Origin of the sequence: Nitrobacter sp. Nb-311A (assembly GCF_000152905.1) — a bacterium.
Lineage (GTDB): Bacteria > Pseudomonadota > Alphaproteobacteria > Rhizobiales > Xanthobacteraceae > Nitrobacter.
The window spans coordinates 1-56964 of record NZ_CH672417.1 but is presented as its reverse complement, the minus strand read 5'-3'; the positions used below and the strand labels follow the sequence as shown (position 1 = coordinate 56964).

The 56964-nt window shown below is 60.5% G+C and carries 52 protein-coding genes, 2 tRNA genes, 1 other RNA gene, 1 pseudogene, 1 riboswitch and 1 other annotated feature (1 of these 58 only partly in view); of the genes and pseudogenes, 29 read left to right on the top strand and 27 right to left on the bottom strand.

The window, feature by feature from the left end; all coding sequences use genetic code 11:
• The 4 genes from NB311A_RS11535 to NB311A_RS11520 form a co-directional block, all read left to right on the top strand.
• On the top strand, positions 1 to 1060 hold the 3' portion of the coding sequence (locus tag NB311A_RS11535) for an AI-2E family transporter (protein WP_009798737.1). 992 nt of this gene lie to the left of the window's left edge; only the last 1060 of its 2052 coding nucleotides appear in the window; its start codon lies beyond the left edge, outside the window; its stop codon occupies positions 1058 to 1060.
• 41 nt (positions 1061 to 1101) lie between these two features.
• Positions 1102 to 1872: a trans-aconitate 2-methyltransferase gene (gene tam / locus NB311A_RS11530; protein ID WP_009798736.1), complete on the top strand. Its 771-nt coding sequence runs from the start codon at positions 1102 to 1104 to the stop codon at positions 1870 to 1872.
• Between the two features lie 121 nt (positions 1873 to 1993).
• Positions 1994 to 2581: a TIGR00645 family protein gene (locus NB311A_RS11525; protein ID WP_040674973.1), complete on the top strand. Its 588-nt coding sequence runs from the start codon at positions 1994 to 1996 to the stop codon at positions 2579 to 2581.
• 1 nt (position 2582) lies between these two features.
• On the top strand, positions 2583 to 3845 hold the full coding sequence (locus NB311A_RS11520; protein WP_009798734.1) for a lytic murein transglycosylase: 1263 nt from the start codon (positions 2583 to 2585) through the stop codon (positions 3843 to 3845).
• 70 nt (positions 3846 to 3915) lie between these two features.
• On the opposite strand, the gene NB311A_RS11515 is transcribed toward NB311A_RS11520, so the two are convergent.
• On the bottom strand, positions 3916 to 4218 hold the full coding sequence (locus NB311A_RS11515; protein ID WP_009798733.1) for a hypothetical protein: 303 nt from the start codon (positions 4216 to 4218) through the stop codon (positions 3916 to 3918).
• A gap of 201 nt (positions 4219 to 4419) precedes the next feature.
• Positions 4420 to 4737, bottom strand: coding sequence for a hypothetical protein (locus NB311A_RS11510; RefSeq protein WP_040674970.1), 318 nt, complete (start codon positions 4735 to 4737; stop codon positions 4420 to 4422).
• 291 nt (positions 4738 to 5028) lie between these two features.
• On the opposite strand from NB311A_RS11510, the gene NB311A_RS20565 reads away from it, so the two are divergent.
• Positions 5029 to 5286, top strand: coding sequence for a bacterioferritin-associated ferredoxin (locus NB311A_RS20565; RefSeq protein WP_009798731.1), 258 nt, complete (start codon positions 5029 to 5031; stop codon positions 5284 to 5286).
• A 160-nt stretch (positions 5287 to 5446) separates the two neighbouring features.
• Positions 5447 to 5929: a bacterioferritin gene (gene bfr, locus NB311A_RS11505; protein ID WP_009798730.1), complete on the top strand. Its 483-nt coding sequence runs from the start codon at positions 5447 to 5449 to the stop codon at positions 5927 to 5929.
• A 446-nt stretch (positions 5930 to 6375) separates the two neighbouring features.
• On the opposite strand, the gene NB311A_RS11500 is transcribed toward bfr, so the two are convergent.
• On the bottom strand, positions 6376 to 8469 hold the full coding sequence (locus NB311A_RS11500) for a S9 family peptidase (protein ID WP_009798729.1): 2094 nt from the start codon (positions 8467 to 8469) through the stop codon (positions 6376 to 6378).
• 162 nt (positions 8470 to 8631) lie between these two features.
• Positions 8632 to 8886 (bottom strand): helix-turn-helix domain-containing protein, encoded by a 255-nt coding sequence (locus NB311A_RS11495; protein ID WP_009798728.1) that lies wholly within the window; start codon positions 8884 to 8886, stop codon positions 8632 to 8634.
• A 426-nt stretch (positions 8887 to 9312) separates the two neighbouring features.
• Between NB311A_RS11495 and NB311A_RS11490 the strand changes: the two genes are divergently transcribed.
• Positions 9313 to 9747 (top strand): hypothetical protein, encoded by a 435-nt coding sequence (locus NB311A_RS11490; protein ID WP_009798726.1) that lies wholly within the window; start codon positions 9313 to 9315, stop codon positions 9745 to 9747.
• 254 nt (positions 9748 to 10001) lie between these two features.
• Here the strand turns inward: NB311A_RS11490 and NB311A_RS11485 are convergent, their stop codons facing one another.
• The 8 genes from NB311A_RS11485 to NB311A_RS11450 form a co-directional block, all read right to left on the bottom strand.
• Complete coding sequence (locus NB311A_RS11485; RefSeq protein ID WP_009798725.1) at positions 10002 to 10949, bottom strand: YiiG family protein; 948 nt, start codon at positions 10947 to 10949, stop codon at positions 10002 to 10004.
• A gap of 132 nt (positions 10950 to 11081) precedes the next feature.
• Positions 11082 to 11708 (bottom strand): hypothetical protein, encoded by a 627-nt coding sequence (locus NB311A_RS11480; protein ID WP_009798724.1) that lies wholly within the window; start codon positions 11706 to 11708, stop codon positions 11082 to 11084.
• A gap of 108 nt (positions 11709 to 11816) precedes the next feature.
• Positions 11817 to 13757, bottom strand: coding sequence for a phosphomethylpyrimidine synthase ThiC (thiC, locus tag NB311A_RS11475; protein WP_009798723.1), 1941 nt, complete (start codon positions 13755 to 13757; stop codon positions 11817 to 11819).
• A gap of 34 nt (positions 13758 to 13791) precedes the next feature.
• A complete protein-coding gene (locus NB311A_RS11470; protein ID WP_245256989.1) occupies positions 13792 to 14085 on the bottom strand; it encodes a hypothetical protein in 294 nt (97 codons plus the stop codon).
• Between the two features lie 101 nt (positions 14086 to 14186).
• Positions 14187 to 14795 (bottom strand): thiamine phosphate synthase, encoded by a 609-nt coding sequence (locus NB311A_RS11465; RefSeq protein ID WP_009798721.1) that lies wholly within the window; start codon positions 14793 to 14795, stop codon positions 14187 to 14189.
• Positions 14782 to 15564, bottom strand: a complete 783-nt coding sequence (locus tag NB311A_RS11460; RefSeq protein WP_009798720.1) for a thiazole synthase — start codon at positions 15562 to 15564, stop codon at positions 14782 to 14784. The genes NB311A_RS11465 and NB311A_RS11460 overlap by 14 nt, the downstream gene beginning before the upstream one ends.
• 65 nt (positions 15565 to 15629) lie before the next feature.
• Positions 15630 to 15827 carry a sulfur carrier protein ThiS gene (gene thiS / locus NB311A_RS11455; RefSeq protein WP_009798719.1) on the bottom strand — a complete coding sequence of 66 codons (198 nt, stop codon included), beginning with the start codon at positions 15825 to 15827 and terminating at the stop codon, positions 15630 to 15632.
• A complete protein-coding gene (locus tag NB311A_RS11450) occupies positions 15818 to 16834 on the bottom strand; it encodes an FAD-dependent oxidoreductase (protein ID WP_009798718.1) in 1017 nt (338 codons plus the stop codon). The genes thiS and NB311A_RS11450 overlap by 10 nt, the downstream gene beginning before the upstream one ends.
• A riboswitch (TPP riboswitch) is annotated at positions 16822 to 16958 on the bottom strand. It overlaps the preceding gene by 13 nt.
• A 147-nt stretch (positions 16959 to 17105) precedes the next feature.
• On the opposite strand from NB311A_RS11450, the gene NB311A_RS11445 reads away from it, so the two are divergent.
• On the top strand, positions 17106 to 18587 hold the full coding sequence (locus NB311A_RS11445; RefSeq protein ID WP_009798717.1) for a hypothetical protein: 1482 nt from the start codon (positions 17106 to 17108) through the stop codon (positions 18585 to 18587).
• A 17-nt stretch (positions 18588 to 18604) separates the two neighbouring features.
• Here NB311A_RS11445 and NB311A_RS11440 read toward each other — a convergent pair whose 3' ends face one another.
• Complete coding sequence (locus NB311A_RS11440; protein ID WP_009798716.1) at positions 18605 to 19036, bottom strand: transglycosylase SLT domain-containing protein; 432 nt, start codon at positions 19034 to 19036, stop codon at positions 18605 to 18607.
• Positions 19037 to 19356: 320 nt separating this feature from the next.
• Between NB311A_RS11440 and NB311A_RS11435 the strand changes: the two genes are divergently transcribed.
• Entirely contained in the window at positions 19357 to 19557 is a 201-nt protein-coding gene (locus NB311A_RS11435) for a hypothetical protein (protein WP_009798715.1), read from the top strand.
• A gap of 244 nt (positions 19558 to 19801) precedes the next feature.
• The gene (locus NB311A_RS11430) at positions 19802 to 20320 is read left to right on the top strand and encodes a PRC-barrel domain-containing protein (protein ID WP_009798714.1); all 519 of its coding nucleotides are present in this window, start codon (positions 19802 to 19804) and stop codon (positions 20318 to 20320) included.
• A 215-nt stretch (positions 20321 to 20535) separates the two neighbouring features.
• On the opposite strand, the gene NB311A_RS11425 is transcribed toward NB311A_RS11430, so the two are convergent.
• Positions 20536 to 22092 carry a DUF4403 family protein gene (locus NB311A_RS11425; RefSeq protein WP_009798713.1) on the bottom strand — a complete coding sequence of 519 codons (1557 nt, stop codon included), beginning with the start codon at positions 22090 to 22092 and terminating at the stop codon, positions 20536 to 20538.
• A 291-nt stretch (positions 22093 to 22383) separates the two neighbouring features.
• Here NB311A_RS11425 and NB311A_RS11420 point away from each other — a divergent pair, with 291 nt between their 5' ends.
• Positions 22384 to 23592: an extensin family protein gene (locus NB311A_RS11420; RefSeq protein WP_009798711.1), complete on the top strand. Its 1209-nt coding sequence runs from the start codon at positions 22384 to 22386 to the stop codon at positions 23590 to 23592.
• 184 nt (positions 23593 to 23776) lie between these two features.
• Here the strand turns inward: NB311A_RS11420 and rnpB are convergent.
• Positions 23777 to 24226: RNase P RNA component class A (gene rnpB, locus NB311A_RS19760), an RNA gene on the bottom strand.
• Positions 24227 to 24371: 145 nt separating this feature from the next.
• Between rnpB and NB311A_RS21995 the strand changes: the two genes are divergently transcribed.
• The 3 genes from NB311A_RS21995 to NB311A_RS11410 all read left to right on the top strand — a co-directional run bounded on the left by NB311A_RS21995 (position 24372) and on the right by NB311A_RS11410 (position 25823).
• On the top strand, positions 24372 to 24524 hold the full coding sequence (locus NB311A_RS21995) for a hypothetical protein (RefSeq protein WP_207382375.1): 153 nt from the start codon (positions 24372 to 24374) through the stop codon (positions 24522 to 24524).
• A gap of 113 nt (positions 24525 to 24637) precedes the next feature.
• On the top strand, positions 24638 to 24949 hold the full coding sequence (locus NB311A_RS11415; protein ID WP_040675084.1) for a hypothetical protein: 312 nt from the start codon (positions 24638 to 24640) through the stop codon (positions 24947 to 24949).
• Between the two features lie 193 nt (positions 24950 to 25142).
• A complete protein-coding gene (locus NB311A_RS11410) occupies positions 25143 to 25823 on the top strand; it encodes a ParA family protein (protein WP_009798708.1) in 681 nt (226 codons plus the stop codon).
• A 253-nt stretch (positions 25824 to 26076) separates the two neighbouring features.
• On the opposite strand, the gene NB311A_RS11405 is transcribed toward NB311A_RS11410, so the two are convergent.
• Positions 26077 to 26970, bottom strand: a complete 894-nt coding sequence (locus NB311A_RS11405; protein ID WP_009798707.1) for a LysR family transcriptional regulator — start codon at positions 26968 to 26970, stop codon at positions 26077 to 26079.
• 5 nt (positions 26971 to 26975) lie between these two features.
• Positions 26976 to 27941 carry a thioredoxin-disulfide reductase gene (gene trxB, locus NB311A_RS11400; RefSeq protein WP_040674966.1) on the bottom strand — a complete coding sequence of 322 codons (966 nt, stop codon included), beginning with the start codon at positions 27939 to 27941 and terminating at the stop codon, positions 26976 to 26978.
• A gap of 259 nt (positions 27942 to 28200) precedes the next feature.
• Between trxB and NB311A_RS11395 the strand changes: the two genes are divergently transcribed.
• A complete protein-coding gene (locus NB311A_RS11395; protein ID WP_009798705.1) occupies positions 28201 to 28680 on the top strand; it encodes an Lrp/AsnC family transcriptional regulator in 480 nt (159 codons plus the stop codon).
• Positions 28681 to 28721: 41 nt separating this feature from the next.
• On the opposite strand, the gene NB311A_RS11390 is transcribed toward NB311A_RS11395, so the two are convergent.
• The 3 genes from NB311A_RS11390 to carB all read right to left on the bottom strand — a co-directional run bounded on the left by NB311A_RS11390 (position 28722) and on the right by carB (position 33659).
• Positions 28722 to 29120, bottom strand: coding sequence for a DoxX family protein (locus NB311A_RS11390; protein WP_009798704.1), 399 nt, complete (start codon positions 29118 to 29120; stop codon positions 28722 to 28724).
• Positions 29121 to 29388: 268 nt separating this feature from the next.
• The gene (gene greA, locus NB311A_RS11385; protein WP_009798703.1) at positions 29389 to 29865 is read right to left on the bottom strand and encodes a transcription elongation factor GreA; all 477 of its coding nucleotides are present in this window, start codon (positions 29863 to 29865) and stop codon (positions 29389 to 29391) included.
• A gap of 323 nt (positions 29866 to 30188) precedes the next feature.
• The gene (gene carB, locus NB311A_RS11380; protein ID WP_009798701.1) at positions 30189 to 33659 is read right to left on the bottom strand and encodes a carbamoyl-phosphate synthase large subunit; all 3471 of its coding nucleotides are present in this window, start codon (positions 33657 to 33659) and stop codon (positions 30189 to 30191) included.
• A 399-nt stretch (positions 33660 to 34058) separates the two neighbouring features.
• Between carB and NB311A_RS11375 the strand changes: the two genes are divergently transcribed.
• Positions 34059 to 34132 (top strand) — tRNA-Gly (locus NB311A_RS11375).
• Positions 34133 to 34417: 285 nt separating this feature from the next.
• On the opposite strand, the gene NB311A_RS21990 is transcribed toward NB311A_RS11375, so the two are convergent.
• Positions 34418 to 34492, bottom strand: a tRNA-OTHER gene (locus NB311A_RS21990).
• 396 nt (positions 34493 to 34888) lie between these two features.
• Here NB311A_RS21990 and NB311A_RS11370 point away from each other — a divergent pair.
• The gene (locus NB311A_RS11370; protein ID WP_245256988.1) at positions 34889 to 35425 is read left to right on the top strand and encodes a Dps family protein; all 537 of its coding nucleotides are present in this window, start codon (positions 34889 to 34891) and stop codon (positions 35423 to 35425) included.
• Positions 35426 to 35484: 59 nt separating this feature from the next.
• Here the strand turns inward: NB311A_RS11370 and carA are convergent, their stop codons facing one another.
• Positions 35485 to 36675, bottom strand: coding sequence for a glutamine-hydrolyzing carbamoyl-phosphate synthase small subunit (carA, locus tag NB311A_RS11365; RefSeq protein WP_009798699.1), 1191 nt, complete (start codon positions 36673 to 36675; stop codon positions 35485 to 35487).
• 122 nt (positions 36676 to 36797) lie between these two features.
• Here carA and NB311A_RS11360 point away from each other — a divergent pair, with 122 nt between their 5' ends.
• Positions 36798 to 37250, top strand: coding sequence for a GatB/YqeY domain-containing protein (locus NB311A_RS11360; protein WP_009798698.1), 453 nt, complete (start codon positions 36798 to 36800; stop codon positions 37248 to 37250).
• A gap of 349 nt (positions 37251 to 37599) precedes the next feature.
• Entirely contained in the window at positions 37600 to 37764 is a 165-nt protein-coding gene (locus NB311A_RS20560; protein ID WP_009798696.1) for a DUF3309 family protein, read from the top strand.
• Positions 37765 to 37873: 109 nt separating this feature from the next.
• On the opposite strand, the gene NB311A_RS11350 is transcribed toward NB311A_RS20560, so the two are convergent.
• From NB311A_RS11350 to NB311A_RS11345, 3 genes and pseudogenes are all read right to left on the bottom strand, one after another.
• A complete protein-coding gene (locus NB311A_RS11350; protein WP_009797950.1) occupies positions 37874 to 38965 on the bottom strand; it encodes an IS5-like element ISNisp7 family transposase in 1092 nt (363 codons plus the stop codon).
• 301 nt (positions 38966 to 39266) lie between these two features.
• Positions 39267 to 39419: pseudogene (locus NB311A_RS22625) on the bottom strand (N-formylglutamate amidohydrolase); the annotation flags it as partial.
• A gap of 103 nt (positions 39420 to 39522) precedes the next feature.
• Positions 39523 to 40071 (bottom strand): chlorite dismutase family protein, encoded by a 549-nt coding sequence (locus tag NB311A_RS11345; RefSeq protein WP_009798693.1) that lies wholly within the window; start codon positions 40069 to 40071, stop codon positions 39523 to 39525.
• A gap of 244 nt (positions 40072 to 40315) precedes the next feature.
• On the opposite strand from NB311A_RS11345, the gene dnaG reads away from it, so the two are divergent.
• The 4 genes from dnaG to NB311A_RS11320 all read left to right on the top strand — a co-directional run bounded on the left by dnaG (position 40316) and on the right by NB311A_RS11320 (position 48156).
• Positions 40316 to 42220: a DNA primase gene (dnaG, locus tag NB311A_RS11340; protein WP_009798692.1), complete on the top strand. Its 1905-nt coding sequence runs from the start codon at positions 40316 to 40318 to the stop codon at positions 42218 to 42220.
• A 702-nt stretch (positions 42221 to 42922) separates the two neighbouring features.
• Positions 42923 to 45073 carry an RNA polymerase sigma factor RpoD gene (gene rpoD, locus NB311A_RS11335; RefSeq protein WP_009798690.1) on the top strand — a complete coding sequence of 717 codons (2151 nt, stop codon included), beginning with the start codon at positions 42923 to 42925 and terminating at the stop codon, positions 45071 to 45073.
• Positions 45074 to 45359: 286 nt separating this feature from the next.
• A protein-coding gene (locus NB311A_RS11325) for an IS3 family transposase (RefSeq protein WP_086008680.1) occupies positions 45360 to 46591 on the top strand; the annotation gives its coding sequence in 2 pieces (ribosomal slippage) (positions 45360 to 45651 and positions 45651 to 46591; 1233 coding nt in all).
• Positions 45644 to 45760 (top strand) — a sequence feature (AL1L pseudoknot). (Overlaps the previous gene by 117 nt.)
• A gap of 746 nt (positions 46592 to 47337) precedes the next feature.
• A complete protein-coding gene (locus tag NB311A_RS11320) occupies positions 47338 to 48156 on the top strand; it encodes a lytic transglycosylase domain-containing protein (protein WP_009798688.1) in 819 nt (272 codons plus the stop codon).
• Between the two features lie 100 nt (positions 48157 to 48256).
• Here the strand turns inward: NB311A_RS11320 and NB311A_RS11315 are convergent, their stop codons facing one another.
• A complete protein-coding gene (locus NB311A_RS11315; protein ID WP_009798687.1) occupies positions 48257 to 49201 on the bottom strand; it encodes an OmpA family protein in 945 nt (314 codons plus the stop codon).
• A gap of 576 nt (positions 49202 to 49777) precedes the next feature.
• On the opposite strand from NB311A_RS11315, the gene NB311A_RS11310 reads away from it, so the two are divergent.
• The 5 genes from NB311A_RS11310 (at position 49778) to NB311A_RS11290 (ending at position 55688) form a co-directional block, all read left to right on the top strand.
• Positions 49778 to 51079 carry a site-specific integrase gene (locus NB311A_RS11310; protein ID WP_009798685.1) on the top strand — a complete coding sequence of 434 codons (1302 nt, stop codon included), beginning with the start codon at positions 49778 to 49780 and terminating at the stop codon, positions 51077 to 51079.
• Positions 51054 to 51794 (top strand): hypothetical protein, encoded by a 741-nt coding sequence (locus tag NB311A_RS11305; RefSeq protein ID WP_009798684.1) that lies wholly within the window; start codon positions 51054 to 51056, stop codon positions 51792 to 51794. Before NB311A_RS11310 ends, NB311A_RS11305 begins: the two co-directional genes overlap by 26 nt.
• A gap of 723 nt (positions 51795 to 52517) precedes the next feature.
• The gene (locus NB311A_RS11300; RefSeq protein WP_009798682.1) at positions 52518 to 52709 is read left to right on the top strand and encodes a hypothetical protein; all 192 of its coding nucleotides are present in this window, start codon (positions 52518 to 52520) and stop codon (positions 52707 to 52709) included.
• Positions 52710 to 53250: 541 nt separating this feature from the next.
• Complete coding sequence (locus NB311A_RS11295; RefSeq protein ID WP_245256987.1) at positions 53251 to 54606, top strand: site-specific integrase; 1356 nt, start codon at positions 53251 to 53253, stop codon at positions 54604 to 54606.
• Positions 54603 to 55688, top strand: coding sequence for a site-specific integrase (locus NB311A_RS11290; protein ID WP_040674960.1), 1086 nt, complete (start codon positions 54603 to 54605; stop codon positions 55686 to 55688). The genes NB311A_RS11295 and NB311A_RS11290 overlap by 4 nt, the downstream gene beginning before the upstream one ends.
• Before the next feature lie 96 nt (positions 55689 to 55784).
• Here NB311A_RS11290 and NB311A_RS11285 read toward each other — a convergent pair whose 3' ends face one another.
• Entirely contained in the window at positions 55785 to 56018 is a 234-nt protein-coding gene (locus tag NB311A_RS11285) for a helix-turn-helix domain-containing protein (RefSeq protein ID WP_009798679.1), read from the bottom strand.
• A 232-nt stretch (positions 56019 to 56250) separates the two neighbouring features.
• Here NB311A_RS11285 and istA point away from each other — a divergent pair.
• Positions 56251 to 56964 (top strand): IS21 family transposase (gene istA / locus NB311A_RS11280; protein ID WP_009798678.1); only part of this gene is annotated, 714 nt, incomplete at its 3' end.

The window sequence follows — 56964 nt, the reverse complement described above, 5'->3', positions numbered from 1 at the left end:
GGGGCACAGCAGCGGATTGTCGCCGGTGGCCGTCGTGGTCTCGGCAACGTTCTGGACCGCGCTATGGGGGCCGATCGGACTTGTTCTCGCGACCCCCTTGACGATCTGCCTCGTCGTGTTGGGCCGTCATGTCGAGCAACTCCGATTTTTGGATATTCTGCTAGGTGATCGTCCGGCGCTGTTGCCGCAGGAGCTGTTCTATCAGCGGATGCTGGCCAACGATCCCGCGGAGGCCGTCGAGACGGCCGAAAAGTTTTTGAAGGAGCGTTCGCTCGCCGAATATTATGAAAACGTCGCGCTGAAGGGTTTGATGCTGGCGCAGGCCGACCTCAAACGCGATCGGTTGTCGCCGGATCGCCTTGCCGAAATCAGGGATAGCGTTGCCGAGGTCATCGACGGACTGGCTTCCGAATTCGATGACGCGCTGGATGGCCACCACCAGCCGAAGAACGCGTCCGCTGCCGAGGCGGCGGACCTGGCCGGCGCGCCGATGCCGGAGCTACCGTTCCTCATCCGCGAGGGATTGCCGGTGGAGTGGCAGGCCGAACATCCCGTGCTCTGTGTCGCGCAACGCAGCGATCTTGACGAAGCGGCCGCGATGTTTCTGGCTGAGATCCTGTCGAAACACGGTCTTGGAGCGCGCGCCGCCAGGAAAGAGGAGACGTCGCCGAGCGGAATTTCCCAGCTCGATGCTTCGGGCGTGATGCTCGTATGCATCTCGACGCTCGATGACGGGAGCCTGGCCCACACGCGTCATCTGCTTCGCAAGATTCGCCGCAAGATGCCGCGGGCGCGCATCCTCGTTTGCTGCTGGGGATGCACCAACAGCGGGATGACGACGGACCACCTCAAGGCCGACGCGGTCGCGGACAATCTGGGAGAGGCTGCCGCCTATTGTCTATCGCTGGTCGACCAAACGGATGCACACGATATCATACATAAGAGTGTCGTTGCTTGCTCGCGGGAGCCTGGCCTGCCGATCCCGCCAAAGCAGACCGATGGGAGTGCCGGTCGCCGGGGCTCTCCACCACATACATCTTCCCGCCGTGATCGGCGTTGATCAACGCGCCGGGTTGATGTCGAAGGAGACGTGTAGACGCGATGGACGATTGGAGCGCCCAGCAATATCTGAAGTTCGAGGACGAGCGTACTCGGCCGTCCCGCGATCTGCTAGCGCAGGTTCCACTTGGCGCGCCGCGAAAGGCCGTCGATATCGGCTGCGGTCCCGGTAATTCCACCGAATTGCTGGTCGAGCGCTGGCCGCGGACCGAGGTCATCGGGATCGATACATCCGCCGACATGCTGCGGCAGGCCCGCGAGCGGCTGCCCCGGCACACATTTATCGAAACCAACGTCGCGCATTGGGTTCCGCCGGCGGATACCGACCTGCTGTTCGCCAATGCGATCTTCCAGTGGGTGCCGGATCATCTGCGCCAGTTGCAGCGACTGTTGAGCGCGCTTCCGTCAGGCGGTGTGCTGGCGGTGCAGATGCCGGACAATGTCGATGAGCCAAGTCATGTGATGATGCGCGAGGTGGCTCATTCGGGACCGTGGCGAGAAAGACTTGCGGACGCCGCGCGAGCGAAAGACCTGCTGGCGCGGCCCGGAGCTTACTACGACGCATTGCGGCCGTTGTGCGAACGCATCGAGATCTGGCACACCATTTATAATCACGTCCTTGAGGACACCGCGGCAATCGTCGAATGGGTCAAGGGGACTGGATTGCGGCCCTTCCTAAGTCCGCTGGAGCCGACGGAAAGGAAAGAGTTCCTGCGCGAATATACCGCGCGCATCGCCGCGGCCTATCCGACGCAGGCGGACGGCAAGGTGCTGTTGCGTTTCCCGCGTTTTTTCGTCGTGGCGATCAGATAATTGGTGAGGCGTTTGGCGAGCTATGCCGCCTTGCTCCGCGTTGCATTTTGTCGCGGTCGGACGTCTCGATTCCGTCACAGGGAATCGAATAAAAAGCTCTCCCGTCACGACGAGACCCGTAATGTCCCCGATGCCTGAATCTCCGGGCCCGAAGGCTGCCTTCACTGCCCTTCGCCCGCTGCCGATGTTGATCTTTTCCTCGCGCTGGCTTCAGCTTCCGCTTTATATTGGCCTGATCATCGCCCAGGGAGTCTATGTGATCCTGTTTCTGAAGGAGCTGTGGCATCTCATCGGACACTCTTTCGACTTTTCCGAACAGCAGATCATGCTGGTGGTGCTCGGCCTCATCGATGTGGTGATGATCTCGAACCTTCTCGTGATGGTCATTGTCGGCGGCTACGAGACCTTCGTGTCGCGGCTCAACCTCAAAGGCCATCCCGACGAGCCGGAGTGGTTAGGCCATGTCAACGCCAGCGTTCTCAAGATCAAGCTCGCGATGGCGATCATCGGCATCTCATCGATCCATCTCTTGCGGACTTTCATCGCGGCTGGAAACCTTGGGACCGAGCGCGCCATGAATTATACGCAAACCGGTGTGATGTGGCAGACCATCATCCATGTCGTATTTATCTTTTCGGCAATCGGCATTGCGCTTGCGGACCGTATCGTGAATGAAGGTAACGGATCGAACGGCGAGGCGAGCCATTAGCATGGCGACAACCGCCGCGGACATCCTGCGACGATCGTGGATCGCGGTCGTGATCCTGTTGGCGCTCGCCCTCGGAGAAGCGCCGCCGCCGGTGCATGCGGCGGACGACGGCTTCACGCGTTTCATCGCCTCGATCTGGCCCGAGGCGCAGCAGGCGGGCGTTTCGCGCGCGACGTTCGACTCCCTCACAGCCGGACTCGCGCCGGACTACAAGCTGCCCGACCTTATCCTGCCCGGCCGGCCCGCGACCGGTGCGCCGTCGCAGGCGGAATTCGTTCAGGTGCCGGCGGATTATCTCAAGGAGAGCAGTATCGCGCGGCTGGCGGCTGAAGGGCAGCGGCTGATGCGGAAAAACCAATCGACATTGAACGAGATCGAAAGGCGCTTCGGCGTACCCGCTACGATCATCCTTGCGATCTGGGGCCGCGAAACCGATTACGGTCGCTACACGCTGCCTTATGACGCGCTACGCGTGCTGGCGACCCAGGCTTATGTCGGCCGCCGCAAGGACCAGTACCGTAAAGAGTTCATCGAAGGGCTGCTGTTGCTGCAGCGCGGTGCGGTTTCGCGCAAGAATTTTCGTGCGTCGTGGGGCGGGGCCACGGGGCTGACTCAATTCCTGCCGTCCGAGCTCGCCAAGCACGGCGTCGATTTCGATGGCGATGGACGCATCGACATCTGGTCCTCGGTGCCGGATGCGCTGGCCTCGGCCGCGCAGCAGCTCGTCAACAAGGGCTGGCAGCCGGGACTGCGCTGGGCCTACGAGGTGCGCGCGCCGGCACATGCCGATTGCACGGAGGGCGTGCCCGAGGTGAGGAAGCCCATCAAGGAATGGCTGCGCGAAGGTTTCTCGCCTGTGCGTGGACAAAAGCTGACTGCGGTTGAGCGGGAACAGTTGGCGTCGCTACTGCAACCGGAAGGCAGCTACGGCCCGTCGTTCCTGACCACGAAGAACTACTTCGTCATCAAGGAATACAATTTCTCAGATCTGTATGTCCTGTTCGTCGGCCATCTTGCAGACCGCATGACCAGCCCGTTGCCTTTCGCGACATCGTGGTCCGCCTCGACGCAGCTCCGCAGCCGGGACGTCGAGGCGATGCAGCGCCATTTGACGCGGCTCGGTTTGTACAAGGACAAGATCGACGGCAAGGCTGGGATGCTGACGCGCGCGGCGCTCGGCGCCTATCAGAAGTCGGCTGGCCTCAAGGTGGACTGCTGGCCCAGTGAGGTGGTGCTGCGCGCGATGGATGATGCGGGACGCTGAAATCGTCGCTCCGCGACAAAAACCCGGCCTGCGGCCGGGTCTCCCGGTTTGGATTTTCGGAACGATCGGATCAGTCGCATACCTCAACGCGACGGAAACGCCAGCCATACCCGTCCCAGAACCTCTCTCGGATCATGCGGCATGGCGGTGGACCGCCGACATAGGCCGGGGGAGGTGCGGCGTAGACCGGAGCCGGCACGGCGTACGCCGGCGGGCTGTTCGCGATTGCACCGCCGATGATGGCGCCAGCCGCCAGACCGCCGAGAACGCCGGCTGCCACCGCTCCTCCGCGAGCCTCTGCCTGCGGAGCGGTCGCTACAGAACCGGTCGCAACCGTCGCAGCCGCGAGGATGGCAAAAACTGTTTTCTTCATCTTGGAATCTCTCCTGAGGGTAGCGCCGCGGTCGGCGCCGGGTTCAAGGTTACTCACGATGCCGTCGTTCAGCCCGGCATCTTACCAGGTCAGCTTGACATAAACCTTTGCAGGTCGGTCGCGTGAAAAAGCGGCTTTTTCAGGCCACGCGCGTCACTCCGGAAAACAACCCGGTGTGAGCCGGAGGCATGACGGACTGGATCAGCCGCACACCCGGATGTTCCGGAGCCGCCAGCCGAAGCCATCCCAAAAACGCTGCCTTTGCCAGTAGCAGCCGGGGGTTGCGACGTATCCCGGACCGTAATAGCCGTAGCCGGCTCCATAGTATCCCGGACCGTAACCGTAATATCCCGGCCCATAATAACCTGGAGCTGCGAGCGCGCCGCCGATGATGGCGCCGCCGATCAAGCCGCCGGCGATCCCTGCCGCGACGCCGCCGCCGCGCGCTTCCGCTGCTTGAGGCGCGGCCACCGCGGTGACCATGGCAATCGTCGTCAATGCCATCAATGTTCTCTTCACGGCGTCACCTCATTCATCAATCGATACCATGCAGTCCCGTGGAACAAAGAATTCCACAGCCGTTTTGAACGATCAATGAACGAAGCGACTGAATCCTGCCATGATGCGGGCCTGAGTGTGGCGATTAAATGATGAATATCAAGACGTTATGGGAATTCTCGTACGTGCCGTCACGCCGGATTTTCGATCAATTTGGAATAGCTTGAAATAGCGGGTTTTCCCTTTGCCTTTCACGGGCCGGTCCAACAATATTCCGGCCATGTCAGGGTATGCCAATTGGGTTTCGTTTTCATGATCGTTTGTTCTTGTAACGTGTTGACCGATCACGATGTCCGCTCTGCGGTGACCTCAACAGACGACCTGCGGCGTTCGCCCAAACAGGTTTACGGATGTCTCGGGTGTAGCGCGGAATGTGGCCGATGCGCCCGCACCATCAAGACCATCATTAAGGAAGCGTTGGGAGCCTGCGCCCGACAGTGCTGCGAAGGTTGTCCTCATTCCGTGATACATTCAAAAGTTGAGTCCGGTCAGGTCGAAATCGGCGTTTGACGATTTCGCGCTTCTCTCCTCATTTTAAGAGCAGATAGCTGCCCTGCCTTCTTGGGGGGTTGTCGTGCGGCCAAATCTGATTTAGAAGTATTCTAAATTGGATTCGGCAGGCCCGATGGCCCGTCTTTAGCATCAAAAAAATCAGAGCAGGAGCTGTTCCATGAAGGGCGACCCGAAGGTTATTGATTATCTCAACAAAGCGCTCCGCCACGAATTAACGGCGGTCAACCAGTACTGGTTGCATTACCGGCTGCTGGATAATTGGGGCATCAAAGATCTCGCGAAGAAATGGCGCGCGGAGTCCATCGAGGAAATGGAGCATGCCGACAAGTTGATCGACCGGATCATCTTCCTTGACGGCTTCCCGAACATGCAGGTGCTCGATCCCCTGCACATTGGCCAGAACGTCGGCGAAGTGATGGATTGCGATCTCAAGGCGGAATATTCGGCGCGTGCTCTGTACGAAGAGGCGGCCACGCATTGCCACGCCGTGAAGGATTACGTCACCCGCGATATCTTCGAGAGCCTGATGAAGGACGAGGAAAGCCATATCGACTTCCTCGAAACCCAGATCGATCTCATCAAGAAGATCGGGGTCGAGCTTTATTCGCAGAAGCATATCGGCGAAATGGATCACGACTGACCCTCAATCGATTCTCCAACGAAAAAGCCGGCGTCACTGCGCGCTGGCTTTCTCGCTTCTATGCGCTATCAGCCTTTCCGCTCCTGATGGAACCAGAAGCATAGCTCTATGATTTGATTTGACGCGGTTTTTTCACGCGAACCGGTCTCCATCCTCGGGTCGGACCTGGGGACATGCCGTGCTCGAAAACGCTCTATCGGATAATCGTGCGTCTGCCTGGCTATAGCGTTTTCGAGCGAAGCGGACACCGGTTCGCGTGGAGAAAACGCGTCAAATCAAAAAGCCAGAGTCTTTTACTGTGTCCGTGAAGCGGTGAAAGACTCTAGAGAGTCTGTTTCAACTGCGTTGAATCAGACTTGTCGCTTATCTTTTTGTTTGAGCACGATCTTTTCCGAAAACTGGTTTCCACTTTGCGCTGGCGCGGCCCTTCGGGTCGGAATCATGCTCTAGCCAGCCTGATCACGGTTCACAGCCCACAGAGCGAAGGCATAGGCGAGTGCGACCTCGTCGAGCCGGTTGAATCGGCCGGATGCGCCGCCGTGCCCCGCGCCCATATTGGTCCGCAGCAGGACGGGGCCGCCTGACGTCATGGTGGCGCGCAGCCGCGCGATCCATTTCGCCGGCTCCCAATAGGTGACGCGCGGATCGGTCAGCCCGCCCATGGCGAGGATCGCCGGATAGTCTTTCGCCGCGACGTTCTCGTAGGGCGAATAGGACAGGATGGTGCGGAAATCCTCCTCGCTCACGATCGGGTTGCCCCATTCCGGCCATTCCGGCGGGGTCAGCGGCAGCGTGTCGTCAAGCATGGTGTTGAGTACGTCGACGAACGGCACTTCCGCGACGAGGCCGGCGAACAATTCGCCCGCGCGGTTGGCGACTGCACCCATCAACATGCCCCCGGCGCTACCGCCGTGGCCGACGATCCTTTTAGCTGAGGTGTAGTTCGCCGCGATCAGCGCGCGGGCACAGGCGGCGAAATCGTCGAAGCTGTTGGTTTTTTTCTCGCGCTTGCCGTCGAGATACCAGCCCCAGCCCTTATCCGCGCCGCCGCGGATATGCGCGATCGCATAGGCGAAACCGCGATCGACCAGCGATAGCCGGTTGGCCGAGAACGAGGCCGGCATGGCGTGACCGTAGGATCCGTAGCCGTAGAGCAGCAGCGGCGCACGGCCGTCCCGCGCGAAGTCCTTGCGATGCAGGATCGAGACCGGCACCTCGGCGCCATCGTCCGCCTTCGCCATGATGCGGGTGGTGACATAGTTCGCGGAATCATGCCCTGACGGAATCTCCTGGCGCTTGCGTAAGGTGCGGGAGCGGCTCGCCATGTCGTAATCGAACACTTCGTTCGGTGTCGTCATCGACGAATAGCTGAAACGAAGAGTCGTGGTGTCGAACTCGTAGCCGCCATGGGTGTCGAGCGAATAGGCGGCCTCGTCGAAGGCGATTGCGTGCTCATCGCCGGTCGCCAGATCGCGGATGATGATCGACGGCAGCGCATTGGCGCGTTCGAGTCGCGCCATGTGACCGGAATAAAGTTCAAAGTCGATCACATAGGTGCCGGGCCGGTACGGGATCAGATCGCGCCAGTTCGCGCGCTCGGGTGCCGCCAGCGGCGCTGTCATGATCTTGAAGTCGATCGCGCCGTCGGCATTTGTGAGGATGAACAGTTCGTCGCCGCGATCGGCGACGGAATACTGCACGCCGTCCTCGCGCGGCGCGATCAGGCGCGGCGCCGCCTGGGGCGCGGCGAGATCGATCAGCCGCTGTTCGGATGTTTCATGATCGCCGCCGGCGATCACGCAGAAGCGGCCGCTGGCGCTCTCATGAATATGCGTGAACCAGCCGATGTCCTGTTCTTCATAAACGAGCGTGTCATCGGCCTGAGCCGTGCCGAGCCGGTGGCGATAGACCTGCATCGGACGATGGTTGTCGTCGAGCTTGACATAATAGAACGCGCGTGAGTCCGCGCTCCATACCACGCCGCCGTCGGTCTCCTCGATTACATCTGCGAGGTCGGCGCCGCTGTCCCAGTCGCGGATACGGATCGTAAAATATTCCGAGCCGCGATCGTCGGCGCTCCACGCCTCCAGTCGATGATCCGGAGAATGATGAGCGTCGCCAAGCTGAAAAAACTTTTTGTTTTCCGCAAGCGCATCGCCGTCGATGAGAAAACGGGCGTCGCCGCCGTGGCGCGGTTGCCGGCCGATCATCCGGTGCTGGCCGCCCTCCCGGTACTTCGAGAAATAGGCAAAGGGTCCGTCGGGGGAGGGGACCGTGGAATCGTCCTCTTTGATGCGGCCGCGCATTTCGGAGACGAGCTGTTTTTGCAACGGCCCGGTCTGCGCCAGCACGGCGTTCGAATAGGCGTTCTCTGCCTCAAGGTGGGCGCGGATGTCAGGCGCAAGTAGTGAAGGTTCGCGAAGCACCTGCTGCCAGTTCGCATCTCTCAGCCAGGCGTAGTCGTCCGTCAGGGTGATGCCGTGGTGCGTATACTTGTGTAAGCGGCGGTCGGCTTTCGGAAGTGTAGGTGATGATGTCATGAAAATAGGCGCCTGGTCGAAGCGCAGGCTGGGCGTGCGCGAGAACTGAACGTGATGTTCCGTTCATAGGTGGGCGCGCGCGCAACGGCAAGCCGGTGTCTCCCGAAAGTTCGATTTGGTACGGTGCCCGCAAACAGACAGACATCGTTTGAGAAACACGCGCTAGTCGTGATCGGGCACATCGAGTCCCATGGTCGTGTACTGCCGTATCTTGTTGCGCAGCGTACGCACCGATACGCCCAGGAGCCTTGCCGCGCGGGTACGATTGCCGTCGCAACGCGCCAGCGTTTGCAGCACGAGCTCCCGTTCGACGTCGTTGACGGTAGAGCCGACCAGCAGCGGAATGACTGCGTCGGGCGTGAGCGCAGCCTGATCCTGTATCGTACCCTGATCGCGGTTCTGGAATTCCTGGTTCATCGGTCCCTCCCGAAGCACGGCTCGCGTCCCAGCCGACGGATTGAGACCCCCATCCCGCGATAAGGCTGTAATGATATGGTTACCAGATCATTAACAATCCTGAATCGTCGGGATGGCTCATAAATCCACACGAAACGGCGCGTTGCGTGCCTAAAATGCACGTAACAGTTGAGTGTTAAATCAGAAATGATATTAACGCGAATTGTGATTTCCGGCAGTCGCACCTGTCAGTTGCGATATGCCCCCGCGGAATCGATTCGCCGTTAGCCCGCGAACAGAGCAGTCTCGGCCGCCAGAGAGATCTTGTTCGCGACCGGCTTGTTCGCGGACGGCCGCTTTGGAGCGGATTGCACCCGCCGCGGCCGACCCTTACGCTCGCGGCCGTCCCGAATCGCATCCCGCACTCTCGTGCCAGGAGACTTTTGCATGTCGTCCTCGTCGCTGTGTCGCGCAGCCTTGTTCGCACTGGCCATCTGCTTCGGCCTGTCCACCGCCGCCAGCGCCGACAGCGGCGCGGTGACGCTGACCATCTACAAGGGCGGCTGGATCATCGGCGCCTCCGGCGGCGGCGGCACGCTCACCTTCCACGGACGGCGATATCCGCTCTCGGTCGGCGGATTGGATTATGGTCTGGTGTTCGGAGGATCGAAGACCGTGCTGCACGGCCGAGTCAGCCGCATCAACCGGCCTTCCGATGTCGCCGGCGTTTACGGTGCGGCGGGCGCGGGGCTGGCGATCGGCGGCGGCGCCCGCGCCATCGTGCTGAGCAACCAGAAGGGCGCGGTGCTGGAACTGTCCGGCCGCCAGTTCGGCCTGATGGCCAATGCTGATCTCTCCGGCCTCGCCATTACGATGAAGTAGCGGTCTTGAGCGCGGCGAGCCCGCGTCCAGGCAATTCGCTCAGAGCATCTTTCGGCGAGGTGGAATCCGGTCAGCCGCGAGAACATGCTCTCGATCAATATTCTGCGCGTATTCTGATCGCAAAACCGGTATCCACTTGTGCGGAATACGCGCTATAGCGTTTTCAAGCGAAGTGGATACCGGTTCGCGTGAAGAAAACGCGTCAGATCAAAATGATAGAGTTCTTCGCCGCTTCCGAGAAGCGGTGAAGAATTCTAGATATGAGCGCCGCGGTTATAGCCCTCGATCAACTGATTGTAGTCGCGGAGCAGGCGGGGCGGCGAGCCCTCGACCATCCAGCCGCCACCGCCGCCGAGCATCATGCGGTCGCCCTGGCTGTAGGGCACCTTGTCACGGATGCGGCGCATCAGCTGCTTCGCGGATGTCAAATATGATTTGGCGCTGCTCACGAAGAACGAGCCGAGCTTCGCATCGCCATCCTTGCCCGATGCCTCTTCGGCCGCCTTCACCGCGGTCTCATATTCGGTCAGCGCCTTCGTGATCGCTGCGATGTCGGGCTTGTTGGTATTTTCCGCGCGTAACAGGCGTTTGGCGTGGATCATCAACGCCTCGACATAATAGTGCGTTTTGCGGCCTTCCTTTGCCTCGATCGCGGCGAGCTGTTCCGCCGCCTGCTTATCCTTGATGGCCTCGACGCCGGCGCGCAGCTTTTTGTCGGCGCTCGCGAACGCATCCCACGCCGCAACGAGACGCGCGTGCATCTCCTTGCCCTTGGCCATCTTGTCGTCCTTGTAGTTCTCTTGGCTGTAGTACTCGTCAGCCTCCTTCAGCAGCGGCTCGAGCTTGCCTACGGCTTCGGCATAGGCGGAAGCGGCAGATTCAAGCTCGGCGTCGTGCGGCTCCGACGCGTTGGCCATCTCGACGTTCTTCTTGCAATTGGTCGTGTCGTAGATGGTGTAGGTGCCGTAGATGATGCGCTCCTTCCCGGTCGGCCCGGTCTTCTTCGCCCAGGAGAAGTAGCGGTTGCGCGATTCATACGACCGCTCCGAGAGGCGGTTGATGCAGCCGACATAGGCGTTGAGCTTTTCGACGAGCGGGGAGGGGGACGAGGAGGGCTGCGTCTTGTTCTGTGCGGTGGCGGGCGCGAGGGAAAGACCGAAGGCTGCGGCGGACAACAGGGCAATCGCCCGAAACGGCATCATGGTTCTCTATCCCTCGCGATGCTGACAATCCCCGCATTTGTCGCACGAATCGCGAGGAGGTTCACGAAGAAAGCCGTAGGGCGGATTAGCGAAGCGTAATCCGCCACACTCGAGAAGGATCAGAGGAGGATTTCAACCCAGTTCCCGTACATAAGCCGCAATGTCTTTCCTCGCATCGTTCGACAATTGGGAGGCCGGATGTCTAACGAACAGCCATGGTCTTTCGTTTTCATAGTGCACCAGTATCCTGTTCTTCTTCTGATACGTTTTGACATGCCTTAAATCTTTCAAGAATTCCTTTGCTTTTTCTTCTAAGCCGAGCCCCACAACAATGACGGCTTTCGGTTTGAATAGATCAAACAAAGCTTGGTTCTGCTGATGGCAAAACATTTGGTGCTCGCCGAGTGACTTGCCATATCGCACGATCATTTCCTTTTCAGTCGGCGAACTCCAGAAGAAAAATTCACTGATTAAGAACCGAGGGCCGCCACAGACCGTCGTGGCAAATTTGGTGTATTGTCGCGCCGACCTACTGAATTTGGCCGGGGGCTGTTTAAGCGGATCGTAAGGGTTGAAATGCCCGACGCCGGGAAATAGGGCTTTATCTTCTTCCGTTTCTCCCGGATTGATTCCGAACAAAAAATAATTGATTTGATCTGAGTGTTTGATTGCAAAATCGTAATGATGCGCCAAGTGGAGGTCCGAATGTGCGGAATGATATTCAACTACCTGCTGCTTCAGATCATCGATCGTGGACAATGATTTCCCCCTAAGCCGCGGGATGGGTGTCGCTTCGCTCGATCTATCCTGTTTGCCATCAGTTGCTTGCGCTCTGCGTCGTCCCAGTATGTTTCATACGGTGGAGGATCACAACACCCGATTACTCTCCTTCACTTTCTCCGCATCGAGATACACGTTTCCGCCCATTTCCTTGAACTTCGCGCTCATCTCCTTCATGCCCTGTTCGCGATAAGACGGCTCGGTGACGCCTGCGGCGTCATTCGCCTTTTGTGCTGCGTCCGGATAAAGCGCAGCCTTCTCGTTATCGCCGAGCGTTGCCGCGTAGTCGCGCACGTCCTGCGTGATCTTCATCGAGCAGAATTTCGGCCCGCACATCGAGCAGAAGTGCGCGACCTTGTGCGCGTCTTTCGGCAGCGTTTCGTCGTGGAAGGCGACCGCGGTGTCGGGATCGAGACCGAGGTTGAACTGGTCCTGCCAGCGGAAGTCGAACCGCGCGCGCGACAATGCGTCATCGCGCAGTTGCGCGGCCGGGTGGCCTTTGGCGAGGTCGGCGGCGTGCGCCGCGATCTTGTATGTAATCACGCCGGTCTTCACGTCGTCGCGGTTGGGCAGGCCGAGGTGCTCCTTCGGCGTGACGTAGCACAGCATTGCGCAGCCGAACCAGCCGATCATGGCGGCGCCGATGCCCGAGGTGATGTGGTCGTAGCCCGGCGCGATGTCGGTGGTCAGCGGTCCCAGCGTATAGAACGGCGCTTCGCCGCATTCCTTGAGCTGCTTGTCCATGTTGATCTTGATCTTGTGCATAGGCACATGGCCGGGGCCTTCGATCATCACCTGGCAGCCCTTCTTCCAAGCGATCTGCGTGAGTTCGCCGAGCGTTTCCAGTTCGGCGAACTGCGCGCGGTCGTTGGCGTCCGCGATCGAGCCGGGGCGAAGACCATCCCCGAGCGAGAACGACACATCATACTTGCGCATCAGGTCGCAGATTTCCTCGAAGTGCGTATAGAGGAAGCTCTCCTTGTGATGGGCGAGGCACCACTTCGCCATGATCGAGCCGCCGCGCGAGACGATGCCGGTGACGCGGTCGGCGGTGAGGTGGATATAGGGCAGGCGCACGCCGGCATGGATGGTGAAGTAATCGACGCCCTGTTCGCACTGCTCCACCAGCGTGTCGCGATAAAGCTCCCACGTCAGCTTGACTGGATCGCCGTCGCATTTCTCCAGCGCCTGATAGATCGGCACCGTTCCAATGGGGACGGGCGAGTTGCGCAAAATCCATTCGCGCGTGGTGTGGATGTTGCGGCCCGTGGAGAGGTCCATCACCGTGTCGGCGCCCCAGCGGATCGCCCACACCATCTTGTCGACCTCCTCCTCGACCGAGGAGGTCACCGCGGAGTTGCCGATGTTGGCGTTGATCTTCACCAGGAAGTTGCGGCCGATGATCATCGGCTCCAGTTCGGCGTGGTTGATGTTGGAAGGGATGATGGCGCGGCCGCGCGCGATCTCCTCGCGCACGAATTCCGGCGTGATGAAGGCGGGCACGGATGCGCCGAAGGATTCGCCGTCGGCCAGCGCGGCCTCGGCGCGTTCGAGTTGCTTCTTGCGTCCGAGGTTCTCGCGCTCGGCGACGTAAATCATCTCCTTGGTGATGATGCCGGCGCGGGCGAATTCGAACTGAGTGATCGGCGCATCGCCGATGCCACGCAGCGGCTTGTGGTGGGCCTTGAACGCGGCGGCGGCATGGGCGGCGCCGACATTGCCGTTGTCTTCCGGTTTGATCTCCCGGCCCTCATATTCCTCGACGCCGCCGCGTTCCTTCACCCAGGCGAGGCGCGTGCGCGGCAGGCCGGCATTCACATCAATGATGACGTTCGGATCCGTATACGGACCGGATGTGTCGTAGACCGGAAGGTTCGGCTCGCCCGCGCCCTCAGATAGAAGGATTTCCCGCAGCGGCACCCGAAGGTCCGGCGCGGCCTCGGGGATGGAGAAAATCTTGCGGGACGAGGGCAGGGCGCCGGTGGTGACGGCGGGGCGAGTGGTGTCCGGATTGGAGCGAATGTTCATGGCGTTTCTCCGGTGCGAGACCAGTCGTTACGGTTCAATGCGAATAGCCGAGAAGGCAGAAGACGGTGCCGATCGCGAGCCAGATGCCGCCGGCGACGATCGGCATAGCGGGGCGGCGCAGGAACGCGCGCGCCCCCGCATAAAGGAACGGCGGCTCGATGATGCGGATCGTGCCGGAGATGACCAGCAGCCAGCCAAACAGCGTTACCATCACACGCCAGTCGGAAGTCCAGACGTTGTGAGTGAGCACGATGGCGAGTCCGCCCAGCATCACCATCATGCCGCCGAGGAACATCAGCGCGCGGCTGGCCAGGAATTCCTCTGCCATCGAATGGAAACGCTGTCTGTCCACAGCACGGATAGCCCGACCACGATCATCACCGGGCCGATCAGCCGTGCGATAAAGATAGATGTTTGCATGATGGTGCCTCATGCGGTTTCAGTCACCTGTTCGAGCCATGCTTTCACTCGTGCATCGGGGTCGGGGTTCTGCGTCACATCGCTGACCACCGCGATGGAATCGGCGCCGGCCGCGAAAATCTCCGCCGCCTGCTCCAGCTTGATGCCGCCGATCGCGACCAGCGGGATGTTGCCGACGCGCCTCTTCCACTCGGTGATCTTTGGAATTCCCTGCGGCGCGAACCGCATCGCTTTCAGCGTGGTCGGAAAAATCGGACCAAGCGCGATATAGTCCGGCTCGGCTGCGAGCGCGCTGTCGAGTTCGGCGTCATCGTGGGTGGAGAGGCCGAGGGTCAGCCCGGCTTTGCGGATCTCGTGGACGTCGGCCGCCGCCAGATCTTCCTGGCCGAGATGAACGTGCTTCGCTCCGGCGACAATGGCCGCGCGCCAGTAGTCGTTGACCACGAGCCGCGTCTGCGTGCCCTTGACGATCTCCAGCGCGTCGCTGACCAGTTGCAGCGCTTCGCCATCGTTCAGGTCTTTTAATCGCAACTGCACCGTGCCTACGCCGAGTCCGATCAGGCGGCGCACCCAGTCCAGCGTGTCGATGACGGGATAAAAGCGATCAGGATACGGCATGCCAGAACGGTGTCCCTACTACGGGGGTTGATGGCGAGGCAAAGTCGCGGGCCTCCATCAGGCCCGCCTCATAAGCGCTGCGGCCGGCTTCCACCGCCAGCCTGAAGGCGCCCGCCATGACAACGGGATCGGCGGCCTTGGCGACGGCTGTGTTGAGCAGCACGGCGTCGTAGCCGAGTTCGCAGGCCTGGGCGGCGTGACTCGGCGCGCCGATTCCGGCATCGACGACGAGCGCGATGTCGGGCAGGCGCTCGCGCAGCAGCCTCAATGCGTCGCGGTTGGTGATGCCTCTCGCGCTGCCGATCGGCGCGGCCCATGGCATCACCACCTTGCAGCCCGCGTCGACCAGCCGCATCGCGACGCCAAGGTCTTCGGTACAATAGGGAAACACGTCAAAGCCATCCTTGATAAGAATGGCGGCGGCTTCGACGAGTCCAACCACATCAGGCTGCAGCGTGTCGTTGTCGGCGATGACTTCGAGCTTGATCCAGGACGTACCGAACAGCTCGCGCGCGAGCTTCGCCGTGGTGACCGCTTCGCGCACGGATTTGCATCCGGCGGTGTTCGGCAGCACCGTGACATCCAGCTCGCGGATCAGCGACCAGAACGCGTCGCCGGTCTTGCCGCCCGCGGTTTCCCGCCGCAGCGATACCGTGACGATCTGGCTACCCGCGGCGCGGATCGCGTCCTGCATGATTTTCGGCGACGGATAGAGCGCCGTGCCGATCAGCAGCCGCGAGGAGAATTCGCGATCATAGAACGAAACCATTATGCGTCTCTTTGTTTGAGCATGATCTGATCCGAAAACCGGTTCCCACTTTTCGGGATCATGCTCTACCCTCCCTGCCGCGGCGTGATGATCTCGATCTCGTCGCCGCTCTTGAGCGCCGTATCCGCCCAGCGGCTTTTAGGCAGCACGTCGAAATTCACGGCGATCGCCACATGCGTGCTCTCGTAGTCGAGTTCGCTCAGCAGCGCATCCACGGTCTGCGCCATGACCTCCCGCCGTTCGCCATTGACGGTCACCTGCATTGCATCACCTCGTTGTCGATCTCCCCGCGCGCGACATAGCCGAGCGTCAGTTCCGCCAGGGCCGGCGCAAGCAGGAAGCCATGGCGGAAAAGCCCGTTGACCGCGATGCGTTCCTTGCCGATCGCGATGCGCGGCAGGTTGTCGGGAAACGCAGGCCGCAGACCCGAACCGATCTCCACGATCCGCGCCTCGCCGAAGGCCGGATGCACCGCGTAAGCCGCGCTGAGCAGTTCCAGCGCGGAACGTACGCTGACGCCGTCGTCCTCGCGTTCGATCGAGGTCGCGCCGATCATGAAGCGATTGCCCTCGCGCGGAATGATGTAGAGCGGCCATCGGGGATGCAGGAGTCGAACCGGGCGCGACAGCACGATCTCGTCGGTTTCGACGATGATCTCCTCGCCCTTGACGCCCCGCAGGTCCGGGAATGTGTCGCGCGCGGCGAGACCGCGGCAATCGATCGCCAGCGCCTCGATGCCGGACGCCTCCGGCGCGCTGCCGAATTGGATCTGGCCACCGGCGGCGCGGATGCACGCGTGCAGTTCGGGCAACACGCGGCGCGGCTCGACGTGGCCTTCGTCGGGAAAGAACAGCGCTTCGCGAAATCGGCCGTCGAGCGACGGCTCGAGTTTGCTTACCTCATCGCACTGAAGGCGCTGGTGTCCTGAAGTCATGTGCGCGAAACGCTCAAAATCGGAGCGGTCGCGTGGATGGGCCACCACGAGGGAACCGTTGAAAGGCGTGTCGGGAGCGTGTTCGCGCCACAGCGCCAGCGAGCGAAGGCCGAGACGGGTGACGAGAGGTTCGGACACCTCGGCTTCGCACCACGGCGCCAGCATGCCGCCGGCCCAATAGCTGGTGGCAGACGCCATTGCATCATTGCCGCGTTCGTGAAGCGTGACCGCGTGTCCGGCCTTGGCGAACAGCAACGCCTGCCACGCGCCGGCAATGCCTGCGCCGATCACCGCGATCGGAGTCGTCGCCCGTTTCTCCCGCGCCTTCTGAAGCATCCCTGTCCCTTCGCCGGCATGACCCGGATCAGGTTCAAAGGGTCACCGCGGTCCTTGCGATTCATCTTCGAATTGCAAGCTTGCGGTATCTCAGCTCCCCCACGGAGCACCCCTCGGAACATCCCTAATCTAGACCGAAAGCCAAGGGTGTCAACGCGCGGCAAGCCTCATCGTCGACAACGGAAAGGTTCCACGTTTTACCTGAGATTATGCTTTAGCCCTGAAAGTTGTCCGCAGCGGCCGAGTCGCAGGTTCCATCGAGATCATCCGAATGAGCGTTGAGAACACAGAGCGGATTGGCGGACGCAGCAACATCGCATTCGCTCCAGCCTGGCTCGTCGCGGGGGCGGGCGTCTACCTGTTGTTGCTGATCCGTGGCGACAGTCTGCTGAACGACCCCGATATGTTCTGGCAGATCAAGGTCGGACAGTGGATTCTTGCGCACCATGCGGTGCCCTTCACAGACATCTATTCCTTCACCCGCGCCGGCGAGCCCTGGATATCGTCATCATGGTTGTCGCAGGTGTTGTTCGCGCAGGCGTACGATTTCGGCGGCTGGGCTGGCGTCGTGATTTTGACGGCGCTTGCGGCCGCTACGGCTTTCGCGCTGCTTGCGCACGCCCTTTGCCGTTTCCTGCCGCCGCTTCAAGCAGGGGTGGTCGTGTGTGGGGTTCTGGTGCTGGCGATGCCGCACCTTCTGGCTCGGCCGCACGTATTGGCGATGCCGGTGATGATAGGATGGGCGAGTGGTCTGGCGTCGGCCAGCGGGCGCGGCAAGACGCCTTCGCCGTGGTTGTTGCCGCTGATGATCCTGTGGGCCAACCTCCATGGCGGCTTCGTGTTCGGCCTGGTGCTGGTCGGCGCTTTCGCGCTCGATGCCCTTTGGAATACGGGTGCCGCGCAGCGGACACGAGCGGCGCTCGGCTGGACACTTTTCGCGATCGCCGCGTTCGGTGCGAGCTGTCTCACCCCCTATGGCTGGGGCTCGCTGCTGGCGGCGCGAAACATCCTCGGGCTCGGGGAGGCGCTGTCGCTGATTGGCGAATGGCGGCCGGTCGATTTTTCACGCCTCGGCGCGTTCGAGGTGTGTTTGCTCGGCCTTCTCGGTCTTGCGCTTTATCGCGGCGTCCGGCTGACGCCGCCTCGGGTTCTGCTGACGATCGGCCTTTCGCAGATGGCAATGGCGCACAATCGCAATATCGAGGTATTCGCATTCCTGCTGCCGCTCGTGGTCGCTGAACCGCTTTCGGCGCAGTTCGCGGCGCTCCGTAACGGAGCAGTCGCGCGCCTGCCTCTGCCAACGTTCTGGCTTGCCGTGGTCGCGTTCGGGCTCGGCGGCTTTTCTGCCGCGTTCACCGCCGGCCATTCATACGTTCCTTTGGCGGGGAAGTCGCTGACGGGCGCCGTTCAGGCGCTTAAGGATCAAGGCGCCCGCCGCGTTCTCAACGATTACGACTTCGGGGGATCGTTGATCGCCGCGGACGTGCCGGTTTTCATCGACGGCCGCACCGAACTGTACGGAGAACGATTTGTGCTCGCCCACCACAACGCGATTCAGCTTCGGGACGTGGGCAAGTTTCTGTCACTGCTCGACGGCTACCGCATCGACGCGACGCTGCTCGATCCCGCATCGCCGGCGGTCCATCTGCTCGACCGTCTCGATGGATGGCGGCGGGTTTACGGCGATGGCGATGCGGTGGTGCATATGCGGCTTGCTAACACCGCTCCGAAGATCAGGCCGGCGCTGGATTGAATAGAATGCGACCGCGTTCAGCGCGGCGCGATCGACAGCGGCGCGCCGGGGGGGCGTGCATCGGCGCTCATGGTCTCGTGTCTGACGTGGTGGAGCCGTTGCCGCTTCGCCGCGTAGTAATAGCCGCTAGCGTAATAAGCCACCGCGCGGTCGTGGTTACCGTGAGCTGCCTGGTATGCGCCAGCGAGATACTTGACTGCATAGGTGAGGTTGGTTTCAGGATCGAGCAGACCTTCGGCGGTGCCTGTGTAGCCGAGGCTGCGGGCGGTCCCGAGCTTGATTTGCATCATGCCGTAGTTTCCGCGATGCACCGCGCGCGGATTATAACGGCTTTCACGCATGATGACGCGGTGAACAAGCTCGACGGGAACGCCGTTGGCTTGCGCGTGCGTCGCCACCATGGTCGCGTATTCCGCGTGTTGCGCGGTCGACGGCTGCGGCCATGCCATTGCAATAAAAACAAGAAGCGGAACAAATCTGCGGAAACTTGTCACGAGCACCCCATCACGGTCAGCCTTTTCTATCGCCCCAATCGTGCCTTTCCTATGGCAAAACTGGCGAAAAGTGACGGGGCGCAGCCCCCGAGGCAGGATGGCAAAGAAACTCGATCCTCATGTGACAATGCGCTGCGGCGCTCGGCCATCTCGACCTGAAGCGAGCGCTGGCGGAATATCGAAAAAATTTGTCGCGCCAGAAGGAACAATGCGGATTCCCGGCAAGTTGCGCTCGCTGTAATTTGCAGACAGCAAAAGCAGATGGGAGAAGCGTCATGGTCGCTGCCGTATCTGATTATTTGCCTCACCAAAATCCTTGTGCGCAATGCGGCTGTCCGATTCCAAATCCGATCTGGTTTGAGGACGGACCGCGCCGCACTTCGTATCTCTGGCACTGCGTTCATTGTGGCTACAAGTTCGAAGCTGTCGCTTTTTTCGGCCAGACGAACGACGAGCAGCGTGCGAACGCTGCTTGACAGGGTCGTTGCAGCTGCACCGGAAGTCTCGAGGAACGACTATGACGCATCGCTCGCGGTCATTGGTCGCGCTGTGCTGCGAGAGCCGGCAGCGCTTGCGTGCGTCATTCGTGACGATGTCACTTCCGCAGATCCCTTACGTTGTTTGCCGGATTGGAACCGAATTTATCCGCGGCGCTCCGTGGAACCACTCCTAGCGTGACGGGTTCTCGCTACTCCATCTTAACTGAAGGAGACCCTACTGATGATCTCGAAACATATGACGGCCGCGTTGATTGGCTCCGCGCTGCTGGTAACGGCGGCGGTCGCGCAAACGCCAAACGCCACACCGAACCACAGCATGAATGCTCCGGCCGCTACGACATCGTCAGAGTCCGGTTATCATGGCACCTGGCGTTCGTCGAAGATGGTCGGCCTTAATGTTTATAATGATACCAACGAGAAGCTCGGCTCGATCAGCGATCTCCTTTTGAACAAGGACGGAACGATCAAAGCGGCAGTGATCGGTGTTGGCGGATTCCTGGGCGTCGGAGAACGCCTGGTTGCGGTATCCTTCGACAAGTTGAAGTTCGTCGACACGCCTGTACAGTCCGCGTCGGGAAGCAGCACAACTACGGGAACCACCACGGGCTCCTCGACGTCCGCGCCGGCTACGACGAACACGACGAATACGAACACGAATTCATGGTATCCGGATCACGCGGTTTTCAGCGCGACCAAGCAACAGCTCGAGTCGATGCCGGAATTCAAGTATTCGACGTGAGCCGCTAAATGAACGGTAGACTGACAACGCGCCCGGTTTTTTTACCGGGCGTGTTTATTCGGTTGCCTGGAGCATGATCCCGAAAAGTGGAAACCGGTTTTCGGAAAAGATCGTTCTCAAAAAAAAGATAAGCGACGAGTCTGATTCAACTAGTTGAAACGGACTCTTGCGGCCGATAGCATCTCAGCTATCCGCCGGGTTGATTAATCGGGATCTCACAGCGCGGGCAGCGTCTTGAGTTCGACGTTCACCGTGCCGGCCGCTTCGGCGATCACGCGTAGCGTCTTCGAATCAAAGGCGAGGCCCGCAAGCTTCAGACTGCTGATTTCTGCCGTGACCCGAGCGTCGTTCGCGCTTCTCTGAAGGTCCGCGATCACTGCGGCGATTTTCTGTCGCGCATTCGATGCGAACGGTTTGAGGTCGAGCACCGTCTTCTCCGCTAAAGCGTTTTGCAGGTAGGGCATTGCCGTTCGCGCGGCAGCGCCGAGCAGGCCGAACGCTGTTTCGGATTCGATTGCAAGCCGGATGTCTGTCAGACGCAGGATCTGCTGGGCGGGGTCGAGAACAGGTTTACCCCAGACTTGAATTGTGGCCTCTCCCCCGAAGCCAAACCAGCTTTTCTTCTCCTTCGCATCAACCAGAAGCGAGATCAGAAGGCGGTCGCCCGCAGCCGCGACACTGACGTGTTTGACGGTGACTTCAGCCGCGCCGCGATCATCTTCGGGGAATGTCTTGCCGGCGAGTTGTGCCTCGATGATCTTGTTGATGTCGGTGAAGGGCATGTCGACCGGAACGCCGATGCTCAGTTTGCCCGGCGTGGCCGGCACGATGGCGAGTGTCTTGGGGAACGGGCAGTTTGGTTTGGTTGCTGCGGTGGTGATCCGGGTCTCGGCTTCGACGCCGACCGTCAGCGTGACGTTGCCGGCATCAATGTGCGGTTGGGCTGCGATAGCGCGAACCGGCTTCAGTTCGAGATAGAGGTCTGGCAGTCCCGCCGCGCCCCGCAACGGGATCGAGCGGCACATCTGCGTCCATTGCCGCCGCGTGTTGCTCTCCAGAGCGGGATCGTTACGAATGCGCTGCTGCAGGCTTGCGATCTGTTCGTTGACCGCCCTGTCGATAACGGGTTTGACCTGTGACGGCACATTGAGGCGCGCGCCCGCGACCGAAAGGTTGGTGTCCCCAAGATTCACCTGCGCGGTTATGCCGGGATCAATGTGCCAGTTCTCGGCCAGCGTCGGCCGTGCCGTCATCTGGACATCGCCCTTGATTTCGGCATTGGCGTTCAGGTTCTTGATGTTCACCCGGCCGATCCGCTTGGCGATGTCGCCGCCGAGCACGCCCGCGAGTGCGTTGCCGACTGCATCCTGGGCATTGGCCGATAGCGATCCGGTCACCTTGACGGCGCCGGTCAACGGCGTCGACAGCGACAGTACGTCGTTGGCGCCGGTGGCGCTGATCGCGCCGCGGGATGCGGTCCATCCGATGTCCGCGTTCTGAAGAATCTGCGCTGCGGGATTGTCGGCCTTGCCAGCGAAGTTATGCGGAGCCGCGCGCTCGGCTGCGTCGCGAATGAGCGTCAGCGGTATCCTGATCGGCGCGACGATGCTCGAATTGCGGCTGATAGGGGGAAGCGGTGGCAATGTCACGACCGCGGGCTTGTCGAGTTTGCGGGGCGACAACCAGTCCATTGCCTTGAGACTGACAAGAAACGAGACCGCAAGGACCCCGACGCCGAGCAGAATGGTCTTGAGGCTGAACCTCGGCCGCATTTACTTCCCCAACTCCATTGTCCGTATGCGGGACCAGATGCGGGAAATTTGGCTAAAAGACGCCGAGTACAATCGCCCCCACGAAGGCGAGCGCGATATAGGCGGTGACGATGCTCATGCGGCCCGCGAAAGTCATGGACGACCCTCCACGCCATCGGAGGTAACGCGACAGCCTGCGACCGGTTCGATACGATCCCTCGAATTTCCATCGTGCAGCGCAACGACGTGGTTAAAAATCGCTGAAAGCAACCTGTTGAAGAAGCTTTAAATAAATTCGTCGAACGTGCGCGGATGACGCGCAGAGTTGCCCTGTATTTCGTCGGCTCCGTCGTCCTTGTATCGTTGGCCGGTTGCGGGCGCGGTCTTTTCCAGACTGCGGTGCGCGAACCGTGGCGAGCCGAGGCCGAGGTCGCATGCCTGAAATCCGGCGAAGTCAAGGAAAGTCCCGACCTGGTTCGTATCCGTTCGATCAATGGTCCCGGAATTTGCGGCGCGGAATTTCCCTTGAAGGTCTCGGCGCTCGGCGAAAGTCCGGCGTACGGCTTTGCAGACGAGGATCTCAGGCCCCCCGCGTCAATCGGCCGCCAGCCGCGCTGGCCGATCGCGCAGCCCACTTACCAGTCGCCGTCGCCGCAATACCCCGACACATCAGCTCCTCGGCCGTCCTATGGCGACGGATCGGGCGGGCCGGTTTCGCTGACCGCGCCGGGCGTCTCGCCTGCCGAGGGTCGCATCGAGTTGCCGCCGGAGGGAACGCGGGATTATCACGCATCGCCGAACGACCGTTACGGGCAATCGTATCCGCCGCCGCAATCCCAGTCCTACGGCAGCACACGATCCTCCACATATCCGCCAGCGCCCGCGCCGGATTTGCCACGGGATTCATCGCTGCGTCTCGGATCTGCGCGCGGGATCGTCACCAGCGCGGTCGGTCCCGTCGCGGTGAAGCCTTCCGCGACCCTTGCTTGCCCGATCGTCTCGGCGCTCGATCGCTGGCTAGCGGATGCGGTGCAGCCGGCGGCGATGCGCTGGTTCGGCGCCCGAGTGGCCGAGATCAAGCAGATCTCAGCCTATTCCTGCCGTGGCATGAACGGCAATCCGCGCGCGCACATTTCCGAGCACGCCTTCGGCAATGCGCTGGATATTGCCGGGTTCACGCTGGCGGATGGACGATACGTTTCGGTGCAGCACGGCTGGAAGGGTTTGCCGGAAGAGCAGGGTTTCCTCCGCGACGTTGAAGCATCCGCCTGTCAGCGCTTCGCCACGGTGCTGGCGCCCGGCTCCAACGTCCATCACTACAACCATATCCATGTCGATCTGATGCGCCGCGCGAGTCGCCGCACGGTCTGCAAGCCCGCTCCGGTATCAGGCGAGGAAATTGCCGCGCGCGCCGCCGCGCGCGGTTCGTATGCCGGCCGCGAGCCGGCTGTGACGGGATCGTTTGGCGGACACAAGAACCATTCGCATAGTTACGCCAGCGAGGCGGATTACGACGAATAGTGGCTGGCCTGCGCCGGATGTCATGTTCGCGGCTGTTTGATTCCCGGCGGAGTCGAGCCGTGGTCTTCTGTCCTGCCGTGCGTTTTCGTCGGCGAGGGGTCCGGCTCGCCGAACCCCTCATTCACCGTGAGACACGTTTTCCTCGGGCGAACCGCAAGTTCGTTTCGATTCAAAACGCTTTGCGGATATCAGCCAGCCTGTAAGCCGGGTTCTGTAGGGCACCGCACGCTTGCGCACACGGTACGTGACGGCCATTCCTCTGGGACAACGTTTGCACGTTGCCTCGTGCAACCTACCCGGACAGCGAGCCCGACATGGCCCTGCGATGTTATCGCCAAAGGCGAACCTCTCGCGATGCTGTCCCTATTCGGTTTTGCTCCCGGTGGGGTTTGCCATGCCGTCTCCGTTGCCGGAGACGCGGTGCGCTCTTACCGCACCTTTTCACCCTTACCGCCCGCATCCTCACTCTTCCGGCAAGCGGAGGGAGAGGGTGGAGCGGCGGTTCGTTCTCTGTGGCACTATCCCTGAGGTCGCCCCCGCCGGACGTTATCCGGCACCGTATGTCGATGGAGCCCGGACTTTCCTCTCCCGCAAGCCTTTCGGCCCGAGCGGGAGCGACCGTCCGGCTGACTGATGCGGTACGCATGACCGTTGTGTGACGCGCCGTCAAGTCATGCAGCGCCGGGTGGTGATTATTTCAGATATTCGCAGGCCAAGGGAACTTGCGTTGCTCCCCGCCATTGGAACGTCACGGCAGTGTCTGCCACAGGGAGGTGGCTATGATGGATTTACATCTTCGACGTCCCACACGCGGAGCGCTGGAAGACATGCGCGGAATCGTGCCGGAGGAGAAAAACTATGCCATCGGCTGGACGCTCAGCACTTTCCTGACGCTGGCGGTGGTGAGCGTCGTCTGGAGCTTTGGATTCTAAAATCCGACAACGCGATCGGGAGTATTTTTGCGAGACGTCTGCGCGACATCCCGCCCCTTGCGGCGCTGTGACAAATCAACATCTCTTTGTCATGGAGCGTCATGGAGCGAAAAGTGAGCAGTGATCACCGAGCGGAACTGGATCGGCACCTTGCCCGGTTTGAGGGTAAAATGCCGCGACGATTCGCGAGGTTTATGGGTTGGGTGCGCAAGCCGTCCTCGCGGCTGGTTCGCGTTCCACTGGCGGGGACGCTGATCGTCGGCGGCATCTTCAGTTTTCTGCCGGTTCTCGGCCTGTGGATGTTGCCTCTTGGTGTCGTTTTGATCGCGCAGGATCTGCCGTTTCTGCAGAGACCGACGGCGCGGACACTGGGATGGATCGAGCGCAAATGGATGGAGCGAAAGGCTGCGAAACGCCCGTTGTAAGGCTTTGCTCAACGGTTCAAGACCCGGATCTCTTCTCCCCGAGAGTGTCTCGACATCCGACAGCGATGTGACTCCAAAATGCCCCAAACGCATGAAAGACGGGCGCGTGGCGGCCGTCGACGGTAAAATTTGTCTTTAACGAATCAGTATGCTGATTCATTTTATTCTCCGGGGTCAATCGGGAGACCAAGGTATGAACGTTATTGTTTTCGCATCGCGTAAGGGCGGCTCAGGCAAAAGTACCCTGGCCGCTCATCTTGCCGCGCAAGTTCATAAGGCTTCGAGGCCCTGCCTGCTTGTCGATGCCGATCCGCAAGGATCGCTGACGCTTTGGCACAAGTTGCGCGGCACCAACGAGCCTCCGATCCGGACAGCCAATCGCTCCGTCACCGAAATCATCAACTCCGCGAAGCGCGATGGTGTCGAGTGGGTCTTCATCGACACGCCACCAAATCTGTCGGCCGTCGTCGACGACGCCATACGGAATGCGACAATGGTTGTGATTCCCGCGCGGCCGGGCGTGTTCGACGTTAATGCCGTCCAGGGCACGATCCAGAGCTGCCGGTCCGCGCGCAGGCCTTACGCCGTCGTCATCAATGGTGCGCCGGCGATGCGCGATGGCTCTGAAAGCCCGATCGTTACCATTGCGCGCGAGGCTCTGGCGAAATTCCGCGCTCCGGTTTGGAGCGGCCAGATTACCAATCGCGCAGACCTTCTTCTGGCGCTTGCCCATGGCGAAGGCGCCCGTGAATACGATTCCCAGGGCCGCGCTGCCTCCGAGATCGGGCGGCTGTGGGCGGCGATCGAACGCTCGGTCAAAGCGATCCGCGGAGCGGTGTCCTCGAGCGGGACCATGCACAAGAACGCGGCCTGATCGTCGCCTCGATGCCGGTGATAAAGCGCGCGGATCTCGCGCGTTTGTCTTTTTGCGCCAGAGCTTTTTCGAGCGAAGCATGTCCTCGGGCTTGACCCGGGGATGGCCACCGCTTCGCGTGAAGAAAACGCGCTACAGTCTATTTCAACTGCGTTGAACCGGACTCGTCCCTTATCTTTCTGTTTGAGCATGATCTTTTCCGAAAATCGGTTTCCGCTTTTCGGGATCATGCTCGAGATCAAAATAGACCGGATCAGGACGGCCAGCGCTGCGCCTTGCTGACCACGAAGTCGCGGAAGGCCTGGACCCGCGCGACGGATTTCAGCTCTTCGGGATACACGAAGTAAGTATCGAGCTGAATCGAATCGGACTCGCTGAACAACTGCACCAGGAGATTGTTCCCGCCCACCAGATAATCCGGCAGCGCCGCTATGCCGAGACCTTGCTGACAGGCGCTGAACAGGCCCAGTATGTTGTTGACCGTGAAGTAGGGTTCGTGCGGTCCTGAGCGGCTGCGAGCGGCCTCGATCAGCCAATTGCGGTTCTGCAGATGGGGCGATGCCTGAGTCTCGTTGAGCAGGATGATACGGTGGCCACTGAGTTCCTCAAGCGTTCGCGGTGTGCCGAAACGCTTGACGTATTCGGTCGAACAGTAGGCATGGAAACATATGGCAAACAGCTTGCGCTGAATCAGGTCGGGCTGGGTCGGCTTGTATATGCGGATCGCGATGTCGGCTTCCCTCATCGACAGATCGAGCTCTTCGTCGGTCAAAAGCAGCGAGATCCTGATCTCCGGATACAGCGAGGTGAATTCGCCAAGCCGCGGAATCAGCCAGTTGATGCCGACTCCCGGGGTGGTCGTCACTTTGAGGTCGCCGCTTGGTCTTTCGCGGCTGTCGGCGAGCTGTGCGCGCGCCGCCTTTAATTGCATGAAGACCTCATGCGCGGTGCGAAACAGCAAGTCACCCTGTTCGGTCAGGATCAGACCGCGCGCATGACGATGAAACAGCGGTACTGAGAGTTCCTGCTCCAGCGCGCCGACCTGGCGCGATACGGCAGATTGCGACAGTCCGAGCTGCTCGCCGGCGTGCGTGAAGCTCCCGGCTTCGGCCGCGGCGTGAAACACTTTTAGCTTGTCCCAATCCATGGCAGTTATTCCGCCGCGGCGCGGTCACCCGCGTGCGCGGCGAGAAACCGTTCGGCTTCCAGCGCGGCCATGCAGCCCAGGCCGGCGGCTGTCACGGCTTGGCGATAAACCTCATCCGCGACGTCGCCGGCGGCGAACAGCCCCGGCACAGACGTTGCCGTCGAGTTCGGCGCAACTTCGACATAGCCCGACGGCTTCAGTTTGACCTTCCCGGTTACGAGTTCGGTCGCAGGTGCGTGACCGATCGCGATGAAGACGCCGTCGGCTGCGACGTCGGTGAGTGCTCCGCTTTTGACGTCCTTCAGCCGTACATGGGTAACTTTGGGAGGATCTTCGCCGCCACAGATTTCGTCGATGACGCTGTCCCAGATAATTCTGATCTTCGGATGCTTGAACGCGCGGTCCTGCAGGATGCGTTCGGCGCGGAAGTGATCGCGGCGATGGACAAGGGTGACCTGCGAGGCAAAATTGGTGAGGAAGAGCGCTTCCTCGACCGCTGTGTTGCCCCCGCCAACCACGATCACGTTTTTGCCCCGGTAGAAGAAGCCGTCGCAGGTCGCGCACGCGGAGACACCGAATCCCTTGAATTTGTCTTCGGACGGTAGCCCGAGCCAGCGCGCCTGCGCGCCCGTTGCGAGGATCACGGTTTCGGCAAGATAGACGTCGCCGCTGTCGCAGGTCAGCCGGAACGGCCGCTGCGATACATCGAGAGAATTCACGGTATCGGTTAGGATTCGGGTCCCGACGTGCGTCGCCTGTTTCTCCATCTGCTCCATCAGCCACGGTCCCTGGATCACGTCCGCGAAGCCGGGATAGTTTTCAACGTCGGTGGTGATAGTGAGCTGGCCGCCCGGTTGGATTCCCTGGATCAGCACCGGTTCCAGCATGGCGCGCGCCGCATAGATCGCCGCCGTATAGCCCGCCGGGCCAGAGCCGATGATGACAACCTTGGCTCGGGTGGGGGCGGGCATGAGTATAGCGGACCTTTGGAAGCTGGCTTGCGCGCGCTGCGAGACGATTGCGCAGAAGCCGCATGAAAGCATGAAAACATCAGGATGACGTGATGCATATCTGCCTAGCTATGCGAGAAATGCAACCCGCTGCGCGGAAAAATTCATCTAAAAGGTCGAAAGCAGGAGAGTGGGCGTAATAAAATTGCGTAAGCGCCCCGATCTGCGTTAACTAGAAGCCTGCCGCGATTCATGGCCGGCTTTCGGGATTCGGATAGGCGTGACGAAGAGTCTGGACCAGATCGACCTCAAGATTCTAGGTGAGATTCAGGCCGACGGCCGGATCACCAACGTCGAGCTGGCGAAACGGGTCGGCATTTCGCCGCCGCCGTGTCTGAGGCGAGTCCGGACGCTGGAGGAAGAGGGTTATATTCAGGGATATCGCGGATTGCTCGATCCGCAGCGGCTCGGTTTTGAAGTCACGGTTTTTGCGTCGGTTCATCTGGCGAGTCAGGCAGATGCCGATCTGCGCGCATTCGAGGAGTTCGTGCGTCGCGAGCCGCTCGTGCGCGAGTGCTGGATGCTGTCAGGCGAGGTCGACTTCATCCTGAAATGCGTGGCGCCCGATATGGCCACATTTCAGGACTTCGTCGCGCATCTCACCGCTGCGCCGCATGTACGCAACGTGCGGACCTCGCTGGTGCTTCACAATTCCAAATACGCCCCGGCGGTGCCGTTGGAGCTGAAAGCGCCGGGCTGAGGTAACACGCGCCCAACACGCGAGCCAGTTGATCGCTGGGATCAGACCTTTTTGCGCAGCATCGCATCGAGGCTGATCGGACCGCCGCCGGCGAACACCAGATAAAAGAAAACAAAACAGTAAAGCGCGATCAGTTCGCCGTGATTAACGATCGGCATGAAGTTCTGCGGCGCATGCACCATGAAGTAGCCGACCGCCGCCATGCCCGACGTGATGAAGGCCGCCGCCCGCGTGAACAGCCCGACGACCAGAAGCCCGCCGCCAACCAGTTCAATGACTCCGGCAGCCCCAACCAGCGAGACGATTTGCAAATCGGCGAACATTGGCAGAGACGGGAAGCCCAGGAGCTTGGCAGTGCCGTGTTGCATGAGCAGGAGCCCGCTCATGAAACGAAGCAAACTGAGAACGGTCGGCTGCCATCTGGCAAGAATTTGATCCATGGGCCGGCTCCCCCGGGTGACATCTCAAAAAATCAGCATCGCGCGTTCGCACCAAGCCGACCTTCCTAACATCGGGGGCATAAAATTGTTCCACGCTTGGAACATGCCGACGCCTGTTCCGCCTGCGGATCGTCTCCCTGGTCGCCCGGCATTCGACCTTCCCAGCGCGAGGCGGGAACTGTCAAGGCCGGGAGGCCGCGGACGAGTTTGGAATTGGCGGCAAATATAGGGATTATCCGCCCCACAGTTTAGAGGCCCTGATCTTCCGCTATAACCATTCCACCTTTGCGATCTCGTAAGCCTTGGCGCCTCCAGGCGCGACGACTTCAACGGAAGAGCCTTTCTTCTTGCCGATCAGGGCGCGCGCCAGTGGCGAGGTGATTGAAATGCGGCCTTGCTTGGCGTCAGCTTCGGCTTCGCCTACGATCTGCCACACCGCCTTCTTGTCGGTATCCTCGTCGATCAGCGTCACGGTGGCGCCGAACATGATGGTGTCGCCGGAAAGCTTGCTGACGTCGATGATATCGGCGCGCGCCAGCTTGTCTTCGAGTTCCGCGATGCGGCCCTCGTTGTGCGATTGCTCTTCTTTTGCGGCATGATACTCCGCATTCTCCGACAGATCGCCATGCGAGCGCGCCTCGGCGATCTGCTCGATGATGCGCGGCCGGTCCACCGACTGGCGCTTCTTCAGTTCGTCTGCGAGGGCGGCATGCCCGCCTCGGGTCATCGGAACCTTATCGACCATCTCACTTCGTCCTTCGCTTCATCGGCAGCGCTGCCGCGTTGCGCGAAGCGGCTTTCCGTCCGGAAGCCGCATTCGCCTTATATTTCGATTCCGATGCCCGCATGTCTTTTCCTTGCGGCCCCTTTGGTGCGAATTCGGAAACTGTAGGATTCCGATGTAAGTGGGTTCAGAAGTTCGCTTGGGACTCGTCGAGGCAACGAAGCACCGTCTTGATCGCCACAGTAGGCGACCAGCCTGGGTCGGACAAAAACATCACCGCAGCCTGCAGGTTCCACTTCTTTGGGCTCCTGCAGACCGGCTATCGGGGCCGATCAAGTCCGAATTCAGGCCTGGGTCTTGGAAAAATAGCTCTGCAACGTGCGAACCTCAAGGTCCCCGCCCAAATAGGCGCGGATACCCTGCGCGGCCGCCACGGCTCCCGAAAGAGTGGTGTAATATGGCACTTTATGCAAGAGGGCAGCGCGCCGCAGCGAGCGGCTGTCAGCGAGGGCCTGCGGCCCATCAGTAGTATTGAACACCAATTGCACCTCACCGTTGGTGATGGCATCCACGATATGCGGCCGTCCTTCCAGTACCTTGTTGATTTTTTCAGCCGGAACGCCGCTGTCGGTCAGGTAGCGTTGCGTTCCCGACGTCGCCATCACCCTGAAGCCGGCCGACGCCAGCAGCTTCACCGCCGCGAGGATACGCATCTTGTCGGTCTCACGGACCGAGACGAACACCGTGCCTTTGCGCGGCAGATGGGTGCCGCCGCCGAGCTGGCTCTTGGCGAAGGCGATCTCGAACGAGCGGTCGATGCCCATCACTTCGCCGGTCGATTTCATTTCCGGGCCGAGTACCGTATCGACGCCCGGAAAGCGCGCGAAGGGGAAGACCGATTCCTTGACGCCGACGTGACCGAGCTTTTGCAATCCGAGCTTAAAGTCGGCGAGCTTCTCGCCGGCCATGATCCGCGCCGCAATCTTGGCGACGGGCAGGCCGATCACCTTGGCGACGAACGGCACCGTGCGCGAGGCGCGGGGGTTGACCTCCAGCACGTAGATCTCACCGTCCTTGATAGCGTATTGCACGTTCATCAGACCGACGACATCGAGCCCGAGCGCAAGCTCGCGGGTCTGCCGCTCCAGCTCCGCGATCGTGGCCTCATCGAGCGAACGCGGCGGCAGCGAGCAGGCCGAGTCGCCGGAGTGGATGCCGGCCTCCTCGATATGCTCCATGATACCGACGACGTAAGTGTCCTTGCCGTCGCCGAGACAATCAACGTCGATCTCGGTGGCATCGGAGAGATAACGATCGAACAGCAGCGGGTTGGTGCCGAGCACGGTGTTGATCTGGCCGGTCTTGTCGTTCGGATAGCGGGCCTTGACGTCGGCCGGCACAAGTTCGGGCAGGGTGCCGAGCAAATAGTCGCCGAGCTGGCTATCCTCGCGGATGATCTGCATGGCGCGGCCGCCCAGCACATAGGAAGGGCGCACCACGAGCGGCAGGCCGAGATCGGCGGCCACCAGCCGCGCCTGCTCAACCGAATAGGCGATGCCGTTCTTCGGTTGCTTCAGTTTCAGTCGATCGAGGATGCGCTTGAATCGGTCGCGGTCTTCCGCGAGATCAATGGCTTCGGGCGAAGTGCCGAGGATCGGCACGTCGGCCGCTTCCAGAGCGCGTGCAAGCTTCAACGGCGTCTGGCCGCCGAACTGCACGATCACGCCGTGCAACGTGCCGTTCTGCCGCTCAGTGTCGATGATCTCCAGCACGTCCTCGGCCGTCAGCGGCTCAAAGTAGAGCCGGTCAGCGGTATCGTAGTCGGTCGAGACCGTTTCCGGGTTGCAGTTGACCATGATGGTCTCATAGCCGGCTTCCGACAGCGCGAAGCACGCATGGCAGCAACAATAGTCGAACTCGATTCCCTGGCCGATGCGGTTGGGACCGCCGCCGAGGATAACGACCTTCGTCTTATCCGACGGTGCGCTTTCGTCGGCGACTGAGCCCGCGAACGGCGCTTCATAGGTCGAGTACATGTAGGCTGTCGGCGAGGCGAATTCCGCGGCGCAGGTGTCGATGCGCTTGTAGACCGGGCGCACGCCGAGCGTGCGGCGAAGCGCCTTGACCTCCGCTTCGGTCCTGCCTGAGAGCACTGCGAGCCGCGCGTCCGAGAAACCCATCGCCTTGAGCGTGCACATCCCGAAGGTGTTGCCCGGCAGGCCGTGAGCACGGATTTTGTTCTCCATCTCGACGATGCCGCGCAACTCGGCGAGGAACCAGGGGTCGATCTTGCAGGAATTGAAGATTTCCTCGTCGGTCCAGCCAAGCCGCATCGCTTGCGCGACTTGCAGCAGGCGATCGGGAGTCGGGATGCCGAGCGCCGCGCGGATCGCGTTCTTGTCGTCGCCTCTGCCCATCCCTTCGATATCGATTTCGTCGAGGCCGGTGAGGCCGGTCTCCAGGCCGCGCAGCGCCTTTTGAAGGCTTTCCTGAAAGGTGCGGCCGATCGCCATCACCTCGCCGACCGATTTCATCGAGGTCGTCAACGTGGTCGAAGCGCCGGGAAATTTCTCGAAGGCGAAACGCGGAATTTTGGTGACGACGTAGTCGATGCTGGGCTCGAACGATGCCGGCGTCGCGCCGCCGGTGATGTCGTTGGCGATTTCGTCGAGCGTGTAGCCGATTGCGAGTTTCGCCGCGACCTTGGCGATGGGGAAGCCGGTCGCCTTTGATGCCAACGCCGAGGAGCGCGATACTCGTGGATTCATCTCGATGATGACCATGCGCCCGTCGACGGGATCGACGCCGAACTGCACGTTGGAGCCGCCGGTCTCGACGCCGATCTCGCGCAGCACCGCCAGCGAGGCGTCGCGCATGATCTGGTATTCCTTGTCGGTCAGCGTCAGCGCCGGCGCCACCGTGATGGAGTCGCCGGTGTGCACGCCCATCGGATCGAGGTTCTCGATCGAGCAGATGATGATGCAGTTGTCCTTTTTGTCGCGGACGACCTCCATCTCGTACTCTTTCCAGCCGAGCACGCTTTCTTCGATCAACACTTCGTTTGTCGGCGAGGCATCGAGGCCGCGTTCGATGATGTCGAGAAATTCGTCGCGCGTGTAGGCGATGCCGCCGCCCTTGCCCCCCATGGTGAAGGAGGGGCGGACGATCGCAGGCAGGCCGATCTCGGACAGCGCCATCAACGCTTCCGCCATTGCCTGCTGCTGATAGCGCTTCCGCCGCTCGTTCTCGCCGAGGGTCCATTGCCGCTCGAATTCGGCCAATGCTTCCCCCGAGAGCTTTTCTTTCTCGGCGAGGTAGCTGTCGCGATCGGCCTTTTTCATCGCGGATGCGTTGGCGAGCCGCGATTTCGGCGTCTCCAGGCCGATTTTGGTCATGGCCTCACGGAACAGCTGCCGGTCCTCGGCCTTGTCGATGGCATCTGCTGTTGCGCCGATCATCTCGACGTCGAACTCATCCAGCGTGCCCTGCCGGCGCAGCGACAATGCGCAGTTCAGCGCGGTCTGACCGCCCATGGTCGGCAGCAGTGCGAAGCCGCCGGGAATGACGTAGCGTTCCTTTTCAATGATCTTGCCGACGATTTCGGGAGTGATCGGCTCGATGTAGGTAGCATCGGCCAGTTCGGGATCGGTCATGATCGTCGCCGGATTGGAATTGACTAGGACGACCCGGTAGCCCTCCTCCTTCAGCGCCTTCACCGCCTGGGTGCCGGAATAGTCGAATTCACAGGCCTGTCCGATAACGATCGGGCCGGCGCCGATAATAAGGATGGTCGATATGTCGGTGCGTTTAGGCATAAAGACCCGGAACTGAAAACTGGGCACAAAAAAAGGGCGCGCAGCGGCGCGTCCCTTGAGCAAGAGCGCGATCTTCGCGCGCGGGCTGTCTTTAGACCAGATTTCCAGGGTGGGGAAGGATTATAAGGGCTTCATCAACTGGCAATTCCCGATTTGAAGGCGCAAAAATCCTTTGCGCCTGTTCCTGGCCAGGGCTCCATGCGGCCGCGAAGGGCTTGAGAGCAGACTGGCCGCGGCAACCGATGCCGTGATCGGGTAGTCTCGAAGCCCCGGCGGCCGACCCGCCATCCGACCTCCGGGCCGGTATTCTCGGGCGCGAATGGGTCATCATGCTCAATGTAACGTTAATTCCAGCTTCGGGCAGCAACAGCGGCGGCGGTATGCTATGCACTGATTTGCGCGGATTTAGCTTAGTGGCAAAGCAGCGGCTTTCCAGGTCGCAGACCGATGTTCGATTCATCGAATCCGCTCCATCATCATCCAGCGTTGTTGTCCTCCCGTCATCATAATCGGCGAATTGCTTTCGATCTCGCCCAGTGGACGACGCGGATAGTCCTTCCCAGACAATAACGGCTGGAGTTACGGCGGTCCGCCGCAGCTTCGGGTATCACCGTCACCAGCCTACCGCATCATTGTCAGGGGCAACACTTGCAAGATAACAGCCCGCGCTCGCGAGCTTTTCTTGTCGTGAAGAGGGGCATGCATTCCGAGCGGTTGCGCCGCAGCATCACGCCGGAGGTTGTGAGCGTTGAAAAAGTTGGAGGCCCAGCCTGGACTTGAACCAGGATAAAAAGCTTTGCACAGCTCCCGCGTAGAACTTCCGCCACCGGGCCGCCCGCAATATTCCGCAACAATCGTCGGATGGCGAGTCCTACCGCCGCTTAACGTTAATCCCGCCAGTGTGCATCTATTGCGTGGCCTCGGTGCCGCGGAGACTTGTAAGGCGTGCAGGCGACAAACGTCATTTTGCGACGGGTTGGTCTGCAACCGGACCTTCGATGCGGGTTGCTGACGTGGATCGCGTGGGAGTTATCGAAGGACTCGATCCACTCATCCAGAAGGGTTTGAGCCAATCCTTGTGTTCCGTGCCTGGAACCTCTGGTGGAATTGCGCGTTAGCGAACTTGTCGCAGAATAGCGCGTTGGCAGGTCCTGAAAGCGGCCTTCCGGCCGTGTGCCTCGCACGCGCGCACATCTCGCCATATGCTTTTCAAAACAGGAGAGTGCATCGTGTCCCACGCCAAAAGTTCCACCTTGCGGAAAGTAAACCCTGTGCTCGACACGCCGACCGATCTTTCACAGGAAGGAGTCGACAAAATTTCGGCCGCCATGAACACGATACTGGCCGATACTTTTGCGCTTTACCTGAAGACCAAAAACTTTCACTGGCATGTCAGCGGCCGGCACTTCCGCGACTACCATCTGCTGCTCGACGAACAGTCGGAGCAGATATTCGGCACCACCGACGAGATTGCCGAGCGGGTTCGCAAGATTGGCGGCACCACGCTGCGTTCGATCGGTCAGGTCGCCAAACTGCAGACTCTCGAAGACAACGATGAGAGCTTTGTCCCTCCGCAGGAGATGTTGCGCGAGTTGATGAACGACAACAAGAAAGTTACCGCTGCCATGCGCAAGGCCCATGATATTTGCGACAAGTATGAGGACGTCGCGACCGCAAGCCTGCTCGAAAATTTCATAGATGCGGCTGAACGCAGGACCTGGTTCTTGTTCGAGGCCAGTCGTCAGGAAGGCGGCAACGAAGCCTGATTAAGCAGGCGGTTCTCCATTCACCGGATCGTCCTCCCTCGCGGATGAGGGCGCTGTTGTTATGCGCGCTTATTCTCTCGCATCAGATCGGCGAAGCGCTTGAATAAATAGTGGGAGTCGCGCGGTCCCGGCGAAGCCTCCGGATGATACTGGACCGAGAATACCGGCTTGCCTTCGAGTTCGATGCCGCAGTTGGAGCCGTCGAACAGCGAAACGTGTGTCTGCTTCGCACCCTTGGGTAGCGTCGCGTGGTCCACGGCAAAGCCGTGATTCATCGAGGTGATCTCCACCTTGCCGGTCGTCTCGTCCCTGACCGGATGATTGGCGCCGTGATGACCCTGATGCATCTTCTTGGTTTTCGCTCCGACCGCGAGGCCGAGCATCTGGTGACCGAGGCAGATGCCGAAGGTCGGCGTGCCGGAATCAATTACTTTCCGGATCATTGGCACGGCATATTTGCCGGTCGCGGCCGGATCGCCCGGGCCATTTGACAGGAACACTCCGTCCGGCTTCATCGCCAGGATGTCTTCCGCCGAGGTGGTAGCCGGCACCACCGTGACCTTGCAGCCTTCGCCGGCGAGCAGGCGCAGGATGTTTCGCTTGATGCCGTAGTCGACGGCGACGACGTTGAATTCCGGGTTATCCTGGCGGCCGAAGCCCTTGTCCCACTGCCACGGCGTTTCGTCCCAGGTATAGCGCTGGCTCGACGTCACCATCGGCACGAGGTCCATGCCTTCGAGACCGGGCCACGCGCGGGCATCTTTTTTCAGGCCGTGCAAATCGAACAGCCCGTCCTTCGCATGGGCGACCACCGCGCTGGGCATGCCGCGAATGCGGATCAGGGCGGTCAGCGCGCGGGTGTCGATGCCCGAGATGCCAATGATGCCGCGCGCCTTTAGCCAGGCGTTGAGGTGTTTGGCGGCGCGGTAGTTCGACGGCGAGGTGATGGCGCTGCGCAGGATGACGCCGCGCGCGCCGGGCGTCGCCGCCATGTTCACGGTTTCGATGTCTTCGTCGTTGGCGCCGACGTTGCCGATATGCGGAAAAGTGAAGGTGATGAGTTGTCCGGCGTAGGAGGGATCGGTGAGAATTTCCTCGTAGCCGGTCATCGCGGTGTTGAAGCAGACCTCTCCGACCGCCTGTCCTTCCGCGCCGAAGCCGAAGCCTTCGAGTACGGTGCCGTCGGCCAGCACGAGAAGCGCGGTCGGCTTAAGGTCCGGCCAGGCTGAGACGTTTTCCGATGGGGTCATGAGCGCATGACATAGCCCGGCCATCGCACCGCGTCAAACTCCGGTTGTCTGGCGCGCCGGCGCGGCTTACATCTGATTTCGACCTGATTTGGCGGTGTTAGACCACTAGGGGAGACGTTCGGATGCTGCGCGATGACATCAACAACGCCGTCAAGGAGGCGATGAAGGCCAAGGACGAGCGCAAGCTGTCCACGCTGCGCATGGTCAACTCCACCATCAAGAACGCCGACATCGAAGCGCGCGGGCACGGCAAGCCGCCGCTCTCGGACGGCGACCTGCTCGGCCTGTTGCAGAAGATGATCAAGCAGCGGCAGGAGTCGGTCGCTCTTTACGAAAAAGGCGGCCGCGAGGAACTGGCGGCGCAGGAGCGCGCCGAGATCGCCGTTATCTCAGTCTATCTGCCGAAGCAGATGTCCGACAACGACGTACAAGCGGCTGTTGCCGCCGTGATCGCCGAGACCGGCGCGAGCGGCATCAAGGACATGGGCAAGGTGATCGGCGCGCTGAAGGCCAAATATGCGGGGCAGATGGATTTCGGCAGGGCCAGCGGCGTGGTGAAGGCCGCCCTGACATAAAACGGCGAGGCACACATTTTCCCGACCTGAGTTTGAGAAGATGGGCTCGGCTGACGGCGTATCACGCCGATCAGGCCACAGCTCATCCCGATCTTTCGCTCCACACGGATTGCCGCTTCTCGAAGCTTTGAGTCCCGCGCCATTCCTGAATTGGTTCCATTTCGACGGCAATAATAGTTCGGTTCCTGCGCGGGAACGACCTTCCGCGCGTCGCGTTGTCGCCTCACAAAATCACGGAGGCGAGGATGGCCTCGGACGCGGACTTCTTCTTTGGTTAGTCCGGATTCCAATCCCGCTGATCATCCTCATCGTGTTTCTTATGCATGACTAAGCCTGAGCGAGGGACGATATGAGTATTGGCACAATCATTCTGATCATTCTTATTATTGCTCTGCTGGGCGGATTCAGCGGCATCGGCGGCGGTCCGTTTTATGGCACCGGCTATTACGGCGGCGGTGGCCTCGGCCTGGTGATCGTCATCCTGCTGATTCTTATCCTGATGGGACGCATCTAGCAGGCTGTTGAAGAAGTGTCCCGTCTGGCTTTCGGGATGGCTTAATCGCCGTTGTGATGAGATTTGGATTGAGCTGTCGAGCAGTTTGGCGTGGCCGTGGGACGGGGGGTCATGCTGGCACCGCCATGAGCTTCGGCAGTCGCACCAGATTGTAAGCGGCGGCTGCGAAGGTGAAGGCCCATTCGACGCGGTCGCGGCCGCGGAAGCGGGTCTTGTCCTGGCGGGCGACCGTCTTGATCCAGCCGAAGGCTTCCTCAATGCGCTTGCGGATACGCTGGCTGACGGCATAGCCGCTGTGCCGCGTCGTGCGTCCGTCGATCGCCGAGCTTCGGCCTCTCGTGTTCTGCGCCACGTGCGGCGTCACCTTCATCGCGCGCAACTCATTGACGAAGTCCTCCGTGTCATAGGCCTTATCAGCGCCAAGTGTGATGGCCAGGGGCCGGTCGGCGCGAGGTTCGATCATGTGCAACGCCGCCACCCGCTCGGCATGTCCGTCGGCCAGCGTCAGGCAGGCGTCGACCAACAGGCCGTGGCGGTTCTCCATCAGCCCATGACCCATGAAGCATAGCTTCGCCTCCTTGCCCTTGCCCTTCTTGTAGAGCCTTGCGTCCGGATCGGTGGTCGAGGCATGCGTGTCGTTAGTCCGCTTCTGGCCGTGGAAGTCGGCTTCGGCATTGCGCCCGACGCCGCCGGCCGGCGGCTCGCCAGAGCCGTCCTTCGGTTTGACGCTCTTCATCGAAGCCCAGGCCTCGATCAGCGTGCCGTCGACCGAGAAGTGATCTGTCGACAGCAGCTTCTTCACCTTGGGCTGGGCCAGCACCGCACTCAGGAATTTGGCCGCGATGTCGCCCTCAAGCAGCCGCTCGCGATTCTTCGAGAACACCGAATGGTCCCAGGCTGGATCGTCGACGCCGATGCCCACGAACCAGCGGAACAGAAGGTCGTATTCCAGCCGCTCCATAAGCAACCGCTCCGAGCGGATCGAGTAGAACGCCTGCAAGAGCATCGCCCTGAGCAACTTCTCGGGTGGGATCGACGGCCGCCCGAGTGGCGAGTACAGCGCCGCGAACTCCCGCTCCAAAGCGACAAGCCCTTCGTTCACCGTGACCCGGATGGCGCGAAGCGGGTGGTCGCGTCGAACCCGCGCCTCCAGATCAACGTAGCTGAACAGCTCGCCAGTCAGATTGTCACCACCGCGCACTCATCATCTCCAAATCGCTTCGGAGCAATAAATCATGCTCACAGCTCGGCCGCGACTGGCTTTTTCAACAGCCTGCTAGAGCATGATCCCGACCCGAAGGGCCGCGCCAGCGCAAAGTGGAAACCGGTTTTCGGAAATGATCATGCTCAAACCAAAAGATAAGCGGCGAGTCTGAGTTCAACGCAGTTGAAACAGACTCCAACGACAGACTCTAACGAATGCGTCACGCGAACGAAGCAACCCGTCCAGCCACCCTGAATCGGATTGCTTCGCCGCAACCATCAGCGTTGATGACGATGGCTCAGGAGAAATTTACGCAGGACGATTGCGGAGTTATCAGCGTCTCCTCAATCTTGCGGAGCAACCTCGTCAACCGCCTGGCCCATTGCGCCTCGCCGACCTTATTGGCAATCAAGTCCTGTCGGATCTCGATGCCGGTATTCATCAGCCCCCGTAATGGTCACAGGTGAGCAGGAAGGGCGAAGAGCCGCAGACGTTGCGTTCGATGACCGGCGGTTCATGCAAAGCGATGATCGCCGGCTGCGCGTCAAGGGCTATCATACTGCCCGCGCCAATCGAATATCCACCTCGCGCTCCACATAGGTCCATTCCTCGGTCGCGCGCAGGACCCCGACGAGGTCTTCGAACATCGTTGCGTGCTCAGGCGCGTATTCGAACCAGGTCAGGAAATCGAATGGCTCGCCCAAATCGCGGCAATGATAGAGCTGTCGCGCGATGGCGGGCAGGTATTTGAGGCTGGCGGCGATATGGTGCGACTTGTCCTCGAAGACTTTTCGCCGTTCATCCTGCGTCAGCTCCCACCACGCGGCCGACTTGCGAATCGGTATCAGTGCGGCACGGGTCGCTTCAGCGCGTCCCAGCCCGGCCTGTACCTCGGTCAGCGCAATTTTCTCGGCGCGTTCGACATAGCGCAGGTGGCTGGTGACGCCGCGAAGCCGCCACGGCGTCACGGCGGCGTCGCCCAGCGAGGCGCTGGGCGCGATCGCCAGATGAGACGCCGGCATGAGGCTGTCGCCGATGACGGAAGCCATGGACAGGATATTCCAGGCGCCGGTGTCGCCGCCGGTGAAGATTGTGAATGTCATTTCACTTCTGGTGCCTGTGGACAGATGGAGCAGTGGGGATAGTATAAGAACAAATATAGTACATACTTAAAAAGTGCGTAGTTGATTCGCTCGGGCGGCGGCAGGCAGTTATACCCGCCTCCTAGAGCGTTTTCAAGCGAAGTGGGCACCGGTTCGAGTGAAGAAAACGCGTCAAAACAAAATCATACAGTCCACTTATGATTCTATCATAAGCGGAAAGACTCTAGATTGAGTGAGACGGCGTATGCGTTTTCCGCCCAGCTTCATCGACGAGGTCAAGGCCCGGCTTCCGGTTTCGGAAGTTGTCGGCCGACGCGTGAAGTTGAAGCGGGCAGGGCGTGAATTCAAGGGGCTGTCGCCGTTCCAGCAGGAAAAGACGCCGTCGTTCACGGTGAACGACCAGAAGCAGTTTTACCACGACTTCTCGACCGGCAAGCACGGCAACATCTTCGACTTCGTGATGGAAACCGAGGGCGTTTCCTTTCCCGAAGCCGTGGAAAGGCTGGCGGTGATGGCGGGGCTTCCGCTTCCCCGCAGTTCACGAGAAGACGAGCAGCGGGAGCAGCGGCAGAAATCCCTGTTCGAGGTGATGGAGCTCGCGGCCAAATTCTTCGAACAGAATCTCGCCTCGCGAGTCGGCGCGCAGGCGCGCGGCTACCTGTCGGACCGCGCCATCGCCCCGTCCAGCGTCATTGAGTTCCGGATCGGTTACGCGACCCCCGATCGCTTCGCATTGAAGGAATATCTGGGATCGAAAGGCGTCCCGGTCGAAGACATGATCGAGGCCGGACTCTTGATCGCCGGAGACGACATTCCCGTCCCTTACGATCGTTTCCGCGACCGGATCATGATTCCGATCCATGACCAGCGCGGCCGCGTCGTCGGTTTCGGCGGCCGGGCCCTCAGAAAGGATGCTCAGCCCAAGTATCTGAATTCACCCGAGACCCCGATCTTTCATAAAGGCTCGGTGGTTTTCAATTTTCATCGCGCGCGCCAACCCGCTCATGAAGCCAATTCGGTCGTGGCCGTCGAAGGCTATATGGATGCGATCGCGGTCTATCAGGCCGGTATCAAGGCCGTGGTCGCCACCATGGGCACCGCGTTCACGGAAGAGCAGATCGCGACCTTGTGGCGGCTGTCTCCCGAGCCGGTCGTGTGCTTCGATTCCGATCGTGCGGGCGTCGCGGCCGCTTATCGATCCGTTGACCGCATTCTGCCCTTGCTTCGGGTGGGAAAGACCTTCCGCTTCGTGTTCATGGACGAACAGAAGGACCCCGACGACCTGATCCGGGAAAAGGGCGTCGAGGCGTTCCGGGGCGTCCTGTCGGGCTCGCTGCCGCTGTGGGATGTGCTCTGGCAGCGTGAGACCGATGGCCGGGACATTCGGACGCCCGACAAGCAGGCCGCGCTCGAACAGAAGCTCTACACGCTGGTCCGCACGATCCAGGATCCGGCCGTCAACACGGCGTTCTTCAGAACGTCACGCATGCAGCTCGCCAACCTGTTCTGGCAAGTTAACCGAGGACCGTCCCGTAAGAACAGGGAAGCAGGCTCCAAATTTGTTCGAAACGAACTCAGGATTCGCGGCGAGGATCAGCGTTCGGGGCTGCAAAAGGTCATTTTGGGGATGCTCGTCGAGTATCCCAACCTGCTCGAGGATAAGCAGGACTCCGTAGAACGTCTGCATTTCCCCGAGGAATTCAATGGATTTTTGACGAGTCTCTTTCGGTTGTTGGTTACCGACGCAAAGCTGTCCGTCGCGGATATTTGGACGAAACTTAAACCCGAATTCTATGACACGCTGCAAACCGTCCACGGCGAAGCGGGCGACGGCAAACAGCGCGGGCATCGGCTGTTCGAGCGCTTCCCGATTCTAAGTCGTGATCCGCCCTCTGATTTCGTCTCAGGATGTCTGGACCACTTCATCAGGATCCTGCATTGGCATGAGCTGGAAGATGACATTCAGCGGGCCAGGCTCGATGCCGGAGAAGGAGACGAATCTGCTGTCGCGCGCCTGCTGAATCTGGTTCGGGAAGGTCACGCCGAACAGGAAGGCATCAGCGCCGAGGGAGTAGCGTTGTCGGAGTGGGCGGAAGACATCATCCGCGTTTGGGCGCCCCAAGGGGGGACGATGCGCCTCGCTGCGTGAGCAGTCCATGAGAAGCTATGATTGTATACTTCCGGTAGAAGAAAAGTCTTTTTCTGCCGTCACGTGGCCTGGCCGACGGGATTTTGCCTGCACCGGGTTCCGACCCGGCTGCGTCAGGTTATGCCCGCCGCGCCAGGAAATCGACGAGCCCCCGGTGTACGAAAGACACGGTCATTGACCCTAAAAAGGACCGGAGATAATGAGTGAGTTCAGCATGTTGCCGCAGATTCGCGGCCTGTCAGAACAAAGGGCGGTTATCTCTGCCCTTTTGGTCCCGGGAGACCAGCGGATCGGCTTGTATCATCAGCAGCGCTTCTTACTTAGGAAATACTTTAAGGAGCGGGAACGCCATTGAAGCTGCGGAAGGGGAATGCCGCCGGCCGGGATTGGACGTTGTCGGCAGTTCGGATCGTCTGAACAGATTGATATGGAGCGGGAACGCTCGGAACCATGATAAAGACTCGCCAAATCCGGGGTTTGGCGGCAGAAACAGGGTTAATTGAAAGTCAAGGGCTGGCAGGCTAGGTCATCCGACACGTAGTCCAACGCGGGTACGATCATTCGAAAGAAGGTTGACGGGGTGGCGAGGGGCTTGCGCCGCCCTTTGTGCGTCGTGAGCGGCGCAGATCAAGGCGCCGGGCGCGGCGCGGATTTCAAGGGAAGCGGGCGCGCTTCCGCATGAGTGCGTTTCAGGAGCGGTGAATGGCGAGCAAGGCAAAGACGCTGCAGGTCAGGGAAAAGGAAAAGGACGACAAGGCCGCGGACGCTCCCGAGAAGGATATCGCGGATGCGCCGTCGCCATTGCTCGACCTCAGCGACGCCGCCGTGAAGAAAATGATCAAGCAGGCGAAAAAGCGCGGCTTTGTCACCTTCGACCAGCTCAATGAAGTGCTGCCGTCCGAGACCACCTCGCCGGAGCAGATCGAGGATATCATGTCGATGCTCTCGGATATGGGCATCAACGTGTCGGAGTCCGAGGATGCCGACAGCGAGGACGAAAACAAGGAAGAGGCCGACGAGGAGACCGACAACGAGCTGGTCGAGGTCACTCAGAAGGCCGTCACCGAGGTCAAGAAATCGGAACCCGGTGAACGCACCGACGACCCGGTGCGGATGTATCTGCGGGAGATGGGCACCGTCGAGCTGTTGTCGCGCGAGGGCGAGATCGCCATCGCCAAGCGCATCGAGGCCGGCCGCGAGGCGATGATCGCGGGGCTGTGCGAGAGTCCGCTGACCTTTCAGGCCATCATCATCTGGCGTGACGAACTCAACGAAGGAAAGATTTTCCTGCGTGACATCATTGACCTCGAGGCGACCTATGCCGGGCCCGAGGCCAAGAGCAACCAGGCGTTGCTTGGGTCGCCGGCCGGTCCCGACGGCCAGCCGTTGTCGGCTGACGCCTCCGACGCCGACTCGGGCGAGAGCGACGTGGGATCCACCGTGACCGCGCCGCCTGCAGCACCGCCGTCACCGACCCCATTCCGTGCCGCCCGCGCTGCGCCGGCGGGGTCCGCCGACCCGGATGACAAGGATCCGGGCGTGGCCGCGGCGGAAGGCGAGATGGAGGAGGACGACTTCGACAATCAGATGTCGCTTGCAGCCATCGAAGCCGAGTTGAAGCCGAAGGTGGTCGAAACATTCGACAAGATCGCCGACAACTACAAGAAGCTGCGCCGCCTGCAGGAAGCCGACATCTCCAACCAGCTTCAGAACGAGTCGCTCTCGCCGAATCAGGAGCGCCGCTACAAGAAGCTGAAGGATGAGATCATCGTCGAGGTGAAGTCGCTGCGCCTCAATCAGGCGCGCATCGATTCTCTGGTCGAGCAGCTTTATGACATCAATAAAAGACTGGTCTCGTTCGAAGGTCGCTTGTTGCGGCTCGGCGACAGCCATGGCGTGGCGCGGGAGGATTTCCTAAGGAACTACCAGGGCTCAGAGCTCGATCCCCGCTGGCTCAACCGGGTGTCGAAACTCTCAGCGAAAGGCTGGAAGAATTTCGTTCACCACGAAAAGGACCGCATCAAGGAGCTGCGCGGCGAAATCCAGCAACTCGCGGCGCTGACCGGGCTTGAGATCGGCGAGTTCCGCAAGATCGTGCAGGGCGTGCAGAAGGGCGAGCGCGAGGCGCGCCAGGCCAAGAAGGAAATGGTGGAGGCGAATCTGCGCCTGGTCATTTCCATCGCCAAGAAATACACCAACCGCGGCCTGCAGTTCCTTGACCTGATCCAGGAAGGCAATATCGGTCTGATGAAGGCGGTCGATAAATTCGAGTATCGCCGCGGTTATAAATTCTCGACCTATGCCACCTGGTGGATTCGGCAGGCGATCACCCGCTCGATCGCGGACCAGGCCCGCACTATCCGCATTCCCGTGCACATGATCGAGACCATCAACAAGATCGTGCGCACCTCGCGCCAGATGCTGAACGAGATCGGCCGCGAGCCGACGCCGGAGGAACTGGCCGAAAAGCTCGGGATGCCGCTGGAGAAGGTACGAAAAGTCCTCAAGATCGCGAAAGAGCCGCTGTCCTTGGAAACGCCGGTGGGTGACGAGGAGGATTCACACCTCGGCGATTTCATTGAAGACAAGAACGCTGTGCTGCCGATCGACGCTGCGATCCAGTCCAACCTGCGCGAGACCACCACGCGTGTCCTTGCTTCGTTGACTCCGCGCGAAGAACGCGTGCTGCGCATGCGCTTCGGGATCGGCATGAACACCGACCACACGCTGGAGGAAGTGGGGCAGCAGTTTTCGGTGACGCGCGAACGCATCCGCCAGATCGAGGCCAAGGCGTTGCGCAAGCTCAAGCACCCTTCGCGTTCGCGCAAGCTGCGGAGCTTCCTCGATAATTAGAGCATGATCCCGAAAAGCGGAAACCGGTTCGGAAAAGATTATGCTCAAAAAAAAGATATGCGGCGAGTCTGATTCAACGCAGGTTGAAACAGATTCGAGGGGCTCCCCGCTCTGATGGATCCTTCTCACGGCGATGGTTCCACGGCGAGCAGCAGTGATGCGATGGGGCGGAGGTTGCGCAGGATCAAAGCATTATCCGAAGTGCGGCTCACCGACGGCGTCATCCGGAGGGGCGTTGAACCGCCCCGGGTTTGCCGGAGGCTCCAACTCCTGAGAGGATGGAGCCATGACAAGCAAGACGACGAACAAGTTTTCACCGGAGGTTCGGGCCCGAGCGGTTCGAATGGTTTTGGATCACGGCAGCGAGTATCCGTCCCGCTGGGCTGCGATTGAGGCGATAGCCCCCAAGATTGGCTGTTCCGGCCATACCCTGCTGGAATGGGTGAAGAAGGCGGAGATCGACAGCGGCAAGCGAGCAGGCGTCCCAACGGACGTGGCGGAGAAGCTGAAGGCGCTTGAGCGTGAGAACCGCGAGCTTCGGCAAGCCAATGAGATTCTGCGCAAGGCAAGCGCTTATTTTGCGACGGCGGAGCTCGACCGCCGGTCCAAGCCATGATCGCCTTCATCGACGATCATCGCGCGGCGCATGGGGTCGAGCCGATCTGCAAGGTTCTGTCGATCGCCCCCTCGACCTATCATGCCCATGTCGCCAAACGGCGTGATCCCGCCAAGCTGTCGGCGCGCGCCAGGCAGGATGTCATCCTGAAGATCGAGGTCCGGCGCGTCTTCGATGAGAACTTCCGCGTCTATGGCGTGCGCAAGATCTGGCGGCAACTCAAGCGCGAAGGCTTCGATATCGCCCGTTGTACGGTGTCACGATTGATGCGGACCATGGGCTTGCACGGTGTTATCCGCGGCAAGTCGGTCAGGACCACGATCGGCGACAAGGCGGCGCCATGCCCGCTGGATCACGTCAACCGCCAGTTCAAGGCGTCGAGGCCGAATGCGCTTTGGCTCTCCGACTTCACCTATGTTGCCACCTGGACCGGCTTCATCTATGTCGCCTTCGTCATCGACGCCTATGCCCGCAGGATCGTCGGCTGGCGGGCATCACGTTCGGCGCACGCCGGCTTCGTGCTCGATGCGCTGGAGCAAGCCCTGCACGATCGACGGCCGGTCCATCGCGGCGGGCTCGTACACCACAGCGACAGAGGAAGTCAGTACGTATCCATCAAGTACACCGAGCGCCTGGCTGAAGCTGGCATCGAGCCGTCTGTCGGCAGTGTCGGCGATTCCTACGATAATGCTCTCGCCGAAACCATCAACGGCCTCTACAAAGCTGAGGTGATCCACCGACGCGGACCGTGGCGTAGCTTCGAGGCCGTCGAGTTCGCAACGCTGGAATGGGTCGATTGGTTCAACAACCGACGGCTCTTGGAGCCCATCGGAAACATCCCGCCCGCCGAAGCCGAGCAACGCTACTACGCCATGCTGGAACAATCGGCCATGGCGGCATAACTTAAACCAAACGGCCTCCGGCAAACCCGGGGCGGTTCACGTCGCGGGATATGTGGAGCCTCGAAGGGAGACTATACCGATTCATCCCGCCCTGCCGCGCAAAGGCAACCAAGGTGCGGCGCGCCGCCTCCTTTCTCCCGTTCGCGGGCAGGGTCGGAGGCCGCAGGGTCGGAGTGATCTGTCGTGACAACAAGAGAATGGAGCGCACCGAAGGTCGCCGCGCTCACAGCGTTTCGAGCGAAGCATGTCCTCAAGCTTGATCCGGGGATGGATTGCCCGTTCGCGCGAAGCCAACGCGTCGGACCAAGGTCGACATCATGGAGCCTCGGTTCGGATTCCGCCAGAAAGCGGAAAGGCTCTGATATAACTCGTGCGCTTGTTTTGATCGCGCATGAGGCTGCGGACGCGCGCGCATGGCCCGCCGAAGTGTGAGCGGTTCGGCGGCCAGGCCATGCGCCGCTTTGAGAATTGGCGCGACCGGACGCAAAACCGGCACCCATTTTTGCTGTCGCTCGCCCTGCGTCCGGCGTTCCGCGCGCCCTCTTCAAGGGCGGGACCAAGGCGGTTTCAGGCGCGCCCGTGCCTTTCAGAGACCAGGGCAGCCCACGCATGTTTGCCACGAGGGGCGGGCTATTCCTGGCGCGAACGGGACCGCCCGGGGGAGAGGGAGGTCTCGCGCCGCCGTTAATCATCGCGCCGCCATAGTCGTGCTATAACGCGCGACGATTCAGCAAAAAGGGATTGCAATGAAACTCCGTTTCGCCGTCGCCTTCGCCGCCGCCCTTCTCGCCGCTCCTCTCGCATCGACCGACGTTTCCGCCGCGCAGTGCGGCGGCGATTTCAACGGGTTTGTCTCCGCGATGTCGCGGGAAGCCGCCGCGGATGGCATCTCGCAGAACGTGATTTCGCAGGCGCTCGGCGGTGTGCAACGGGATCAGGCGGTCCTGAATTTCGATCGCCGCCAGCGCGGCACCTTCCGCAAGAGTTTCGAGCAATATGCCGCGACCCGCGTCACCGGCGGCCGCATCAAGGGCGGTAAAGCGATGCTGGCGCGTCACGGCTCGCTGCTGTCACGGATCGAGAAGCAGTTCGGCGTGCCGCCGGAGATCGTCGTCGCGATCTGGGGGCTGGAAACCGACTTCGGCCGCGGCGACATGGGCAAGCTGCCGGTGTTTCGCGTGCTCGCGACCATGGCGCATGATTGCCGCCGCACCGAACTGTTTCAGCGCGAGCTTCTGGCGGCGCTCAAGATCGTGCAGCGCGGCGACCTGCGCCTCGGCGATATGATCGGGGCCTATGCGGGCGAGATCGGGCAGACCCAGTTTCTGCCCTCCTCGTACATCAAGTACGGCATCGATTTCGACGGCAACGGCCATGTTGACCTGCGGCATTCGGTGCCGGACGTGCTGGCTTCGACCGCGAACCTGCTGAGGGTCAACGGCTGGAAGGCCGGCGGCGACTATCACCAGGGCTCGGCTAATTTCGAAGCGATGCGGGAATGGAATCGCTCCGAGGTTTACCGCAGGACCATCGGCCTCTTCGCCGACAAGCTGGCGGGACAGTAGGGATAGCGTTTTCGAGCGAAGTGGATACCGGTTCGCGTGAAGAAAACGCGTCAAACAAAAAGGTAGAACGGGCTTTGATTCCATCAAAGCCCGGATGGCTCTACGGCTGCACCAGTTCGACCCGGCGATTGAGCGCGCGGCCGGCGTCGGTGCCGTTGGAGCCGACCGGGGCGAGGAAGCCGACGCCGGCGGTGTTGAGCCGGGCCTTGGCGATCTTGTAAGTGCGCACAAGGTCCTCGGCGACGGCTTCGGCGCGGCGGCGCGACAGTTCGAGGTTATGGGCCGGCGTGCCCTGGCTGTCTGTGTGGCCGACGATATAGACGTTGAAGCCGGGCTGACCGCTCAAGAGCTTTGCGATCTGGTCGAGGGTCGGCCGGCTCTCCGGCTTGATCACGGCCTTGTCGGTGTCGAAGTAGATGCCGTAGAGGGCGATGTGCCCGCTCTCGCCGAGCCCCTTGGCCATCGCAGCCGCATCGATCATCTTGTTCTGCATCGCGTCGCGTTCTGCGACGGTAAGCTGCGCGAAGATGTCGTCGTTGTTCTTGCTGACGAGCACGCTGGCATAGGTCTCGCGTCCATTCTCGATCTTCCGGCCGGCATAGTAGCGGTAGTTGAAACCGTCGACCCACATCTGCGGTATCGGCAGCACGCCGATTGCCTCGGTGAAGGGAATTCTGCCGCAATCGTCGACATCGCAGGCGAGCAGCGTCTCGAATCCGGCGTTCGCCAGTTGGCTCTCGAAGTTGCGGGAGACTTCCAGGATCGAGGGACCCGGCCCTGTGCGGTAGGCGATACGGGAGATGCGGCCTTCCACTTTGCGCTGGTCGGCGGCCTTGCCGTCCTTGAACGGAGCGGCCTGCAGGGTTGCGGCGTCGAAATCCTTCACGTCATAGCCGGTGATGACGCTGCCTTTGAAGCGGCCGATGCCGGGATAATCGTGCGATTTGGCGACATCCCCCGTTGCGGCTACAGCCGGTGTGGTGGTCAGGTCCGGTATCAAGTGAATGACGATGGCAGCGGCAACAATAAGGACCAGGCGCGACATGGATCAAACCTCTTGATGAAAAAGTCTGGACGATTGGGATAGCAGCTTTGCGATAGGGAAGTCAGAGCGGACGGCCATTGCGAAATGCGCAATCGCTCACTGTTCAACCGCCGGATGCTGGACTGGTTTGACGAGCAGCTCACTGCGTGATCCGACCCGCAAGGATATCAAGCATGGCCGACCCAACATGAAGGCGGCGGTTGTTACCGATCAGCCGAACATCCAGGCCGCAATCAACCGCCCATGCATCGTTCATGGCGATCGGTGCGTGACTCCTCAGTTTGGACGGCAGTCCCGCAATCTTTCCAGCAGCGACACGCTTTGGTTGGCTCCAGCTTACCCAAGGAGCATTCGCAAATTCAGTATTCGAGCTAAACCATTGATTTCACTTGGCGCTCCCTAGGGGAATTGAACCCCTGTTTCAGCCTTGAGAGAGATGTAACGTGGACATTTGCGGACGTCGGCGGATGTCTATAAACTTAATATTATCAATTGCTTAGTGTGTCGCCGTCTGCTAACGTCCACCTCGATTTTCCTCCGTTGTTGGAGAAAAGTTGAAGAAATGAGGGGTGACAGATGGCGCGGGCAGCCCGCAATTCGTCTCTCGAAACGCGCACCGCGCGCGCACGTTTGCGCACCCGTCGGACGCCGTATTTTGCCAAGATCGCCAAGGGACTTCGGCTCGGTTACTACCGCGGCTCGGTCTCGGGCTCTTGGGTCGCGCGGCACTATCGCGGGGCCGGGGTCTACGCCACCGAGGCACTCGGCGTCGCCGACGACACCCTGGAGGCCGACGGCGTCAAGGTGCTCGACTATTGGCAGGCGCAGGACCTCGCCCGGCGCTGGGGCGAGCATCAGCGCCTCGTCGCCGAAGGCATCATCAAGCCCGGCTCTTACACCGTCGCCAACGCTGTCGACGACTACATGGCGGAGATCGAGGCCGAGAAATCGCCGGCCGCCCGCCAAGGTGCCAAGTACGTTTTCGATGCCTTCGTCCGTCCTGACCTCGGCGCCATTCAGGTCGAGAAGCTGACGGCCGACCGCCTCACTCGCTGGCGCAACAAGCTCGCGACGCAGCCGAGGCGCATCCGTATGAAGCGGACCGCGACCGAGATCGCGACCAAGCCTACCCCTGACGACGAGGACGCTCGCCGCGCCCGCAAGGCGTCCGCGAATCGCATCCTGACCATGCTGAAGGCGGCGCTGAACCGCGCCTTCCACGCCGGTCGTATCAGCTCCGATGGCGCCTGGCGCAAGGTCAAGCCGTTCAAGCGGGTCGACGAGGCGGTGGTGCGCTATCTCAGCGCCGCGGAGGCGCGCCGGTTGGTCAACGCCTGCTCAGAGGATTTTCGGAAGCTGGTGCAGGCGGCGTTGTTGACGGGATGCCGCTATGCCGAACTGGCTCGCCTCAAATGCCGTGACTTCAACGCTGACAGCGGCACGGTGGCTGTCCGGCTCAGTAAGGGCAGGGTGCGCCATGTCGTCCTGACGGACGAAGGTAAGGCAGCGTTCCAAGCTTGGACGAGCGATCGTACTACGGCCGATCTGGTCTTCATCCGTGCCGACGGCGCCGCGTGGGGCACCTCGCATCAAAAGCGCCCGCTGGAGGAGGCAAGCGAGAGAGCCGGGATCACCCCCGCGGTCACTTTCCACATCCTGCGCCACACCCACGGCTCGCATCTCGCGATGAACGGGGTGCCGATGGGGGTCATCGCCGCCCAGCTCGGCCATGCCGACACCCGCATGACGGAGAAGCACTACGCCCATCTGGCGCCGAGCTACGTGGCGCAGACCATCCGAGCAAATTTTCCAGAATTGAATATTTCCGATCGCAACAACGTGGTTCGTCTCCATGCCCGCCAAGCAAAAAACGCATAGTCGACGTGCGCCTCGCAAGCGTCTTTCGATCCCTTCGATCCAAAAGGTATACGCGCTCCATCTTGAGCCGAGCCAAGGGGAAGGGGAAACTTCCCGCCTCCCACCGTTTGCTCCTGTCAAGTTAAGCAAGGTGCTGTTGGCAAAAACTGGACGCACTACGCTGGGCGATAGTTCGGATGTAACCATTGATTTATTGGAGCTCATCGCGGCCCAACAGGACAAGCTCTTGCAGGCGCTTGGCTTTGACTCGGCAAACCCCGATTACGCGCAAGCGTTTCTCGCCCTCGCCAGGATCCATCATGGTGTCGGTGTTATTCAAGTCGAGAGTAAAAGAGCCTCCAATAAGAACGCCAAGAAGTGGACTAAAGAGCAGGACGACGCCCTGCTGCAAGCCGTAGATGTTCGCCAACAGGCCGGCATGAAAATTACGGACGCCGTGCAACAGATCGCAAGCGACGAAACAATTTGGCAAAAATTCCCGGTCACCGACAAAACTGATTCAGGGAAATTGCCTGCGAGACTCCGCGCGCAAAACTACAGACGCCGGCTGGCGCTCATAAAGAAAAGAAACGCAGCTGAGAGAATGCAAAGCGAGATTGTCAAAGATCTAGCCAAGACTGATTGGACGAAATTAAACACAACGAGAGCTTACCGGCAGAGGATTGGGAAAAACCAAGTCGCCAAAATTACACTAAGTTCGAAATTCCCAGCCTAAGTTGCTTTTGTCGCACCACTGAAGTCCATCCGGACTTGCTCAGGTGCGCGAAATGTCGAGAGAAGCCAGAAAATTTGCACATTCTGTTGCTGAGTTTGCTCAGCTTTCAGGGCTCGGGCGCTCCTTCCTTTACGAACAGATCAAGTCAGGCGACCTGCCGGTGCGCAAGGCCGGTCGGCGAACCATAATTCTGTACGACGAGGGACAAGCCTGGCTGGCCAAGCTGCCGCATGCAGGTCAGCGTACATTTCCCCCAAGGTCCTAGAGAAAAGCCCGGGTTCGCGCGCCAACGCGTTGTCCCGGGCAGAAAGGCTTTGAGCAAATGCAACCACATACCAAGCTCCCCGACGAGAACAAATACTCAGCGCGAATCCGCTTTCGGTTTAGGATGAGAAGAGCCCCGACCGACCGTTTTGTGTTTCAGGTCGCAAGGTGTGCCGGCATTTCGCGCCGCATGCGCGAACAGTTCTTATCGCAAACGGTCCGCGCCATGACCCCGACACGCTGGCGGATCCCGAGCGACATCAATGTCGCGCCGTTCCCACCGCCGTCTCGCAAACTTGGACTTAAGGACATTAGGCCCTTAGCGATCGCCGACCAGGCAATACCAACAAGACCACTCCAGTTTCTGATAGGTGAGATGGACATCGAAGCCCGGTGTATCTCCACGTGTAACGCTTTCGGACCGATGTCTGACAGTCCTAAACCCGAAGGGTATTTGTCATGGATTCGAAGTCGCCCAAATCGTCCCGAGACACTCCGACCGCGGAAGGCATGCTGACGCCTAAGGAATTTGCGGAGGCGCAGAAGGTCAGCCTGTCGTGGCTCGCCAAGGCGCGCAAGCGCGGCGACGGCCCCTCGTTTGTGCGGTTCGGCCGGTCCGTCCGCTATTTTCCGATACGCAGACCGCGATAGACCTTCGTCGAAAAGCCGGCGTCCCTTTGCCATCAAATATAAAAAATATCTCGCAATACATCAGTATACATCGAGATACACAAGCAACGCCATGTATTGGGAATAACAGTATAAGTACATGTACCCATTATACTATTTACAATTTCCCAAGTTAGACTTAGATACATCTGCAGCGATCCCCATACACCAACGGCGCCAAGGACGCCTTCCCAACGTGACCAAACCGCCCCTCCTCGAACCCTCGTTCGCCGACGCACTCTCTGCGATCGAACAGTCGACGGAGCTGTCACCGCAGACGCGGGCTCAGTGGGCATCAGCGTTGCGCCAGATCGCCAAGGCGCTCGACAAACCGATGGAAACTCTGCCGGCTCGCTGGACCTCGGCGCGGTTTAACGTTGGGCGCCTTCATCACGCGACGGTGGGCGCCAACGCCAAGACGCTCGCCAACCAGAAGTCGAACGTGAAGGCCGCGTTGCGCTGGTTCGGCAGGGAGCACGAGGTTGCACCGCGCGGAATGCGATTGACGACCGCTTGGGCCGCCTTGCGCGATAGCATCGGTGATTATGGCCGCAAGGCACGGCTGTCCGGCTTCATGCGCTACTGCTCCGGTTGCGGTATCGAGCCGGCGGCGGTGAGCGAAAACGCGTTGGATCAGTATTTCGCCTATCGCAAGCAGACGACGTCGCTTGCAACGAATCTTGCGGCCCGCCGATCGGTAGCCCGCGCATGGAATGTGTGTGTCGGTCACAGCGCGGTCTGGCCGCAGCGGAAGCTTACCGAGCCAGCCTTGCAAGCGGCAGATGGGCTCGCATGGAACGACTTTCCGCCGGGACTTCAAAAAGACATCGACGATTACCTCTCCAGTCTCCAGAAGATCCGTAAAGGGACGAACGGCAAGCGCTCTCGCCCCTGCAGCGCGACGACCATCAGGACCCGCAGGGCCGAACTGGTGGCAATGGTACGCAAGGCCGTCAGGATTGGAATCCCCATCGAACGGCTAAATTCGCTTGCGGCCCTCGTGCATCCCGATGTGGCCGGACCCGTCCTCGACGCCTATTGGTGTGATAACGGCGATGAGCCCAAAATCTTCACCATCGAGCTGGCGTCAAAGTTAGTCGGACTGGGGCGCTATGTGAGTCTGGATCAGGACGCGATCGATCGCTTGGAAGGTCTCCGCGCTACCCTTGAAGAGCATCGGCAAGGCGGCTTGACGGAAAAGAACCTGGCGGTTGTCCGAAAGGTACTGACGCCGGGTGTCTGGAGAAGCGTTGTCAATTTGCCGGCGCAATTAATGCGCGACGCCCGGGCAAGTCTCCCCTACGCTCCGATCAAGGCGGCGCTCACGGCCCAGATCGCGGTCGCTATTTCGATCCTGTGTTTCGCGCCCATCCGGCTTGGTAACCTAGTCGCTATCCGGATCGATCAGAACTTGATTAAGCCGGGTGGGCCTAAATCACCCTTCTGGCTGAGCTTTCCGCACTATGATGTGAAAAACCGTGTTTCCCTCGACTTCACTTTTGACGACGAGCTAACAGAACTGATCGACGAATACATCCATCAGTATCGGCCGCACCTGATACGTGGAGCGAATTCCGACTTCCTGTTTCCCGGGGCGAGCGGGGGCCCGAAGACCGCCAACATGTTCAGCGGTCAGATTACCGACCGGATTGAAGAGGTAACCGGCCTACGACTCACCGTCCATCAGTTCCGTCACGCCGCGGCGGCCGTCTATCTACGCTACAATCCCGGCGCCTATGAGGTCGTGAAACGCTTGCTCGGTCACCGCAATATTCAAACCACGATCAATTTCTACTGCGGTCTTGAAACAGTGCAAGCCAATCAGGAATTCGGCAAGATCATTCGCCAGCAGATCAGATTCGAGGAGGACGTTGCATGATGCCGGCAACTTCGAATGTCCCCGCATCACGACCTAATCGTTTTCAGGTGCGATCATTGCCGATCGCAGAGTGGCCGGCAGCAGATCGCGATGCATGGATTGCGGCGTGCCGTCCGAGCCAAAGACTGGTTCGGGGCGGTGCCGGGGCTCACATGAAACCAATCACGCTTTCGGATCTCGCGCGCCGCTACGGCTATTTTCTTGATTTCCTGGATCGGTCGGGTTTGCTCGATCGCCGTGGAGCCGCCGCCGGCCACGTTACGCCCGAGAACGTTGCTGGGTATCTGGATGAACTGCAGATGAGGGTTTCATCCGTCACAGTCTACGGATCGATCTTCAAATTGCGACGGGCCAGCGAGTTGCTCGACCCCCAAGGCGAATTTACCTGGCTGACTGAGATCGAAAAGGATCTCGCTTTGGTGATGCGACCGCGCTCGAAAGCCGATCGGTTCGTGCTCAGCGAAGTTCTGGTTGAGAATGGCCTTGCCTTAATGGCTGAAACAGAACATTCGACCACCCGCTCTGACCTTGCCAAAGCGCGTCAGTTTCGCAACGGGTTGATGGTCGCCATGCTGGCGCTACATCCCATCCGCCTCAAGAACTTCGCGAGTCTCGAAATTGGACGCAACTTTGTGAATATCGAAGGGCGATGGTGGATTATTCTCGGCGCTGGTGAGACCAAAGAAAAACGCCCGGACGAACGATGCCTCGATGACATGCTGGTTCCGTCACTGGAGAAGTACCTTTCCACAAATCGGGATGTGTTAGCCCAAAAGCGTGATTCAAATGCATTGTGGTTATCCTCTGCGGATGGCCAACCAATGACCTACAGTGCCGTGGCTGATGCGATCAAAAAAACCACTTTGACGGCAATCGGGGTCGGGGTCTCCTCACACATGTTTCGGACTGCCGCAGCATCAAGCGCGGCGGTCCACGCTGGTCACAACCCGAACCTGGCAAGCGCTCTCCTCCACCACCGAGACCGGCGAGTCACCGAGGAACACTACAATCGCGCATCAAGCCTGAGCGCGGCTATGGCATTAAAGGCAGTCCTCCAAGAATACGTGGAAGACAAGCGGTAGGTCCATTTTAATGTGTGCCAGCGAAACGATTCGATTCGGCAGCGATAAGACGACACGAAGAACGTTAGATGCGTTGATGTCAGGTCGTTTCGACGGCTAAGACTGACGTTTCGAGCGCGACACCGGTGGCCGAACCAGATCCACGTGGCTCACCTCAAGCGCTTTCGCCAGCTCGTAGAGGGTCACGATCGTGGGATTGCGCTTCCCTCGCTCCAGGCCACTTAGATATTGCTGGCTGAACCCAGAAATGTCGCTGAACTGCTCCTGCGTCAGACCCTTCTCGAGGCGGATTCGCATAACATTCTGACCAACCAGTCGGCGCATATCCATGCGCAGCAGAAAAAATGATTACACAATTTAAGTTTATCAACTATAATATGTAGTGCGCATGCAGTTAGTCGGCGCGACCTCCAATTACAGTTGAGTTTTATTCCTGATCCATGCCTTGGTGTCATTCGGCATGCAAAATTGACCCCGTAAGCCGGGGGATCGGCGTCCAAAATTGACCCCCTACAGGTTGGCTGTTGCGCTGCCTGCTTTGTCATGAAGCAGGTGGTCGGGGATGCTGATCGTGGAGACGATTGCGCGGATACGGCGCGAACACTTCATCAAGGGCAAGACGATCAAGGAGATCGCCCGTGACCTGAAGGTGTCGCGGAACACGGTCCGGAAGGTGCTGAGGTCGGGCAAGACCTTGTTCGAGTATGAGCGTTCGATCCAGCCGCGCCCCAAACTCGGGCGTTGGGCGGCGGAGCTTGATGAACTGCTGGCGGCGAACGCGGCCAAATCGGCTCGCGAACAGCTGACGCTGATCCGGATCTTCGAAGAGTTGCGCGGACGCGGCTATGACGGCGGCTACGATGCCGTACGGCGTTACGCCAGGCGTTGGAGCAAGGAGCGCGGGCAATCGACCGCGGCGGCCTATGTTCCGTTGAGCTTTGCGGCGGGCGAAGCCTACCAGTTCGACTGGAGCCATGAGATCGTTCTCCTCAACGGCGTGACGGCGATCGTGAAGGTCGCTCATGTCCGGCTGTGCCACAGCCGCATGCTGTTCGTGCGGGCCTATCCGCGGGAGACGCAGGAGATGGTATTCGACGCCCACGACCGGGCGTTCGCACTGTTCAAGGGTACCTGCAGCCGCGGCATCTACGACAACATGAAGACGGCGGTAGAGACGATCTTCGTCGGCAAGGATCGCCGCTACAATCGCCGCTTCCTGCAGATGTGCAGCCACTATCTGATCGATCCGGTCGCCTGCACGCCGGCGTCGGGCTGG

Coding starts and splice junctions, on each gene's coding strand:
- carB (WP_009798701.1), bottom strand. CDS start 33,659: ATGCCTAAACGCACCGACATATCGACCATCCTTATTATCGGCGCCGGC.
- NB311A_RS11465 (WP_009798721.1), bottom strand. CDS start 14,795: ATGCCGTATCCTGATCGCTTTTATCCCGTCATCGACACGCTGGACTGG.
- NB311A_RS11440 (WP_009798716.1), bottom strand. CDS start 19,036: ATGGCATGGCCGCAGCCGTCGACCGCGCAACACGCGGAATACGCGACC.
- bfr (WP_009798730.1), top strand. CDS start 5,447: ATGAAGGGCGACCCGAAGGTTATTGATTATCTCAACAAAGCGCTCCGC.
- thiS (WP_009798719.1), bottom strand. CDS start 15,827: ATGCAGGTGACCGTCAATGGCGAACGGCGGGAGGTCATGGCGCAGACC.
- NB311A_RS11460 (WP_009798720.1), bottom strand. CDS start 15,564: ATGGTTTCGTTCTATGATCGCGAATTCTCCTCGCGGCTGCTGATCGGC.
- NB311A_RS11520 (WP_009798734.1), top strand. CDS start 2,583: ATGGCGACAACCGCCGCGGACATCCTGCGACGATCGTGGATCGCGGTC.
- NB311A_RS20560 (WP_009798696.1), top strand. CDS start 37,600: ATGAGTATTGGCACAATCATTCTGATCATTCTTATTATTGCTCTGCTG.
- NB311A_RS11300 (WP_009798682.1), top strand. CDS start 52,518: ATGGATTCGAAGTCGCCCAAATCGTCCCGAGACACTCCGACCGCGGAA.
- NB311A_RS11525 (WP_040674973.1), top strand. CDS start 1,994: ATGTCCCCGATGCCTGAATCTCCGGGCCCGAAGGCTGCCTTCACTGCC.
- NB311A_RS11470 (WP_245256989.1), bottom strand. CDS start 14,085: ATGGCAGAGGAATTCCTGGCCAGCCGCGCGCTGATGTTCCTCGGCGGC.
- NB311A_RS11500 (WP_009798729.1), bottom strand. CDS start 8,469: ATGACATCATCACCTACACTTCCGAAAGCCGACCGCCGCTTACACAAG.
- rpoD (WP_009798690.1), top strand. CDS start 42,923: ATGGCGAGCAAGGCAAAGACGCTGCAGGTCAGGGAAAAGGAAAAGGAC.
- NB311A_RS11420 (WP_009798711.1), top strand. CDS start 22,384: ATGACGCGCAGAGTTGCCCTGTATTTCGTCGGCTCCGTCGTCCTTGTA.
- NB311A_RS11305 (WP_009798684.1), top strand. CDS start 51,054: ATGCCCGCCAAGCAAAAAACGCATAGTCGACGTGCGCCTCGCAAGCGT.
- NB311A_RS11285 (WP_009798679.1), bottom strand. CDS start 56,018: ATGGATATGCGCCGACTGGTTGGTCAGAATGTTATGCGAATCCGCCTC.
- thiC (WP_009798723.1), bottom strand. CDS start 13,757: ATGAACATTCGCTCCAATCCGGACACCACTCGCCCCGCCGTCACCACC.
- NB311A_RS11445 (WP_009798717.1), top strand. CDS start 17,106: ATGAGCGTTGAGAACACAGAGCGGATTGGCGGACGCAGCAACATCGCA.
- NB311A_RS11315 (WP_009798687.1), bottom strand. CDS start 49,201: ATGTCGCGCCTGGTCCTTATTGTTGCCGCTGCCATCGTCATTCACTTG.
- NB311A_RS11405 (WP_009798707.1), bottom strand. CDS start 26,970: ATGGATTGGGACAAGCTAAAAGTGTTTCACGCCGCGGCCGAAGCCGGG.
- greA (WP_009798703.1), bottom strand. CDS start 29,865: ATGGTCGATAAGGTTCCGATGACCCGAGGCGGGCATGCCGCCCTCGCA.
- NB311A_RS11495 (WP_009798728.1), bottom strand. CDS start 8,886: ATGAACCAGGAATTCCAGAACCGCGATCAGGGTACGATACAGGATCAG.
- carA (WP_009798699.1), bottom strand. CDS start 36,675: ATGACCCCATCGGAAAACGTCTCAGCCTGGCCGGACCTTAAGCCGACC.
- NB311A_RS11435 (WP_009798715.1), top strand. CDS start 19,357: ATGGTCGCTGCCGTATCTGATTATTTGCCTCACCAAAATCCTTGTGCG.
- NB311A_RS11320 (WP_009798688.1), top strand. CDS start 47,338: ATGAAACTCCGTTTCGCCGTCGCCTTCGCCGCCGCCCTTCTCGCCGCT.
- NB311A_RS11485 (WP_009798725.1), bottom strand. CDS start 10,949: ATGATGCCGTTTCGGGCGATTGCCCTGTTGTCCGCCGCAGCCTTCGGT.
- NB311A_RS11430 (WP_009798714.1), top strand. CDS start 19,802: ATGATCTCGAAACATATGACGGCCGCGTTGATTGGCTCCGCGCTGCTG.
- NB311A_RS11425 (WP_009798713.1), bottom strand. CDS start 22,092: ATGCGGCCGAGGTTCAGCCTCAAGACCATTCTGCTCGGCGTCGGGGTC.
- dnaG (WP_009798692.1), top strand. CDS start 40,316: ATGCGTTTTCCGCCCAGCTTCATCGACGAGGTCAAGGCCCGGCTTCCG.
- NB311A_RS11390 (WP_009798704.1), bottom strand. CDS start 29,120: ATGGATCAAATTCTTGCCAGATGGCAGCCGACCGTTCTCAGTTTGCTT.
- trxB (WP_040674966.1), bottom strand. CDS start 27,941: ATGCCCGCCCCCACCCGAGCCAAGGTTGTCATCATCGGCTCTGGCCCG.
- NB311A_RS11345 (WP_009798693.1), bottom strand. CDS start 40,071: ATGACATTCACAATCTTCACCGGCGGCGACACCGGCGCCTGGAATATC.
- NB311A_RS11490 (WP_009798726.1), top strand. CDS start 9,313: ATGTCGTCCTCGTCGCTGTGTCGCGCAGCCTTGTTCGCACTGGCCATC.
- NB311A_RS20565 (WP_009798731.1), top strand. CDS start 5,029: ATGATCGTTTGTTCTTGTAACGTGTTGACCGATCACGATGTCCGCTCT.
- NB311A_RS11290 (WP_040674960.1), top strand. CDS start 54,603: ATGATGCCGGCAACTTCGAATGTCCCCGCATCACGACCTAATCGTTTT.
- NB311A_RS21995 (WP_207382375.1), top strand. CDS start 24,372: ATGATGGATTTACATCTTCGACGTCCCACACGCGGAGCGCTGGAAGAC.
- NB311A_RS11410 (WP_009798708.1), top strand. CDS start 25,143: ATGAACGTTATTGTTTTCGCATCGCGTAAGGGCGGCTCAGGCAAAAGT.
- NB311A_RS11360 (WP_009798698.1), top strand. CDS start 36,798: ATGCTGCGCGATGACATCAACAACGCCGTCAAGGAGGCGATGAAGGCC.
- NB311A_RS11310 (WP_009798685.1), top strand. CDS start 49,778: ATGGCGCGGGCAGCCCGCAATTCGTCTCTCGAAACGCGCACCGCGCGC.
- NB311A_RS11450 (WP_009798718.1), bottom strand. CDS start 16,834: ATGCTTCAGAAGGCGCGGGAGAAACGGGCGACGACTCCGATCGCGGTG.
- tam (WP_009798736.1), top strand. CDS start 1,102: ATGGACGATTGGAGCGCCCAGCAATATCTGAAGTTCGAGGACGAGCGT.
- NB311A_RS11515 (WP_009798733.1), bottom strand. CDS start 4,218: ATGAAGAAAACAGTTTTTGCCATCCTCGCGGCTGCGACGGTTGCGACC.